The organism is Amycolatopsis echigonensis, assembly GCF_014174495.1.
Taxonomy (GTDB): Bacteria; Actinomycetota; Actinomycetes; order Mycobacteriales; family Pseudonocardiaceae; genus Amycolatopsis; species Amycolatopsis echigonensis.
Genome location: NZ_JACJHR010000049.1, coordinates 1 through 57,671 on the forward strand (window position 1 = coordinate 1; position 57,671 = coordinate 57,671).

Here is a 57,671-nt window from a genome sequence, read left to right on the forward strand (position 1 = left end):
GGTCATCACGCTGGCGCAGCTGTCGCTCGGCGAGCAGATCGCTCGTTCGTACGCCCCGACCGGCGGCGTCGTGTGCGGCACGGCGACGACTCCGCCCGCCCCGCCGCAGGGCGGTGCCGCACCGGCCGGTCCGGCGAAGCACCTGGCCTACACGAACGGCGCGTACGACACGGTGCCGCTGTTCTGGACGGGCACGGCGATGCTGCTGCTCGGCGTCGTGATGGTCGCGGCGTTCCCGAACCGGCGGCGTCCGGCGCTGGTGCTGAAGCGGCCGTCCGGCGGCCCTGGCACGCCGTTCAAGCCGTCGCCGTATCCGCGCGACTGAGTTCCGGCTAGTCATGGAAACGGCCTCCTCGCTGACTGGCGAGGGGGCCGTTTCTCGTGAGCGGCAATCACGGTTCTAACCGTGATCAACACTCACGAGTTCAGCCTTGGCGGAGGGTGGTGACCATGGCTTCCACCGCGATCCGCGGCTTCACGTTCAGGCCGATCGCCTCTCGGCACTCCAGTACCGCTTCGAGGCGGCGCAGCGTCGACTCCGGAGACCAGGTCGCCGCCGCGGAGTTGATCTGCTCGGCGTGGTCGGGGTGGGTCAGCGTCGCACCGGAACGCGTGGTCGTCACGAGAACGTCGCGGTAGAAGCCAGCCAGGTCGACCAAGGCGAGGTCGAGCGTGTCGCGCTGGGTTCGCGTCGCACGGGACTTCTGGCGCTTCTCCAGCTGCTTCACCGCGGCCTCAGCGGCGCGTTTCGCTCCGGCGACGCCCTTGCCGGTGCCGTCGCCGCCCATCGCGGTACGCAGTTCGGAGCGTTCCTGCTCGTCGCGGCCCTTGCTCTCCTCGCCCGCGTCCGCTTCCGCCGCGCTGATCAGCTGGTCGGCGCTGGTGAAAACGTCGTCCGGGCGGCGCAGCCCGAGCGGAATCCGCAGCACGGTGGCGCGACGCTGCCGAGCGGCCTCATCGGTGGCGAGCCGGCGCGCGCGGCCGACGTGGCCGTTGCACACCGACGCGGCCCAGTTGGCGCGCTCGGGATCGATGCCGTCGCGGGAGATCAGCACCTGCGCGATCGCCTCGGCGGGCGGGGTGCGCAGCGGGACCAGCCGGCACCGCGAACGGATGGTGACCGAGACGTCCTCCGGGTGATCCGACGGCGCGCACAGCAGGAAAACAGTGCGTGCGGGAGGCTCTTCCACCGCCTTGAGCAGTGCGTTCGACGCCCCTTCGGTGAGCCGGTCGGCGTCCTCGATGATCACGACCTGCCATTCGCCGGTCGTCGGCCGACGCGCCGCCGCCTGCACCAGCGCGCGCATCTCGGCGACCGAAATGGACAGTCCTTCCGGGGCGACCAGCCGCACGTCGGCGTGAGTTCCGGCCATCGTCGTGTGACAGCCGGGGCACGCGCCACAGCCCGTTCCGGTGCTGCACTGCAGGGCCGCGGCAAACGTGCGCGCGGCGACCGAACGGCCCGAGCCCGGCGGTCCGGTGAGGAGCCAGGCGTGCGTCATCGCCGCTGGCGCGACCGCTTCTCCGGCAACGATCTTGGCCGCCGCGGCCGCTGCCGAGGAAAGCGTTTCCACGGCGGGTTCTTGGCCGACGAGCTCAGTCCAGACGCCGATCGGAGTCGTCACCGATCCTCCACTTTGGACACCACGGGCAACGCGTCCGCCCCGTTCTGCGCCGCTTCCGCTTCGGCGGCCACCGCCTCGGCGACATCCGCCGCGGCCGCGTTCGCCGGCTGCTCCACTGCCGGCTCCGCCGGGGCGAGCGCGGCGAGCGAGCCGACGAAGACCGACTGGACAGCGCTGCGGACCCGGTCCTCGACCTCGCCGTCCGAGCCCTCCGCGTCGACCACCACGTACCGGTCCGGGTCGGCGGCAGCCATCTCGGCAAGCAGCTTCTGCACCCACAGCTGTTCCCTCAGCGGCGGCTGCGGATCCTCCGGGTGCTCGGAGTCGAGGAGCACGGTGAGGTCCGGGCGGAGCCGTCCGGTGGCCCAGTCGACCAGCCCTTCCAGCTCGTCGCGGTCCAGCTCGCCCGCCGCGGACAGCGACGCGAGCGGGGAGTCGACAAAACGTTCCATGACGACCACGGACCCGGCGTCGAGCGCGGGCTGGATCTCGCGTTCCACCAGTTCGGCGCGCACGGCCGCGGCGACGAGCGCCTGCGCCCGCACCCCGGTGAGCGCGGCGTCCGAGACAAGCGTGCGGAAGCGCTGTTCGCCGAGCGCCGGGTCGGCGCTGAGCAGGACTGGACGGGTGCCGGTGCTGAGCCAGCGCGCGAGCCGGGCGGCCTGCTCGGCGGTGTTGACGGCAGTGGTGCCCTCGATGGCGATCAGGAAGCCGTTGACGCGGCGCGGGTTGCGGCGCAGCGCGTTGCGCAGGTCGCTGAAGATCTTCTCGGTGCGCCGCTCGTCCATCTGCCGGTAGGCGATGATCCCGAGCAGCACCGCGAGCAGTCCGCCGCCGAGGATGACCGGACGGGTGCCGTCGACGATGATCGGCGTGCCGAACAGGTCGACATTGCGCTGCCGGACCAGGCCGATCAGCACCGGCGTGACGACCGTCGCGCCGAACAGCACGATCTTGAGCATCGCCTGGTAGATCGCGTTGATCCGGCCGCGGATCGCGTCCTCGACCCGGGAGCCGATGATCGTGACGCCGGTGAGGAACGCGGTGCCGGCGCAGATGCCGACGAAGGCGACCGCGCCCACCGAGATCGCCAGGTGCGGCGACAGCGCGACGACGCCGAGCGCGAGCCCGGCGAGGACGATCGAAATGCCGAAGAGCCGGTCGTGCGGAAGCCGGTGCGCGAGTTTCGGAGCCAGCGCCATGCCGATGGCCAGGCCGAGGAAAACGGCCAGCATGAGCAGGTTGAACGCCGCGTCGCCACCGAGCAGCGAGGACGAGTACGGCTTGGCCGCGCCGATGACCGCGCCGCCCGCCGCGAAGGCGCCGAAGGCACCGATCAGCAGGCCGCGGACGATCGGCGTGCTGCGGACGAACTTGAGCCCGTCGCGCATCATCGCGCCGAAGCCGAACTTCTCCTCGTCGGCCCGCTTGACCTTCTGCTGCGGCGTCGAGTGGACGTCGCGCAGGGACAGCTCGGGGATGCGGGTGGCGACGAGGATGCCGCTGATCAGGTACAGCAGGCCGGTGATGACGACGACGACCTTGGCGATGTACAGGTCGACGCCGGGGCCCTGGAACAGGTGGAACGTGGAGTTCGCGCCCTGGATCAGCGCGTTGGCCCCGGCGGCGGTGATGACGGCGAGGCCGTAGGTCATCACCATGCCGAGCTGGTTGGCGGTCTCGACCTGCTCGGGGCGGCGCAGCAGGTTCGGCACCGCCGCGTCCTTGGACGGGATCCACATGATCGAACAGCAGCCGACCAGGAAGTTCGCCACGAACAGCCACCACGGCGCTCCGACGACCGCGATCGAGAGCAGGAAGCCGCAACGCAGCAGGTCGCAGACGACCATGATCTTGCGCCGGTCGAACCGGTCCGCGAGCAGTCCGCCGATCGGCGCGAAGAGCAGGCCGGGCAGCAGCGCGGTGACGACGACGCCGACGAACGCGTAGTTCTGCGCCGAGTAGTTGTCGAGGAGCTTGGTGCTCAGGCTGGTCAGGTTCAGCAGGTTCAGCCAGTCGGCGACACTGCACAGATACGTGACGCCCCACAGCCGACGGAATGGCTTGATCGCCAGCACCCGGCGGGCCCGGTGGATCGTGGACGTCCCGCCTGATCCGCCCGGGCCGGTGCCCGGCACCGACCGTACGCCCTCGCTGATACGCCCACCCCACTTGTCACGACGGCGTCAGGCGACCCCTGCGGATCCCCCGACCGTGTAGCCGCCAGGGTAGTCCCGCCGCGGACGCGGGTACGGCACGCCCCGTGATATGCGAGGTCAGGCGGGGTCAGCCAAACAGCCCCTTCACACTGCTCACCAGGCTAGCGATGAACTCGATCGCGACAATTCCGAACACGATGAGCAACACCACGGCGAGCACTACGCCGGCCGTGCTGCTGGAGGGACGCCCGAAACTGGGCATGCTGATCGAGGGCATCCCGCGCCGGCTCTGCCGTTCGGCGAGCTCCTCCTCGATGTCGTCGTCGGCGATCTCGGCGACCCGCTTCGGCCGCGGCCGGGGCACCCTCTTCAACAGCTGAGGAGCCTTGGTCGGCCACGTCCGCTGCCGGGGCAACAAGCCCAGCGGAACCAGATCCGGCCGGCCGGAAGGCGGAATCGGATTCGGCGTCTTGACGACGTCCTTCTTCTTGGCTTCCTCTTTCAGCGCGGCCTCGACCATCCGCTTGACCTCTTCAGGGTCATGCTGGACCGGCTTGGCAGTAGGCAACGGCCGGGGCGCGCGGCCGGACGCCATCTCGAACCCGGACAACGGATCGGAGAACCGCTCGCCCCCGACGTCGCCGGCCAACGTCCCGTCCCGGTCGGGCCCGGAGGCGGGAAAGAACGGAGTCCCGTCGCTCGTGCTCATGGTGACCACCTCACTACGGAATGTCCGCCGAGTCCAGTGTCGGCGAGAGTACCGGCTCCCGCATCCGCCCAATGGCCGCAGAACCACTAGTACCCGCGCCCGCGAGGAGGCACGCCACCCGGACCAGTGACCGCTGATGGACGGCGGTGTGGCGGGTGGTGGCTGGGTCGGTCTGGGGTCGGGTTCTGGGGGTGGGTTCTGGGGTGAGACAGGGTCGAGTTTGGGAAGGGGGCCGGGTTGACCGCGGTGGCGGCGTGGCCGGTTCGGCGGGCTCGCCGGAGCGACCTGGCTGGCCACGCCGACAGGCTCGCCGAAACAGCTGTGCTGGCCCAGCCGAGGGGTCGCCGAAGCAGCCGCGCTGGCCAAACCGACGAGCTCGCCGAAGCGACCGGCTGGACAGATCGGCGGGAGGGCCGGGCCAGCAAACTGGCCGGATTGACCAGCTTGCCTCACGGAAGCCGATCCTTGGCCTGACCAAACCGGGCGGCGATGGCCGCAACTCTGCCCAGCCGCGACCCGCGCGCGCACATCTCCCGGCTCCCGGCTCCCGGCTCCCGGCTCCCAGCTCCCAGCTCCCAGCTCCCAGCTCCCAGCTCCCAGCTCCCAGCTCCCAGCTCCCAGCTCCCAGCTCCCAGCTCCCAGCTCCGGACGAGCCGAACCGGTCTCACCCCTCCAGGTCAAGCATGACTGCGCACCGCCTCCACGATCCATGCCTCCGCGGTCCCCCGGGTAGCCGGAGACCACGTCACGACCCATCCGCCGCTGCCCCTGGGCGCGGCGCGGAACTGATACCTCCCCTGGTCGTTGTCCACCAGCCCGAACGCGCCGTGCGGGTACTCCGCCAGCACCGCGTCCCGCACCGCCAGGTCCACCAGGACCGTTCCCTGCCGGGGCCGGGCCACGGCTTGCCGGATGACGTCCAGGTCTCCCCACGCCTCCCGCGGGATCAGGCCGCTGTCGTCCGTCTCGATGCGCACCGAGGGACCCGGGCCGGGCGGACGGTCCGGCAATCCGTCGAACACCCACCCCGGCAGCGCGCTGAGCATTCCGGACCGCAGCCGCGCCCGGCGGCCCAGTTTGCTCATCACCGTGGTGAAGTCCTCGTCTCCGAAGAACCGCACCTCCCACGGTTCCTCGCTCGCCGGGAACACCCCGGTGACCACTCCCCGGATGAACCCGCCGCGCAGCACTCGGTACAGCTCGACCGCTTCGGCGGTCACCTCGCCGTCGGCGGCGAGCCCGAGCGCGGCCATTCCGGCGACGAATCGCGTGTACTGCTCCACCTCCTCGGCCAGCCCGGCGCCGAGCATCGGCCCGAACGACTGCCGGACCTCCTCGGCGAGGCTCAGTCCGGAAGCCGCTCCGGCGGGCTCCTCCTCGGCCAGCACGGGCGGCACCTCGAAATGCGGGTCGTAGAACTCCATCACCGAAGGCCGCTGCGGCATCTCGGCCCGCAGCGGTCCGATGACCTCGTCGATGACGTCGAAGACGACGGGTGCTGAACTGCTCACCCCGTCATTGAACACCCTGGTACCGACAATTTCTCGAACTTTTGTTCGAATGAACCCATCCGTGCGGCGAGCGGTCGGTCAACGCCGCGGCGCCCGCTCATCGACACGCATCGCAGGCGCGAGGAAACCGACCGTCACCACGAGAGCGCCGACCACGGCCAGCGTCCAGTGCAGGCCGATCCCGCTGCTCAGGCCGCTGACCAGCACCGGCCCGGCGAGAAACCCGAGGTACCCGCACGCCGCGACGGCCGCGATCGCCCGGCCCGGCGCGTCCGGCTGTTTGCGTCCGGCCGCGCTCCACGCGAGCGGCACCATCCCGGACACCCCGAGCCCGACCACGGCGAACCCGACCACCGAGACCACCGGCACCGGAACCGCGACCACCAGCAGAAACCCGGTGACCGTCACCGCGGTCGCGACTCGCATGAACAGCACCGGACCTACGCGCTCGACGACCCGGTCGGCGACCACACGCACGGCGATCATCGTGATCGAGAAGGCGAAGTAGCCCAGCGACGCGACGGCCGCGCTCGCCGTGGCGACGTCCCGGAGGTACACCGCGCTCCAGTCGTTCACCGTGCCTTCCGCGACGAAACCGCAGAACGCGATCACCCCCAACGGGATCAATGCCTTGCTGGGCAAGGCAAACGCTGCCTCGCCCTGTCCGCGATCGGCACCCGGCAGGAACTGCGAAGCCGCGAAACCCGCGAGCACCAGCAGCACCACGCCAGCGACGGTGAAGTGCACTTCGATCGGAACGCCCCAGACCTCCATCAGCGCCGCGGCACCCGATCCCGCCAGTCCGCCGATGTTCCAGAATGCGTGGAATCCAGCGAAAATCGGCCGCCCGTAAGCCTCTTCGACGCGCGCGGCGTGCGCGTTCATCGAGACATCGAGCAGGCTGTTGCCCACTCCGAGCACGACGAGCGCGGCAACGAACAACGGCACGTCCGGCGCGAAGGCGACGAGCGGCAGCCCTCCGCACAGCACCGCGGCCCCGCAAAGAACCCCGCGCCGGCTGCCGATCTTGGTGATCAACGGCCCCGCGGCCAGCAGGGCGACGACCGAACCGGCGGCGAGCCCGAACAACCCGATCCCGAGTTCTCCGGCACTGAGGCCGAGTTTCGCTTGTACCGCAGGCACTCGAGCCGCCCACGACGCGAATGCCGCACCGCAAACCGCGAAGACTACGGAAACCGCGGCGCGAGCACGCTGTGTCTCCCCCATCCGTCCCCCTGACACGAGAAAGGGCCACCCGGAGTGTTCCAGGTGGCCCTTTCTCGGATCCTCGTTACTTCGACTTCGTCGCGGTGCTGCTGCGCTTAGCCGGTGCCTTCTTCGCGGTAGTCGACTTCGCCGCCGCGGACTTGGTCGCGGTCGACTTGCTAGCGGTGGACTTCGCCGGTGCCTTGCGCGTTGTGGTCCGCTTCTTCGGAGCCGGGCCCTTCGCGCGCTTCTCCGCCAGCAGCTCAGCCGCACGCTCCGCGGTGAGTTCCTCGATGCTGTCGGACTTTCGCAGCGTCGCGTTGTACTCGCCGTCGGTCACGTACGGGCCGAAGCGGCCGTCCTTGACCACCATCGGCTTGCCCGACACCGGGTCGTCGCCGAGTTCCTTCAGCGGCGGCTTCGCGGTCGCGGACCGGCCGCGCTGCTTCGGCTCCGAATAGATCTTCAGCGCCTCTTCCAGCGTGATCGAGAACAGCTGTTCCTCAGTCTGGATCGACCGCGAGTCCGTGCCCTTCTTCAGGTACGGCCCGTAGCGCCCGTTCTGCGCGGTGATCTCCTCGCCCGACTCCGGGTCCTTGCCCACGACGCGCGGCAGCGACAGCAGCTTCAGCGCGTCGTCGAGCGTGATCGTCTCGATCGACATCGACTTGAACAGCGAGCCCGTACGCGGCTTCGGCTGCTTCGCCTTCGCGGCCTTCTTCTGCGCCGCTGTGGCGTCCTCGGGCAGCTCCGGTTCCGGCAGCAGCTCGGTGACGTACGGGCCGAAGCGGCCTTCCTTCGCCACGATCTCGTGTCCGCTGACCGGGTCGGTGCCCAGCACGCGGCCTTCCTGCGGCGTCGCGAAGAGCTTCTCGGCGATCTCCGGCGACAGCTCGTCCGGCGGCAGGTCCTCGGGCAGGTTCGCCCGCTGCGACTCGCCGTTGACCTCGCGCTCCAGGTACGGCCCGTAGCGGCCGACGCGCACCACGACCTGGTGCCCTTCGGCGTCGCTGAACATCGGGATCGAGTTGATCTCGCGGGCGTCGATGCCTTCGACACTGCCGTCGACCAGCTTCTTCAGCCCGCCGAGGCGGCCGACCGAGCCCTCGACGCCGAAGTCGCCGCCGAAGTAGAACTTCGACAGCCATTCGACGCGGTGCTCGTCGCCGTTGGCGATGCGGTCCAGCTCGTCCTCGAGACCGGCGGTGAAGTTGTAGTCCACCAGCCGCTCGAAGTGCCGTTCCATCAGCCCGACCACGGCGAACGCGACCCACGAGGGCACCAGGGCGGAGCCCTTCTTCCACACGTAGCCGCGGTCCTGGATGGTCTTGATGATCGACGCGTACGTCGACGGGCGGCCGATGCCCAGCTCTTCCAGCTTGCTGACCAGGCTCGGCTCGGAGTAGCGCGCGGGCGGCGACGTGGAGTGGCCGTCCGCGGACAGCTCCGGCGCGGTCAGGCCCTGGTCCTTGACCAGCACCGGAAGCCGGCTCTGCTTGTCGTCGGCCTCGCCGCCGGCCTCGGTGTCGACTGCCTCGACGTACGCCTTCAAGAAGCCGGCGAAGGTGATCGTGCGACCCGACGCGGCGAAGGTGCATTCCTCACCGGTCGCCGCGGTGCCGACGATGCGCACCGACATCGTGGTGCCCTTCGCGTCCGCCATCTGCGACGCGATGGTGCGCTGCCAGATCATCTCGTAGAGCCGGAACTCGTCGGTGTCCAGCTCTTTCGCGACCTGGCCGGGCGTACGGAAGACCTCGCCCGACGGACGGATCGCCTCGTGCGCTTCCTGCGCGTTCTTCACCTTGCGCGTGTACTGGCGCGGCGACGGCGAGACGTACTCCTTGCCGTACAGCTGCGTCGCCTGGTTGCGGGCGGCAGTGATCGCCGACTCCGACAGCGTCGTGGAGTCGGTACGCATATAAGTGATGTAACCGTTCTCGTACAGCTTCTGCGCGATCCGCATCGTGCGCTCGGAAGTGAAGCGCAGCTTGCGGCCCGCCTCCTGCTGCAGCGTGGACGTCATGAACGGCGCGTAGGGCTTGCGCGTGTACGGCTTCTCTTCGACGCTCGCGACCTTGAAGTCACGCTCGTTCAACGCCTGGGCCAGCGCCCGCGCGTCGGACTCGCCGAGCACGCGGACGTCCGCGGCGTTGCCCTTGAGCTGACCGTTGGAGTCGAAGTCGCGACCCGTCGCGAGACGGGAGCCGTCGACCGCGACGAGGCGCGCGGGGAACGTACGCGGCGAAGCGTCGGCACCTGCGTCCATGGTCGCCGAGATGTCCCAGTACGACGCCGAGGTGAAGCGCATCCGCTCGCGCTCGCGCTCCACGACGATCCGCGTCGCCACGGACTGCACGCGGCCCGCCGAGAGCTTCGGCATGACCTTCTTCCACAGCACCGGCGAGACCTCGTAGCCGTAAAGCCGGTCGAGGATGCGGCGAGTCTCCTGCGCGTCGACGAGGTCGGCGTCCAGCTCGCGGGTGGCCGCGGCGGCGGCCTGGATGGCCTGCTCGGTGACCTCGTGGAAGACCATCCGGCGCACCGGGACCTTGGGCTTCAAGGTCTCCAGGAGGTGCCACGCGATGGCCTCGCCCTCGCGGTCGGGGTCCGTCGCGAGATAGAGCTCGTCGACGTCCTTCAGCAGCCCCTTCAGCTCGGTGACCTTGGACTTCTTGTCCGGGGTGACGATGTAGAGCGGCTTGAAGTCGTTGTCGATGTCGACGCCGAGCCGGGCCCACGACTCGCCCTTGTACTGCGCGGGGACGTCGGCGGCGCCGCGGGGCAGGTCCCGGATGTGCCCGACGGAGGACTCGACGACGTAGTTGCCGCCGAGATAGGGGGCGATCTTGCGGGCCTTGGTTGGCGACTCGACGATCACCAGTCGCCTTCGATCGGCACCGTTGCCCCCGGCACCGCTCTTTTTGGTCCGTGTTCCTGCCACGCTGCCCTGCTCTCCACTCATCTCCGCGCCGCCGCAGCGGCGCTCTCCCCCCTGCACCAGAGGGGTACTGCGCCCGCGTCTCGACCTGTCAGTGTGCACGTCCCCGGTGTCCGCGCAGCGTCGAGGTGCCCTGACGAGCCGCCGGGTACCTGCCCGTCGGATCGCCGCTGACCTCGGCGATGTTTCTCCTCCACACCTAGCACGTGATGTCGGACACGTGCCGTGCAGGGTAACCGGTCATACCACCAATACCCTCCGTTAGACGGTGGCGGGTCCCCGGACGGCAACGGTTCACTGATTCCTCCCCCCAGCCGAAAGGAACCCACCATGATCCGCCGACTGGTTGGCGCCACGATCGCCGTCACGGCGACATTCGCGCTGGTCACCGCCCCCGAAGCGAGCGCGGCGACCACCACGTTCACCGGTGCCGTGGCGCTGTCCAACTGCTCTGGTTCGGTCGTGAAACCGGCCGCCACGCCGATGGACGCGCCCGCGATGGTGTTGTCGAACGGCCATTGCCTCGAGGAAGGCATGCCCGAACCGGGTCAGGTGGTCGTCGGACAGGCCTCGAACCGCTCGTTCGACCTGCTGTCGCCGGACGGGCAGAGCTCGGTGGGCACCGTGACCGCGACCAAGGTCGTCTACGCGACGATGACCGACACCGACATCTCTCTCTACCAGCTGAGCGACACCTACGCCGACATCCAGCAGAAGTACCACGTCCCGCCGCTCGAACTGGTCAACAGCCACCCGCAGGCAGGCACGCCGATCGACGTGGTGTCCGGGTACTGGAAGCAGATCTACTCCTGCTCGATCGACGGTTTCGTGCACGAGCTGCACGAGAACAACTGGGTCTGGAAGGACTCGATCCGCTACGTGCCGGGCTGCGAGACCATCGGCGGCACGTCCGGTTCGCCGGTCGTCGACCGCAACACCGGCAAGGTCATCGGCGTGAACAACACGTCCAACGACAACGGCGAGCGTTGCACGCTGAACAACCCGTGCGAGGTCGACGAAGCGGGCAACGTGACAGTGCGGCCGAACTACAAGTACGGCGAGGAGACCTACGGAATTCCGGCCTGCCTGACCCCGGCCAACGAGATCGACCTCAACCAGCAGGGCTGCACCCTGCCGAAACCATAAGACGCTCCCGGGAAGGTCCCACGTCGCTTCGCTGCGCGACGGGGAACCTTTTCTCTGCGCGGCTACCCCACAGCCTCCAGTAAATACTGTGAAGAACTCTCCGCCGGGGTGCCGCGACGCGCCTCGCCGGGCGTCCGTTCGCGACGTTCCCCGGCCGGCGGCAGCTCCGGCCACGCCGCTTCCGCCCCGGCCGGAGGTTCGCCGATCAGCTCCAGGAGACCGGCCAGCTTCCGCCGCCCGCTGACGCGCACCGCGGGCTGCTCCGCCTTCGGTCCGAGCAGCCGCGCCTGGACGCCCAGCGGCGCGAGCACGGACAGCAGCTCCTCGTGCGTCTCCGGAGCCAGCGGATCGACGCCGAGCAGGTAGCCGCCGGGTTCGGGACGGCCGGCCGCCAGCGCCCACATCCGCAGCATCGCGCCGCTGAGGCGGAACCCGCCGGGCACCGCCTTGCCGGAGTCGTCCTCCGCCGGACCGGTGTGTCCCGGCCGGAGCCATTGTTCGGCGAGGCCGAGCAGATCGACCCGGAACGACGTGCGCACCTGCGGACGGCCGCATTCAGCCACCGCGACCTGCGCGTCCGCACCCCGCCTGCGGCATTCCCGAGCCAGCACGCGAGCCCGCCACGGCTCGTCGACCAGCACCGACAGCCGCGCCGCCGTGCGGCCGAACCCGGTGATCTGCCCTTGGCAGCACAACAGCCCGGCCAGGTCGGGCAGGCCCGGGCCGGTCGCCTCCGCCGAGAACAGCGAGATCGTCCGATCCACGTCGCGATGATAGAACACAAGTTCGATTGAAGGCGAGCGTCACGGCGAGATTTTTCCCGGACACCCAGCGTTATCGGCATAGTTATACCGGCAGTGTCGAACCTGGGGAGCGAGGATGTTCGAGATCGCCGAACGCGTCCAGATCCGGGACGAGCTCATCGCCGCCGCCCGCCAGGACGCCGACATCGCGGGTGCCGCAGTGGTCGGATCGGCCGCCCGCGGTGCCGAGGACCGCTGGTCGGACATCGACCTCGTCCTCCAGCTCGCGCCGGACGCGGACGAGCCCCCGGTCGTCGCACGCTGGACTCGCTCGATCGACGATAAGTACGGAGTCGCCGACACCCTCGACGTGGCCTCGCGTGAGGGGGTTCGCTACCGGGTCTTCCTCCTCGGCTCCTCGCTCCAGGTCGACTTGTCGTTCTGGCCCCACGAGCTTTTTCGCGCCACCGAGGACGGCTTTCAGCTCGTTTTCGGCAAGGCCAACGAGCCGACCAGCGCCGCGGAACCGGGCCGCGAGCAGGCGATCGGCATGGCGTGGCTGTACGCCTTGCACGCCCGCTCGGCCATCGCTCGCGGGCGGACGTGGCAAGCCGTTCTGATGCTCGACGACCTTCGCAACCAGATCATCACGTCGGAATGCCTGCGGCACGGCTTGAATCCTTGGCACGGACGCGAAGTCGACCGACTGCCTGCGCCGGTGCTGGAGAGGTTGCGAGACGGCCGGGCGGCGTCGGTCAGCTTGACGGAACTCGAGCGCTCTCGACTGGCGCTGCTTCAGCACTACCTGGCCGCCGTCGCACACCACGACGCGGAGCGGGCCATCGCCCTTCGGCGTGCGCTCGGTCCCGCTCAGCGTGGCGCGGGCGGGACCACCAACTGCTGACAGCCCGCCGCGCGCTTGCCCGCCGCGGACAGGGCTGGCGTCGCGTCCAGGCCCTTGAGGACGTCGAGCCGGGAAATCTGGTCGATCGCCGTTTTGGCGTCGTCCAGCGCCGCTTTCACCGCGTCAGGATTGTCGGCCGCGGCGAGTTTGCCGCGGACCTCGTCGGCCTTGTGCCGTACCGAAGTGAACTGGCCCAGCAAAGCCGTGCGCGCCGGTTCGCCGCCGGGCAGCGGTGCGGGGCCGACTCGGTGCAGCCCGGACACAGTCTGGTCGATCCCGGTGGCGACCGACGCCAGAAGATCGCTCGAAGTGCGGGTGGCCTTCTCGGACGAACTCGGGTCGATGGAAGGAAGATTCGCCAGCGCACGAACCAGATGCGTGACCGCTCCGCAGTATCCGTCTGCCCATTTCGCGGCCGGATCCGTTTGGCCCGCCGCCTCCGCGTGCCCGCCGGAGACGACCTGCTCAGCCGGCGGCGGAGCTTGCCCGCAGCCCGTGAGTCCCAAGCCGATTCCTGTTGCCAGCGCGGCTAAACCGGTCCACCGCGGCCGCACCCGCACCACTCCTGTCCGTCGGAACCCGTGTCCTGGCCACGGTACCGACCCGTCGACAGTCCGCAACTCGCCCCGGGTCGCGGACGCGAACGGGCCCGGCACGCACAAGGCGTGCCGGGCCCGAATGGAGCAACGCGTCAGGCTTTCGCCGCCGCCGGAGTCTCCGACATGACGCTGCCGCGCCGCTTGGACACGACAATCGCCGCGACGATCACCGCGACCGCGACGACCGCGATCACGATCCGCCACGTCGTGTCCGCGCCGCCGCCGAGCGTCAGCGTGACCACCGCGGGCGCGATCAGCACCGAGACCAGGTTCATGACCTTGATCAGCGGGTTGATCGCGGGACCGGCGGTGTCCTTGAACGGGTCGCCGACGGTGTCGCCGATGATCGTCGCCTCGTGCGCGTCGGAACCCTTGCCGCCGTGGTTGCCGTCCTCGACGAGCTTCTTGGCGTTGTCCCAGGCGCCGCCCGAGTTGGCGAGGAAGATCGCCATCAGCGTGCCGGTCGCGATCGCGCCCGCGAGATACCCGGCAAGCGCGCCGGTGCCGAGACCGAAACCGACCGCGATCGGCGCGAAAACGGCCAGCAGGCCGGGAGTCGCCAGTTCCCGCAGCGAATCGCGAGTGACGATGTCGACGACCTTGCCGTACTCGGGCCGCGTGGTGCCCTCCATGATCCCCGGGATGTCGCGGAACTGGCGGCGCACCTCGTACACCACCGCGCCGGCGGCACGTGAAACCGCGTTGACCGCGAGACCGGAGAAGAGGAACACCACCGCCGCGCCGACGATGACGCCGACCAGCGTGTTCGGGCTCACCACCTGGTTCACGAACGAGCTCACCGCGGTGACCGCACCCTCGCCGCGTTCGGCGACGGTCTTCGCGATCGCGTCCGAATAGGACCCGAACAGCGCCGTCGCCGCCAGCACCGCGGTAGCGATCGCGATGCCCTTGGTGATGGCCTTGGTGGTGTTGCCGACCGCGTCCAGTTCGGTGAGGATCTGCGCGGCCTTCTCGTCGACGTCGCCGGACATCTCGGCGATGCCCTGCGCGTTGTCCGAGACCGGGCCGAAGGTGTCCATCGCCACGATGACGCCGACGGTGGTCAGCAGGCCGGTGCCGGCCAGCGCCACCGCGAACAGCGCGACGCCGCCGCCGAGCAGGTAAGCGCCGAACACGGCCGCGCCGATCACCAGCGCGGTGTACACGGCGGACTCGAAACCGACCGAGATGCCGGACAGGATCACCGTCGCCGCACCGGTTTCCGACGTCTTGCCGACGTCCTGCACCGGCTTGTGCTCGGTGCCGGTGTAGTAGCCGGTGATGCGCAGGATCAGCGCGGCGAGCACGATGCCGATGATCACCGAGACCGTCGCGATCACCGCCGGGTTGCCGGTGTTGTGCGCGTAGCCCTCGCCGAATTCGGCGAAGCTGTTCGGCAGGTACACGAACGCGGCGATCGCCGACAGCACCGCGGAAATGACCGCGGAGATGTAGAACGAGCGGTTGATCGTGACCAGGCCGCCCTCGCCCGCGCGCGCCTTAGTGATGTAGACGCCGATCACCGCGGTGATCACGCCGATGGCGGGCACGATCAGCGGGAAGATCAGGCCGGACGCGCCGAACGCGGAGCTGCCGAGGATCAGCGCGGCGACGAGCATCACCGCGTAGGACTCGAAGAGGTCCGCGGCCATGCCCGCGCAGTCGCCCACGTTGTCGCCGACGTTGTCGGCGATCGTCGCGGCGTTGCGCGGGTCGTCCTCGGGGATGCCCTGTTCCACCTTGCCGACCAGGTCAGCCCCGACGTCGGCGGCCTTCGTGAAGATGCCGCCGCCGACACGCATGAACATGGCGATCAGCGCCGCGCCGAAACCGAAGCCCTCCAACACCTTCGGTGCCTGGCCGGTGTAGACGAGCACCACGATCGCCGCGCCGAGAAGGCCGAGCCCGACGGTGATCATGCCGACCACGCCGCCGGTGCGGAACGCCACGCGCATCGCCTTCTCGCGGCCGCCTTCCTCCCGCGACGCGGCGGCGACGCGCAGGTTCGCCTGCGTGGCCAGCCACATGCCGAGGTAGCCGATGGTGAACGAGAACGCCGCCCCGACGAGGAAGAAGATCGACCGGCCGATCCGTTCGCTCCAGTCGTCCGCGGGAAGCGCGAACAGGAGCAGGAACACGATCACGCCGAAGATGGCGAGGGTGTTGCGCTGCCGCTTCAGGTATGCGGCCGCACCTTCCTGCACTGCCTTGGCGATGTCCTGCATCTTGGCGGTGCCCTGGCCCGCGGCCAGTACCTCCTTGAGCAGGACGTAACCGATGGCCAGCGCGACAAGGGCGACCACGGCGACCACACCGACGATGGTGTAGCCACCCCCGGAGAGCGTGATACCGCCCTCCGCGAGGAACTGCCGGGACATTCGTCCTCCTGGGAACGCCGTCTGGCCAGCGCGGGCCCGTCGTACCCGGCGCGCCTGCACTGGCGGGGATCTGTGCCGAAGGACACGCTAGCCGTGCCAGCAATGCACGTCTCACATGACTCTCGCCACAGTGGGTGTGGATCGAGGGAGTGTATTGGTAGTGATCCGACCGTCCGCAATGCGTCCCGGTCAGAGTACGTTCGGTGACCTTGTGTGATTGGTCACTGGATCGATCTCGGCCCGGTTTTGTCGGTGCCCTGTGCGAAGCTTCGGCACGTGGTGGGAGAGCGAGGACGGAGGCTGCTGGACCGGGTCACGGCGGGGATCCCGGCGCACGAAAACCCGGTCACGCACGTGTCACGGCTGCCGGAACGCGCGGCCCGGTACGAGCCGTGGCCGGAGTGGGCGGAGCCGTCGGTCGTGGCCGCGTTCCGCGCGTCCGGAGTTGAAAAACCGTGGCGGCACCAGGTCGAGGCGGCTTCGCTGGCTCATGCCGGCACGCACGTCGTCGTGTCCACCGGCACGGCGTCGGGAAAGTCGCTGGCGTATCAGCTGCCGGTGCTCAGCGCACTGGCCACGGACGCGCGGGCGACCGCGCTGTACCTCTCGCCGACGAAGGCGCTCGGCGCGGATCAGCTGCGCGCGGTGTCCTCTTTGGACGTCGCGGGAGTGCGCGCGGCGGCGTTCGACGGGGACACCCCGATGACAGAGCGCGACTGGGTCCGCGCGCACGCGAACTGGGTGTTCAGCAACCCGGACATGCTCCACCGCGGCATCCTTTCGGCGCACTCCCGATGGACGCAGTTCTTCCGGCGGTTGCGGTACGTCGTGGTCGACGAATGCCACAGCTATCGCGGCGTCTTCGGCTCGCACGTCGCGCTGTTGCTGCGTCGCCTGCGCCGGGTGGCGGAACATTACGGTGCGTCCCCGGTATTCGTGCTGGCTTCGGCGACCACTGCTTCGCCCGCCTCTTTCGCTACTCGGCTCACCGGCGTGGAGTGCGCTGCGATCACCGATGACGCGTCACCGCGCGGGGCACGGACGGTCGCACTGTGGGAGCCGCCGCTGCTGGATGAACTGACTGGCGAGAACGGCGCGCCCGTCCGCCGTCCGGCCGGCGTCGAGACCGCGCGGATTCTCACCGAACTCGTCGTCGAAGGGGCTCGGTCGCTGGCTTTCGTTCGCTCTCGCCGCGGTGCCGAGCTGACCGCCCTGGGAGCCCGCCGCCTTTTGTCCGAAGTGGACCCTCGGTTGGCGGATACCGTTGCCGCGTACCGATCCGGCTATCTCCCTGAGGAGCGGCGCGCCCTAGAACAAGCGCTGCTCTCGGGTCGGCTGCTAGGTGTCGCGACCACGAACGCCTTGGAGCTGGGCGTCGACATCGCCGGCCTGGACGCGGTGGTTCTGGCGGGCTATCCCGGGACCCTCGCTTCGTTCTGGCAGCAATCCGGCCGCGCCGGGCGTTCGGGCGATGAAGCGCTGGTGGTGTTCGTCGCGCGGGACGATCCGCTCGACACCTACCTGGTGCACCATCCGGCCGCGTTGCTGGAACGCCCGGTGGAGACGGCGGTGCTGGACCCGACGAACCCGTACGTGCTGGGCCCGCAGCTCGCGTGCGCCGTCGCGGAGTTGCCGCTCACCGAACCGGAACTGGAAACCTTCGGCGGCGACGCGGCCCGCGCGGTGCTGGCGGATCTGGCCGAGGAGAAGCTGCTGCGCCGCCGGTCGAGTGGCTGGTACTGGACCTCGCGCGACCGTCCGCACGGAGAGGTAGGCATCCGCGGCTCGGGCGGCGATCAGATCGCGGTAGTGGAAGCAGACTCGGGCCGGATGCTGGGCACCGTCGATCCTGGCTCGGCTTGCTACTCCGTACATCCCGGCGCGGTGTATTTGCACCAGGGGTCCTCGTATGTCGTCGATGAGCTGGACCTGGAGACGGGTCTGGCGCTGGTGCACGCGGAGGACCCGGACTGGACGACTTCGCCGCGCGAGATCGTGGATATTTCGGTGCTGTCGACGGAAGAACACTGCCGCCACGGCGGGGTAACGGTGTGCCTGGGCGAGGTCGCGGTCACGTCGCAGGTGGTGGGATACCTCCGGCGGCGGCCCTCGGGTGAGGTGCTGGACCATACGCCGCTTGACCTGCCGGAACAGAGCCTCCGCACGAGAGCGGTGTGGTACACGATTTCGGGCGAACTGCTGGAGTCTCCGGCTGGGGGCCGGGGTTCGGTGGCAGCCGCGCGGGTCGCGGGGGAGGTCGGCGGAGTCACTGCGGGGCATGCCGGACCGGTGGGGCCAGAGGGCACATCGCCCGCCGCAGGAATTTCCGGGCGGACGGGTGCGGGGTCGGCGAGCAGCCAGTCGGGTGGAGGACTCGCAGCGAGTGCGTCGCGCACTGCCGGGGGAACCGGCCGGGCCGATGCGCAATCGACGGCCAGTCGTGGGGAGCGAGAATCGACGGGGGCCGGAAGCGCGTCCCCAGCCGCCGGAGGAATCGGCGGGGCCGGGGCGGGATCGGCGGCCAGCTGTGCGGCCGGGGAACCGGGGGAGACCGGAAGCGCGTCTCCGGGCACCGGGGGAAGTGGCGAGGGCCCTGCGGGGTCGGCGAGCAGCCAGTCGGCTGGAGAACCAGCAGGGAGTGCGTCCCCAGCCGCCGGGGGAATTGGCGGGGCCGGGGCGGGGTCGGCGGCCAGATGTACGGCTGGGGAACCGGTGGGGGCCGGGGGCGCCTCGTCGGTTGTCGGGGTAACCGGCGAAGTTTCGGGCGATCCGGCGGCTGGGCGGGGGCCCGGGGCCGGGGTCGAGATCGGTGTTGCGGTGGGGCCGGTGGGGACCGGGGGTGCTGGCAGGGCACCGGGGGGCGCCGGTTTGGTTCCGGCGCGCGTCCCCGGTGCCCTGCATGCCGCCGAGCACGCGGCGATCGGCCTGCTACCGCTGTTCGCTACGTGCGACCGCTGGGACATCGGCGGGGTGTCTACCGCGTGGCACGAGGACACCGGGGAGGCGACGGTGTTCGTGCACGATGGGCATCCCGGGGGTGCGGGATTTGCCGACCGCGGTTATGCCGCGATTGTCCCGTGGCTGGCCGCTACGCGGGAGGCGATCATCTCCTGCGAGTGCCCGACGGGCTGCCCGTCCTGCGTCCAGTCGCCGAAGTGCGGGAACGGCAACGATCCGCTGGACAAGGCAGGGGCGGTGGCCGTACTGGGAGCCGTGCTCGGGGCGTTGCGTCAGCACGGGGAACAGTGCGGCCACGGTGGAACGTAAAACTGATTCGGTTGTCGCGTGCTGCCTGCCGGGATAGGACCGGATCAGGCGGCGGTGCTCTCGACCAGCATCGGGGCGTGCTCGTCGGCGAGGGCGCGGACCAGCACGTCCTGCACCTCGGCGGCGGGCGGCAGCTGCCAGCCGCACACCTCCGGCTTCACCCGCCAGTGCACGACGCCGTGCTGGAACGGCGACGGCGGCAGCGGGATGTAGCTGCCCTTTCCGTGCCACTGCACGGAAATCTGCTCGGCGAGTTCGGCCGGCAGATGCTCGGAGGGCCGGGTGAGGAACAGCCACCGGCCGTTCGGCATCGCGACGATCGGGGCCGGGTGCCCGATCGACCGCAGCAGCCGCGCGGCGCGCTTGCCCAGTTCCTGGTCCACCTCGACCGCGTCGAGCACGGTGCCGGTCGCGACGAGCAGGCTGTGCGTGCGGTCGCTGAACCAGCTGGCGACCTCGTGGGCGTGCGAACCGACCCGCTCACGCCAGTCGTCGTGCACGGGCACCGGTCGGCGCCAGGTCAGGTCGTCCCCCTCCGCGGTGATCTGTTCCGGGGTCGCCCCCGGAAGCACCGGCCAGCCGCGCCAAGCGAGGCCGATCGCCTCCGCACGCAGTTCGATGCGGAAGGCGTTCCGCCAGCTGTCCGGCCAATTCGCGTCCAACATTGCTTTCCTGCCTTCGAGGTCCGGTTTTCGCGCCGTCCGGGTCGGGGCCGTGGTGGCGCATGTCTCACTAAACGGCAAGTTGCACATTGCGGGGAAGACTCCACGCGACAACCGGCCGTTACCGAGCGATGAACGCCCAGTAGCCCACTGTCCGGCCGATAACGACGCGCCGATCACCGGCCGCTGACCCCACCATCCATCCCGCGAGAACGGGCTCACCACGGGATTCGACACTTTCCGGCCCTTCCGCACACGTCCTGACGCATACCACTGAGCAGCTCGCTGACCTGGGTATTTGACCGTTCAGCGTGCGTCAGCGACCGCTGCTCGTGGCGTTCGCCACTCATCGCCAGTGCCGGAAAAGTCCGGGCGGGCGAGGGTTCCGGCGACTGGTCACCGGTCCGGCTCGTCGCCGATGAACGGTTCCGGCGGGTGATCGGAACACCGTTGACGGCTGCGCACGGTGACAGAGCGGGAGGGTTGTCGGGGACGGTTGGCAGGCTGCAACTCCCTTCGAATGCGACGAGCGGTGGTGGTTCGCGCGAACCTGCGGCTGGCCTCCGTGCCAAGTCGCGTACTGGTCAGATGCGAGCAAATCGGACCGGAGCGGGTGGAGTTCGGCTCCCACGTGGGACACCAGGCCTGGCTCGTGCTCGAATCGCGGGCCCCGGCCGAACCGACGGTCACGACCCTCAGGTCCAGCCCGAGATCCGCACCGGCTTTCGCGGCGGCGTCCCGCCATGCGCCGCCGGATCGCAGCGGCCAGCAGCGACATCAGCAGCACGGGACGGCGAACGGCGAGCAACCAGCTCGGCGAGACTCGCGTGCGGCCGCCGGTCAGGGAGGCAGATCAACCGGACCGGCGCGGGCTTTCGCGGTTGGCGCGGGCAGGCCGGGAATCGGGGCGGCAATGGCGCGGACCTCGATGAAAGCGTCGCGGTTGTGCCAGCGGCAGCTGGTCATCGTGGTGCGTTCGTGGTCGGCGACCTCCTTGGCTCGGGCGCAGGCGATGGTCGGTCCGGCGGCGGCGTGGGCTGCCGCGGCCAGCGCGCCCAGGTCGGCGGCGGCTTCAGTGCGGTGGCGGGCGGTGATGGCCGCGGCTAACCACCACACCAGGACCGTCACGGCGATCAGGGTGGTCGCGGCTAGGGCCGTCCAGATCGTGGCTACGCCAGCGTCGGCTGGTTGTTCTTGGTTCATGAGGCTGGGCCTGGTTCGACGATGGCGTAGGCGGTTGCGCTCAGATGGAGAGCAGACAGGGCGTCGGTGGTTACTTCGGCGGTGATGCCGTCGCCGGCGCGATGGATGGCGAGGTGAGCGCCGCGCGGAGCAATGGTTTGGACCACTGCGTCGGCGGCTCCCGACTGTCCGGCCGCGGTCAGGCGGGCGGCTTCGCGGGCGGCGTCCAGGCATCGGAGGTGTCCGGCGATCGCACTGGTGCCCGCGAGCAGGATCGCCAGCACGGCGGTCAGCGCGCCCAGCGAAAGAGCGGCTTCCACCGTGACGAATCCGCCGTCCCGGCGACGGCTCGCCATCAGGTCGCCACCGTCAGGGCTTTGTGCACCAAGCCGGCCAACGTCGCGGAGACCGAGTCCCCGCTGAGCAACACGTAGAGCGCCACGGCGAACGCCGCCGCGGCTACCGTGCCGATGGCGTATTCGGCGGTGGTGGTGCCCTCGTCTCCGGGCAAGAACCACATGGTCGGTTTCCCTTTCTGTCGTGGACGGGTTCACAGCAGGCCGCCGATCCGCCCGGCCAGGCCGAGCACGACCGGCAGCACGCCGAGGGCGAAGAACGCGGGCAGGAAGCACAGACCTACTGGCAAGGCCAGCGCGACTCCGGCACGTTCGGCGCGTTCTTCGGCCTCGACGCCCAGTCCGTCGCGGATGCGGCGGGCGAGGTCGTCGGCAGTCGAGGCGAGGGCTGCCCCGGACCGCGCGGTTCGGGTGGCTGCGACTGCCAGCTCGGCGAAGCCAGGCCGGCCTCGGATAGGGGCCCAGGCCGGAGTCGAGTCGGCGCCTAGAGCGAGCAGGTTCGCGGTTGCGTGCAGGGCGTTTCCGGTGTCGGGTGGTGCGCCGGGCGCTACGGCTTCCAGGGCCGTTGGAACTGGCATTCCGGCGCGCAGGCAGGCAGCGAGCATGTCCAGGACCGACGCGCAACGGAGTCGTTCCGCGATGTCGTCTGGGTTGCGAGGCTGTCGGGATCGTCGCAAGAGCCACCAGGCGCCCGCGCCAGCGGCTAGTCCTACCGGGATTCCGGTGAGGACGGTTGCGGACAGGCCTGCGACGAGCGCGGTGGCGGGGTGCCAGATCTCTGGGCGCAGGGTGCGGTGTGGTCGTTTCGTTCGGGCCAGATGTCGGGGCGGGGCGGTGTTTGGCCAGAGCAGTAGTGCGGTGGCAGCGAGGCCGAGGCTGAGTGCGGTCACGGGGCGACCTTGCGGTTGGTCAGGGCTCTGGACCAAGCGGTGCCTGCCCAAAGCAGCGCCGCGCCTGCGACGAGGAATGCTTGGCCGATAAGGGTTTCGGTGAGGACTGCCAGCGGGTTGGCACCGATGAGCTGACCCATCGCCAGGCAGCCGACGGGCAGCACGGTCAGGACTATGGCGCTCATGCGCGGGCCAGCCATCTTGGCGCGCAGACGGCGCGTGAAGGCGACTTCGGCGTCGACGTCTCGGCGGGCGGCTTCGAGAGCGTCGGCGATGGGCAGGCCGTGGCGACGGGCGAGGTTCCAGGATTGGGCGACGGCGGGGAGCACAGCCGATTCCAGGGTTCCGTCCAGACGGGCGGCGGCGGAGAGGTTGTGCAGTTCCGCGGCGAGTTCGGGGACGGCGTCCGCGGCCGCTTCGGCGGCGGTTACCGGGTGGGCGCCGGCGCGGAGTTCGGAGACCATCGTGCGGAGAACAGTCGAGGTGCGCTCGCCGCGGGTCAGGGTTTCGCTGGTTTCCCTTCTGCTGCGCCATTCCTGACGGACGGCGAGGGTGAGTAGGGCGGTGGCTATCGCCGCACCGATTCCGCCCAGCGGCAGGGCGACGACCGCTGGAGCCAGCCAGAGGACCCGGCGGGGCGGGATGAGCACGCGGAGCTGGAGACGGGGCGTCGGGAGCAGGCGGTTGGGAACGGTTGGCCAGCACAGGATTCCGGTGCCTGCGCAGAGGAACGGCCACGCGGAGATCAACGGGGTCACCTCGATGCTGGGCGGTTGGGCGATGGTGGGGTGCGGTTCTTGCGGCGAGGAGTTGTCGTACGAGGGAGGTGCGCGCGTTCCGAGGCTGGGACGAGGTCTGGCGCGAGCGAACGCGCATGCAGGAGACGGCGCGCACTGGGGCGGTCAGGGAGGGCTAGTCGCGAGCCGGTTCGGGAGTAGTCAGGGCGGTAAAGAGGGAGCGACGGCTCGTCCAGTGGCCGTCGCGCCAGACGGGGTGGATTTTTACTTCTCCGTGGTAGCGCTGGAGTACTGCGACTTCCGTCAGACGGCGGCCGGAGGTTGTTCGGCGCATGTGGAGGATCACCCGGACTGCTGCGGCCAACTGGCTGTGCAGGGCGTCTCGCGGAAGGCCGCCCAGGGCTGCCAAGGCTTCCAGGCGGGCAGGTGCTTCTGCGGGCGAGTTCGCGTGCAGGGTGCAGGCACCGCCGTCGTGGCCGGTGTTCATGGCATTCAGCAGGGAGCACACTTCTGCTCCCCGAACCTCGCCGACGACCAGACGGTCTGGGCGCATCCGCAAGGCTTGGCGGACCAGCTCCGGGAGTTCTACGGCACCAGCGCCTTCCACGTTCGCGGGGCGGGCGACGAGGCTTACGAACTGCGGGTGGGTCGGACGTAGTTCTCCGGCGTCTTCGACACAGACGATTCGTTCGATGGGAGCTACCGCACCCAACAGGGCGCTCAGGAGCGTCGTCTTTCCGGCACCGGTGCCGCCGGTGATCAGGAAGGCTAGACGGTGCTTGAGGATTGTGCGGAGGATGCCCAGAGCGGTTAGGTCGAGGGAACCTTGTGCGTGGAGCGCGGCTAGGTCGTGGGTCACCGGGCGCAGGACCCGCAGCGACAGGCAGGTGCCGTTGGCTGCGATAGGCGGCAGTACGGCATGGACGCGAATCCGGCCTTGGCGGGCGGGGAGCCAACCGTCGACATAGGGCTGGGCGTCGTCCAGGCGACGGCCTGCGGCTAGGGCCAGGCGTTGCGCTAGGCGGCGGACGGCGTCCTCGTTCGGGAAGCGGATCGTCGTGTGGGCAAGGCCAGCGGGGCCGTCGGTCCATACCTGGTCGGGCGCGGTGACCAGGACGTCGGTGACGGTGTCGTCCTCCAGCAACGGAGCTAGCGGGCCTGCGCCAACGAACTCGTCTCGGGCTTCACGAACGGCGGCCAGTACCGCGTCGTGGCTCAGTGCGCCGCCGGCTTCGGCGCGAACGGCTTCGGCTAGGGCGATCGGGTCGGTGCCTCGGCTTTCGCCGGCCAGGCGGTGGCGGACTCGTTCGACGAGATCGGTCGTCATCTACGCCGCCTGTGCAGTCGCGAGAGGACGCAGGTTGGCCAGTACGGCGCGCGCGGCAGTCGCGAGTGCGCCCTTCGGGGGCAGGTCGAACTCGCCGGATTCCAAAGTGGTGGCCACTCGACGTTCCGGAGCCACAGCGGCGACCAAGGGCGGGCCCAGCATGCCCGCGGTCTGCGAGGCCGGGACACCGTCGATCCGCTGTCCACTTGCGACGACCGCGAACCGCTCGGTGTGCGGGCGGAGGTAGTTCAGGACCTGCTTCGCCGCCATGCAGGCTCGGAATTCGACGGGAACGACGAGCACCACCAAGTCGGCGACCGACGCGACGGCAACGGTGCCATCGTCGAAATGCCGGGGTAAATCGCAGACGACCGTCCGGCCAGCGCGGCTGCCCGCGGCGACCACAGCGGACAAGGCGCGCGGAGTCGGGCCGTCGCCGGAGCGACCGCAGGACAGCACGGGGAGCTCGCCACGGCTGGGGAGCGACGCGATCAGCGACGGCACAGAGACTCGGCCGGACAGCCGGACTTCGGGCCACCGCAGGCCTTTCGTGTGTTCCAGGCCTAACGGGAGATCCAATCCTCCGCCGAGCGGGTCGCAGTCGACTAAGAGCGCGGGCCCGGTGCGGGCGGCTTCGACAGCGACCGCCGCGGCCAGCACAGAGGTGCCGGAACCGCCTCGGCCGCCGACGAAAGCGATGACTGGGCCCGGAGATTCGGCTGGTGCGTCGGTGACATCGGCGAACGCGCCGGTCAAGCCCGCTTCGTCGTCGGGCAGGCTGAAGACTCGGCGGGCGCCGAGCGCGGCTGCGCGCCGCCAGGTCTCCAGACCGGGCGCGCCTTTGCAGACGAGCACGACACTGTCGCGCGCTGGCATCGGCGGACTGCCGCCAGTGATGTCCTCGTCCAGCACCACGAGCGGAGCTCGGGTCCATCGTCCTCGTGCGGCGGCCAAGTCTGGCGCGTGGTCGAACTCGCAACCGACTACGGCGGCGATGCGGCGGATCTCTTCGAACACGGTTCCCTCGCCGGAGACGACGAGCGGTTGTGCGGTGGCCATGTGCCCCTCCCCTGGGTCTCGTGGGCCGGACTTCCACCGTCGCCCGCCGCCGGAGCCCGCGGCAATGCCCGTTTTTCCGTCATGTGGATAACCCGGGTGTTGTGGACAACTCGGCGGACGAAATCGATCCAGTACCGCCTGAGTGTCCGCCCGCACCAGACAATGCACGGCTGCGCGCATTCGATCGAGAAAACGATTGCCGCGGAGAAACTCCGGAAAATCAAGTGGAAAGAAGTAAATTTGCCGCACCGAGAGGAGTAACCGACACCACAGCCGGAGAAAACACCGGAAAGGTAAGCGTGCGGTTAATTGATCTTGCTTCTGCGGCGCGCGTCGAGCGACCACGACCGCCCAGGTCAGCACGGGGAACACCGGTCGCGCAAAGACTTCCGGGCAGACCTGAAAATTGTTCGCCAATGCGGGAAAACGAGGGAGAATAGAAGGCGGCCCTCGCCAGGGGGGAGGGACGAGGGCCGCCAGGGGTTCAGCCCCGGGGGGTCGGACTGAACCGGCCCGGTTCACGACCGGGTCTGCTCACTGTAACTCCATTAGCTAAGAGTTGGCTGTGTGAGTGACACATACGATTCGATAACGGCACTCGAGACCGCGAGCGAGGCGATGTCATCGATTTTCCGGCCGTCGCCACGACCGGTGTGCTGCCAACAACGGCGCGCGGTACGCCTATCCTGATCACGTGGCCGAACCCCGCAGCGAAGAAGCACCCCGGCGCGTAGCCGCCTTCTTCGATCTCGACAAGACGATCATCGCGTCGTCCAGCGCGCTCGCGTTCAGCAAGCCGTTGCTGCGCGAGGGACTGATCAACCGTCGCGCGGCGCTGCGAAGTGCTTACGCGCAACTGGTTTTCTCTCTCGCCGGCGCGGACGCGGACAAGACCGAGCGGATGCGCGCCGAGGTTTCCGCGTTGTGCGCGGGCTGGGATGTGGCGCAGGTTTCGGCGATCGTGCGCGAAACCTTGCACGACGTGGTCGATCCGCTCGTGTACGTCGAAGCGACCGACCTCATCGCACAGCACCTCGCCGACGGACACGACGTGATCGTGCTGTCCGCGACCGGCGAGGAGGTCGCCGCGCCGGTCGCCGAGATGCTCGGCGCGACCCGCTGCGTCGCCACTCGCATGGAGATCGTCGACGGCCGCTACTCCGGCGAGGTCGATTTCTATTGCTACGGCGAGAACAAGGCCGTCGCCGCGAAGCAGCAAGCCGCCACGCACGGCTACGACCTCGCGGACTGCTTCGCCTACACCGATTCCAGCACCGACATCCCCCTGCTGGAGGTGGTGGGTCACCCGCACGCGGTGAACCCGGACAAACTGCTGCGCCGCACCGCGGAGGAACACGGCTGGCCGGTCCTCACGTTCGAGCGGCCGATGTCCTTGCGCACCCGGATCCCGGCGAAGTCGGCGGGGATGGTCGCGCTCGGCGTGGGCGCGGTCGCGGCGGGCGCTACCTGGTACAGCCTCAGCCGTCGCCGCCGGTCTCGCGGCACCGAAAACTGAGCACCCGCGTGGCGGTACCCATCCTCCGGTTTCCGCAGCTAGGCCCGTTGCTGAGGGTGTTGTCGTCACCGGATCGAGCCTCTGTACCGGTGCACCCGTACGCGCACTTGAAGTGACCGGGCTCACGGCGTAGAAAGTAGGTGCGGACGTTGATTCGGCCAGGACAGAGGTAGAAGAGAAGCCTCTGTCACCCCGGGCAACCTCCGTGCGCGGACTCCGGGTACCCACGCGCAGCACGCCGCGGGAGGCTCGTCGTCTAGGGACTGCGTACCGGGACGCCGGACGCCGAGTCCATGAAGGTACGACCAGAGTTGCACGCTTGGTCGCCCGAGATGTCCGCGCTGACTGGCGGTGCCCGTTGGCCCCTGGCTTACGGGTGCCGCCAGTGTTATGTCCGCACCCACGCGCAGCGGACCGAGCCGGTCTCGAAGAAATCCGCGCGCACCCGGACCCCGTCCTCCCAGGTGAACCCTCTCGTTCCTGCGCTCGGCCGATGGACAACCCCGTGTCGCGGTGAGTAGCTTCCCGATACCGGTGCTGCCCGGTGGACGCTTCACGACTCGCGTCCGCACCCGCGGCGGCACGCGACACTGGGAGGCAATTCGTGACGAACCGACTCGCGCGCACGCGGAGGATGCAGGTGTTCGCCGTTCCCCTTGCGGGGGTGCTCGCCGTCGGGGGGTTGAGTTCCTCGGCGTTCGCCGCGCCGAAACCGCCGCAGCAGACACCGCAGCAGGCGACCGCCCAGCTCGACGCCGCGGCCACGCGGGCGCTGCGCGGCATGAGCCTCGAAGAAAAAGTGGGGCAGCTGTTCGTCACGTGGGTGAACGGCAAGTCCGCGGACGAGGTCAACCCGAAGAACCAAACCGACTTCGGCGTCGACACTCCCGCGCAGGCCGTGCAGAAGTACCACCTCGGCGGCGTCATCTACTTCAACAACACCAGCCGCGACAACTTCGACGACCCGGCCCAGGTCGCGAAGCTGTCCAACGGCCTGCAGCGCGCGGCGATCTCGAGCGGCGCGCACATCCCGCTGCAGATCGGCACCGACCAGGAGGGCGGCACGGTCACGCGGATGGGCGCGCCGGCCACCGAGTTCCCCAACTCGATGGCGATCGCCGCAGGCCGCGATACCGGCGACGCGACCAAGGCCGCCACGATCCTGGGCCACGAGCTGCGCGCGGTCGGCATCAACCAGGACTACGCACCGGACGCGGACGTCAACTCCAACCCGGCCAACCCGGTCATCGGCGTCCGGTCGTTCTCCGGACGGCCCGACCTGGCCAGCAGTTTCGTCACCGCGGAGGTCAAGGGCTACCAGGATTCCGGTCCGGCGAACCAGACCGTCTCGTCCACCGCGAAGCATTTCCCCGGCCACGGCGACGCGGCCACCGACAGCCACACCGGACTGCCGAAGATCAACCGCACCGAGGAACAGTGGCGGGCGATCGACGTGCCGCCGTTCAAGGCCGCGATCGCCGCCGGCATCGACTCGATCATGAGCGCGCACATCCAGTTCCCGAGCCTCGACCCGTCCGGTGAGCCGGCGACGCTGTCGAAGCCGATCATCACCGGCAAGCTGCGCGGCGAACTCGGCTACAACGGGGTCGTGATCACCGACTCGCTCGAGATGCAGGGCGTGCGGGAGCTGCACAGCGACGCGGAAATCCCGGTCCTCGCCTTGAAAGCCGGAGTGGACCAGCTGCTCATGCCGGTGCATCTGGACGTCGCGATCAACTCTGTGCTCGCCGCGGTGAAGTCCGGCGACCTGCCGATGCAGCGGATCGACCAGAGCGTGCTGCGGGTGCTGAAGCTCAAGCTGAAGCGCGGAATCCTGTACTCGCCGTTCACCAACCCGGCGCAGGTCATGAAGAAGGTCGGCACGCCGGAGCACCTGGCCACCGCGCAGGGCATCGCCGACCGGTCGGTCACCGCGATCGCCAACGACGCCGGGGTGCTGCCGCTCAAGCAGAAGCCGTCGAGCGTGCTGGTCACCGGGTGGGGCGTGACCACGACTCAAACGCTTGCCGACCGCTTCACCGCGCACGGTACGAAGGCGACCGCGCTGGCCACCGGCCAGACGCCGACCGACGCGCAGATCGCCGAAGCCGCCTCAGCCGCGAAGCAGAACGACGTCGTCGTGGTGCTGACCAACAATCTCGGCGGTTTCCCCTTGCAGGGCAAGCTTCTTCAGGCACTGATGGACACCGGCAAGCCGGTGGTGGCGGTCGCCGCGCAGATCCCGTACGACGCCGGGTACGCGAACCCGGTGCCGACCTGGCTCGCCACCTACGGCTACATCACGCCGTCGCTCGAAGCGCTGGCCAAGGTCGTGCTCGGCGAGACGAAGCCCAGCGGGAAGCTGCCGGTCGACGTCCCGGCCGGGGCGGACGTGCACACCGTCAAATACCCCTTCGGACACGGACTGACCTGGTGACTCTCAACCGCAGGAATTTCCTGGCCGTTCCGGCTCTCGCTGTCCCAGTACTGGCGAGCGGCTCAGCAGCGGCACAGGCATCCGAGCCGCAGCCGGAGCAAAACCCGCTGGAACACCGGGTACTCACCGGTGCTGAACAGCTCGCCGCGCAGGGCTGGAGTCCGCTCGCCGGACGCAAGCTAGGCGTGCTGTCCAATCCGACGGGCGTGCTCGCCAACGGCGATCACATTGTCGACTCGATGGTCGCGGCGGGCGTACGTCCCGTCGCGGCCTTCGGGCCCGAGCACGGCTTTCGCGGCAGCGCGCAAGCCGGTGGCTCCCAAGGCGACTACACCGACCCGCGCGCCGGTATCCCGGTGTATGACGCGTACGGCGCTAACCCGACGAAACTCGCTTCGCTGTTCCAGAAGGCCGGACTAGACACTGTCGTCTTCGACATCGCTGACGTCGGCGCGCGCTTCTACACCTACATCTGGTCGCTGTACACGGCGATGGTCGCTGCCGCGAAGGTCAACGCGACCTTCGTCGTTCTAGATCGGCCAAACCCCATCGGCGGACGACTGTCCGGCCCAGTGCTGGACCCGAAATTCTCGTCCGGCGTCGGGCTGAAGCCGATCGCGCAGCAGCACGGCATGACCGTCGGCGAGCTGGCGCGGTTCTTCGCCGCTGAGTTCCTTCCCGGCGAAGGCGTGAAGCTGGCGAAGCTCGAAGTCGTCCAGGTACGCGGCTGGCGACGCGACAGCTTCTTCGCCGACACCGGTCTTCGTTGGGTCCTGCCGAGCCCCAACATGCCGACGCCGGACACCGCCCTCGTGTACCCGGGCACAGGCATGTTCGAGGGCACGGTGTTCTCCGAAGGACGCGGGACAACGCGGCCGTTCGAGATCATCGGCGCGCCCGGTCTCGACTGGCGTTGGCGCGAGGAACTCGAGAAGCTCCGCCTGCCGGGCGCGGCGTTCCGCGAGATCTACTTCGTGCCCACCTTCGGCAAGTTCGTGAACGAGCCTTGCGGCGGCGTACAAGTCACCGTCACCGATCCGCGGGCCTTCGACGCGATCAGCACCACCGTCTCGATGTTCGTGACGGCGAAGCGCATCGCACCCGACAAGTTCGGCTGGCGGCCGGACCACATGATCGACAAGCTGTCCGGATCCGCGCGGCTGCGCACCATGGTCGACGCCGGCGCCGGGGTCGACGAGATCACCGGCGCGTGGCGCGCCGAACTCGCCGACTTCGCCCGCAGACGCCGCCCCTACCTGATCTATCGCTGAGGAGAGCGGCCATGCGTGCTAGGAAAGTGCTCGTCGCGACGTTGGCCGTCCTGGTCGCGGCCACGACGACCGCGGGAGCAGCCACTATCGACAACCGACACGGCGGCTTCGCCGGGCGCTTCGACCGTCCGCAGCACGGGTTCGCCCCGGCGAGCACGACGCTGCGGGACGGCAGCCCGGGCGAGGTCAACCTCGATCCACAGCCGATTCGCGACGCCGAGCAGTTCCTGAAGAGCTGGACGCAGCCGGACGCCAGCGGGCATCCGCATTTCTCCGGCGCGGTCGGCCTGCTCGCGCACGACGGCGTGATCGTGGATCGCTACGCCACCGGCGGCGCGCTCCGGTACGCCGACGCCAAGGGCACCGAACTGCCGCCGGACCAGCAGGTGCCGATGCGCGACGACACCATCTTCGACATGGCGTCGATCTCGAAGCTTTTCACCTCGATCGCCGCGCTGCAGCTGACCGAACAGGGCAAGCTGGACGTCAACGCCCCGGTCGTGCGCTATCTGCCGGAGTTCGGCGCCAACGGCAAGCAGGACGTCACCGTGCTGCAGCTACTCACGCACACCTCCGGCTTCGACGCCGACCCGTCACCGCCGCTCTGGCAGGGTTATCCGGATATCCCGTCGCGGCGGAAGGCGGTGCTCGACAGCCCGCTCAAGAACGCGCCGGGCAGCACGTATCTGTACTCCGACCTCAACATGCTGACGCTCGGCTTCCTGATCGAGAAGCTGTCCGGCAAGCCGCTGGACCAGGTGGTGCACGACCGCATCACCGCGCCGCTCGGCATGGTCGACACGGGCTACAACCCGCCCGCGTCGAAGCTCCCCCGGATCGCCGCGACCGAGTACGAGACAACCCCGCCGCGCGGACTCGTGCGCGGACAGGTGCACGACGAGAACGCCTGGTCGCTCGGCGGCGTCGCCGGGCACGCGGGCGTGTTTTCCACGGCGAGCGACATGGCTGTGCTCTCGCAGACCATCCTCAACGGCGGCAGCTACCGCGGGCACCGGATCCTGCGGCCGGACACCGTCACGAAGATGCTCACGAACTACAACCAGCGCTTCCCGGGCGACGAGCACGGGCTCGGCTTCGAGCTGGACCAGCCTTGGTACATGGGCGCGCTGGCGTCTCCGGTCAGCGCGGGCCACACCGGCTTCACCGGCACCACTCTGGTCATCGATCCCGAATCGCGGTCGTTCGCGCTGCTGCTCACCAACCGGGTGCACCCCACGCGCACCTGGGGTTCTATCAACACCGCACGCCAGGTCTGGGCAACCTCGCTCGCGAAGGCGATGGCCGTCCGGCCGGTCGAAGGCCCCGACGCTTGGTACGCGGGCCTCGGAAACAACAGCGTCGCTACGCTCAGTACCCAACCGCTTCCAGCGGGTGCGCCACTGCGCGTGTCCTTCGCCGCTTTCGTCGACACTGAGGGCCCAAGCGACCCATTGCAGCTCGAATCGAGCACCGACGGGGTTAATTGGCAACCTGTTCCGCTCCAGGCCCGTGGCCCAGGTGCACCCGACGACGAGACGACCGCACTCGGCGGACACGGGCACCGGTCCTGGTGGCGGGTGTCCGCGGAGGTGCCCGCGTCCGCCGCTACCACGCTCCGGTGGCGTTACAGCACCGACCCGAATTACACGGGACGGGGAGTCTCCCTCGATAGTGTGAAAGTCACCCAACGCGGCCAGGTCGTTCTCGATGGTGAGCGAAACCCCTCGGAACTGACCTCCGCGGGCTGGAAACTGAGCGCTCGGTAGCGGTCCGGCCGCGCGTTGCGACCTGCGCGGCCCCACTCAGTGGAACAACACTCCTTCGCTAGACACACTTAGTTGCCAAGTCGTTAGCTTGAGCTCGTTAACACGGTGGACCCGGTTGGCGACTTTCTTGACAACGATTAATCGCAAACCGAAGTCCGCAGACACGGACGGGTTGTGGTTCTGCCGAAGGATGTGGGTAGCCTTGTCGCAAATGCCAACGGTTAGTAACTTTCCGACGGCGGATGATACCGATTCCGTAGTCAGCAGCGCACCCTCTGAGCACTTCGCAGGTCAGGCGGCGGTGCGCGACGCGGATGCGAGCCCGTTGGTTCGCATCCGCTCCCTGCTGCCCGGACTCGCCCGTGCCGAGCAGCGCGTCGCGAAGGTTGTCCTGGAAGACCCGGCCGCGGTCGCGCGCCGCAGCATCACCGAGGTCGCGCTCGCCGCGAACACCTCCGAGACCACCGTTACGCGCTTCTGCAAGGCCGTCGGGGTCGGCGGCTACCCGCAGCTGCGCATCGCGCTCGCCGCGGACACGGCCCGCACTGAGGCGCGCACCTCGCGCAACCTCGGCGGCGAGATCGGCCCCGGCGACGACCTGGCGTCCGTCATCGGCAAGGTCAGCTTCGCCGACGCGCGCGCCGTCGAAGAGACCGCGGACCAGCTCGACGTCGCCTCCCTGCAGAGCGTGATCGACCTCGTCGCCGAAGCCGGCCGAGTCGACGTGTACGGCGTGGGCGCAAGCGCTTTCGTCGCCGCTGACCTGCAGCAGAAGCTGCACCGGATCGGCCGCGTCAGCTTCTCCTGGTCGGACACGCACATCATGCTGACCTCGGCCGCGGTGCTGAAGCCAGGCGACGTCGCGATCGGCGTCTCGCACACCGGCGCGACCACCGACACCGTCGAGGCGCTGCGAGTCGCGCGCGAACACGGCGCGGTGACGGTCGCGGTCACGAACTTCCCGCGTTCGCCGATCACCGAGGTCGCCGACCACGTGCTCACCACGGCGGCCCGCGAAACCACGTTCCGGTCCGGCGCGACGGCAAGCCGGATCGCCCAGCTGACCGTGATCGACTGCCTCTTCATCGGCGTCGCGCAGCGCCACATGGAGGCGTCGGTCAGCGCGTTGGACGCCACGAGGGACGCGGTCGGCTCGCACCGGCTCGGGGTCAGACCCGACGGTCGTCGTCGTCCGCGGGAAACCGGCAAGTGAACCCAGAAGCGAGGATCTGATGTCCGTCCCCTGCCAGACGGTGCACGTCGATTCGCCCACCGAACAACGAAACCCGCGCACGGTGGACATCGATCTGATGTCCACCATGGGGATCCTCGGCGCGATCAACGCCGAGGACCGCCGGGTGCCGGACGCGGTGGCCGCGGTGCTGCCGCAGCTGGCCCGCGCGGTCGACTACGCCGTCGAGGCGCTGCGCGGCGGGGGGCGCGTGCACTACGTCGGCGCGGGCACCTCAGGCCGCCTGGCGACGCTCGACGCGGCCGAGCTGGTGCCGACCTTCAACGTGCCCGGCGACTGGTTCATCGCCCACCACGCGGGCGGCGAGAAGGCGCTGCGGCAGGCCGTCGAGAACGCCGAGGACGACGCGGACGCCGGTGCGGCGGAAATCGCGCATTCGGTGCAGCCGGGCGACTTCGTGCTCGGTCTCGCCGCCTCCGGGCGCACGCCGTACGTGCTCGGCGCGCTCGTCGAGGCCAGCCGGATCGGTGCGCACACCGGTCTCGTCTCGGCGAACCCGCGCGCCGCGAAACCGGCCGGCGTGGACGTGCTGATCGCCGTCGCCACCGGTCCCGAGGCCATCGCGGGCTCGACCCGGATGAAGGCCGGCACGGCGCAGAAACTCATCCTCACCGCGTTCTCCAGCGCGACGATGATCAAGCTGGGCAAGACGTACTCGAACCTGATGGTCAGCATGCGCGCGACGAACGCGAAGCTGCGCGGCCGCACCATCCGGATCCTGCAGGAAGCCACCGGCATGGCGATGGCCGACTGCTCCGACGCGCTCACCGAAGCCGGCGGCGACCTCAAGGTGGCGCTCGTGCACCTGCTGTCCGGCAGCGACGTCACCAGCTCCGCCGAGGCGCTGTCCGCGGCTGGCGGGCACGTGCGCAAGGCGCTCGACTCGCTGCACCTGCGCGCTGGCTGAGCTGTACCGGATTGTCCGTGAAGGGCTCCTTGAAGGAATCTGATTCCTTCAAGGAGCCCTTCACGGCTTTTCGCCGCCGCCCCGGCAGTGCCCCCAGTACCCCCGGGTACGCCTCAGAACGAACCGACCGGCTGACGGATCGCGGCGTTGAGCCGGTTCCACACGTTGATCCCGGCGATGGACAGCAGCAGCGACGAAAGCTCCTTCTCGTCGTAGATGTCCGCGGCGGCGTCCCAGACCTCGTCCGGGACCGGGTCCGATCGGTCGGCCAGCCGGGTCACATGTTCGGCCAGGTCGAGCGCGGCGCGCTCGGCGTCGGTGAAGTACGGCGATTCGCGCCACGCACCGACGGCCCAGATCCGCTCGTCCTTCTCGCCGGCCTCCTTCATCTCCCGCGAGTGCATGTCGACGCACACGCTGCAGCCGTTGATCTGGCTCACCCGCACGTGGATCAGGTGGTGCGTGGTCGCGGGCACGGTGCTGTCGTTGGCGGCCTTGCTCAGCGCCATCAGTGCCTTCATCGCGTCCGGCTGCACCTGGATCGGGTGGGTCATCCGAGCCTGCATGGCGATCTCCTCCTGTCACGTCCGCCGCGTTCGGCGGGTCTTGCCGGTATGACCCGGGCCGAGGAGAAGATGTGACAGTGCGGGACGAAAAACAGGACGAGAATTTCTGGGCGGCTCAGTTCGAGGAGCATCGGCCCAGGTTGCGGGCGGTGGCGTACCGGATGCTCGGTTCGTTCGCCGAGGCCGACGACGCGATCCAGGAGACCTGGCTGCGGGTGACGCGATCGTCGGGCGAGGAGATCCGCAACACCGGCAGCTGGCTGACGACGATCGTGTCGCGGCAATGCCTCAACATGCTGCGCTCGCGCGCGACCCGCCGCGAGGACCCGCTGGACGTCCGGGTGCCGGACCCGGTCGTGGAGACCGGGGACGGCGTCGATCCGGCGGAGCAGGAGGTCCTCGCGGACTCGGTGGGGCTCGCGCTGCTGGTGGTGCTGGAGGCGCTCGACCCGGCGGAACGGCTCGCATTCGTCCTGCACGACATGTTCGCCGTGCCGTTCGACGAGATCGCGACGATGCTCGACAAGAACACCGCCGCGGTACGGCAGCTGGCGAGCCGGGCGCGCCGCCGCGTGCAGGGCGTGACGCCGGCCGGTCCGGCGGATCGAACCCAGCAGCGCAAGATCGCGGACGCCTGGCTCACCGCCGCCCGGGGCGGCAACTTCGAGGGGCTCGTCGCGCTCTTGCACCCGGACGCTTTGCTGCGCGTCGACACCGGCGGGCCCGGCTCGAAGGTCGTGCGCGGCGCGGCGGAGGTCGCGGGCAACGCGTCGCAGTTCCGCCCGGTCGGCCTGGTTTCGGAGTACGCGACCGTCAACGGCGGGCCGGGCATCATCGCCCGGCGCGACGGGAAGGCGGTTTCGGTGCTGTCGTTCACCGTGGCCGACGGGTTGATCACGGAGATCAACATCCTCGCCGACGCCGATCGGGTCGCCGCGCTGAACTTCTGAGGTCAGCCGAGCCGGTCCAGGGCAGCTACCGCTTCGGCGGGCAGCTGCACCTGGCCGGCGGCGAGGTTCTCGGCGAGGTGCGCCGGAGTCGCCGTGCCCGCGATCAGCAGCGTGCCCTCGTAGCGCTGCAACAGCCAGGCCAGCGCGAGCTGCGCCGGGGTACAGCCGAGTTCGGCCGCGATGCCAGTCACGACCGGATTCCCGGTCACGTCCTGGCCCAGTTCGAAAGCGGAGCCCAGCGGGAAATACGGCACCCAGGCGATTCCGTGTTCCCGGCACAGCTCCAGCACGGGTTCGGTGTCGCGAGCGAGCACGTTGTAGGAGTTCTGCACGCAGACGATCCCGACTCCGAGCGCGTGCCGGAGCTGGTCGGCGGACACGTTGCTGAGCCCGAGCGAGCCGATCTTTCCGGCGTCGCGCAGGGAAATCAGCTCGGCGAGCTGGTCGTCGATGTCGACGCGCTGGTCGCCTTCCGCGATCAGGCCGGGTCCGGCGTCCGCGCGGCGCAGGTTGACCACGTCGAGCTGTTCGACGCCGAGTGAGGCGAGATTGGCCTCGACCTGCTCCCGAAGCTGCGCCGGCCGCTGCGCGAGCCGGAGCCCTTCCGGTGCTTCCTCGGCACCGACCTTGGTCACCACGACCAGGTCGTCCGGATAGGGCGAGAACGCTTCGCGGATCAGGTCGTTGCACCGGCCGTCGCTGTAGAACTGGGCGGTGTCCAGGTGATTCACGCCCGCGTTCGCCGCGGAGCGCAGCAGTTCTACCTGGTCAGCGCGGTCGGTGCCGGGGCGGCCGAGCTGCATCACGCCGTAGCCGATGCGCGCGACCTCGTGGCCGGCGAGCTTCGCGGTGCCGCCTGGAGCTGGGGTTGCCGTCATGAGGAAAGACTCCTGCCGTGGCATAGTAGTCGGTGATGCGGAGGTGCCTCCGTATCACCACCGTAGCCGAACCGGAGGACCCTCCGCTTTGCCGAGCCCGAAGAAACCGCGCGCGGACGCCGAACGCAACCGTCTTCGCCTGCTCGCTGCTGCCCGCAAGGCGTTCGGCGAAGGCGACGAGCCCGTCACGCTGGAGCGCGTCGCGCGCGAAGCGGGTGTCGGCATCGGCACGCTCTACCGCCACTTCCCTACCCGCGAAGCGCTCGTCGAAGCGCTGTACCGGGACGAGTTGGCACAGGTCGTCGCGAGCGCGCCGAAACTGCTCGAGACCGAGAAGCCGCTTCGCGCGCTGCGTCGATGGATGGACCGCTTCGCCGAGTACGCGAGCACGAAGCACGACATGGCTGACACGCTGCGCGCGATCATCGAGGCGGGCACGGTCGACATGACGCAGGTCCGCGCGGAGCTGACCGAGGCCGTCCAGCTGATCATGGACGCGGGCGTGGCGGACGGCACGCTCCGGGCGGACGTCCGCGCGCAAGACGTTGTCGTGACAGTGGTCGGTGCCTGCAGCATGCGGACGCTGCCGGACGGACCGGAACAACTGGGCCGGATGCTCGACCTGGTCCACGCCGGAGTCCGTCAACCGCCGAGCTGATGCACCCGCAGCGCGAGCTGGATCTCCAAGGAGCGTTCGGGTTCGCGCCAATCCTCGCCCAGCAATGCCGCGAGGCGCTCCATCCGCTGCGCGACCGTGTTGACGTGGACGTGCAGGGCTTCCTTTGCCCGCGCCAAATTCCCGCCTGCCGCGTAGTACGCGCGCAGCGTGCCGATGAGGTCGGTGCCGCGGCGGGCGTCGTAGTCGAGGACCGGGCCGAGCGTCGCCCGGACGTAGCCGGACAGATCGGAATGCCTGCCGAGCAGGACGCCGAGAAACCCGAGGTCGGCCATCGCCGCGCCGTCGCCTTCGCGACCGAGGGCCAGCAGAGTGTTAACGCACCGAACAGCTTCCGTGTACGCCTGCGCCAACGCTTCCGGCCCACTCGCCGGGCCAGCCGCGCCGACAGTCACCGGACAATCCACAACGGACTTAAGCTCCGCGGCGATCCGTGCTGCGACAGGCTGATCCGGCGCGAGGGCGACCACTTGCTCCGCATGGACTGCGACCAAATCACCGTACCGCGCGCAGGCCGCGGCGAGCCCACGTCGCGAAATGCCGGACGCGTGCGCAACCAAAACCACGTGCGGTGCCGACAAATCGACACCCAACCGACGCGCCCGCGCGACCAATGCGCCGGGGTTGCGGGTCGGCGCGGTGAGCAGGTCGGTCAGCAACTCGCCACGCACCTGGTCCTCGGCTTGTGCCACGGAACGGCGCAGCAGCAACAGCAATGCCGTGACGACAGCCGCTCGCTCGAACAGCCGACGGTCGTCTCCCGCCAGCTCCGGTCGTCCGGACAGTGTCAGACTGCCGAGCAATTCACGGCCCGCCCGCACCGCGCAGACCCATACGTCCTTTGTAGACACTGCCCGGCCGTTGGCGTGTGACGAAGCCACCGCGGCAGCGTCGAAAGCCATTTCGGCACCCGCCAGCAGCCCGCCTTCCTCGTCGTGCACGGCGATTGAGCCGCGCAACACCCCGGCCACTTCCGCGGCCACCGCGGGCAAATCCGCACCGCCGAGCACGAGATCCATCAAGCGGTCGTGCGCTTCGTCTGCCCGGCGCATCGTCGCGTTGGCCGCATTCAGTTCCGCAGCCGCCGAACGCGTCTCTTCCAGGAGATGCGCCGTGTCCAACGCGATCGCGGCGTGCGCGGCCAGCGACGAAAGCAGCGCGACCTCCGCCGTCGAGAACGTCCGCGACGACCGGTCGGACGCGTACAGCACGCCCAGCACCTTGCCGCCGATCGCCAACGGCACGCCGAGGATCGCCTTCAACCCTTCCTCGCGGACGCCCGCGTCGATCGGCTTCGTGTGCCGGAACCGCTCGTCCTCGAAGTAGTCCGCGGTCGCGTAGGGACGCGCGGTCTGCGCCACGAGCCCGCCGAGGCCCTCGCCCATCCCGAGCACAATCTGTTGGAACAGCGCGGAAACCGACCCGTCGGTGACGCGGATGTACGTCTGGCCGTTCGCCTCGTCGTTGAGGCTGAGGTACGAAACGTCCACGCCCAGCAGCGTCCGCGCACGCCGGACGATCGACCGCAGCACCGCGTCCGGATCGCGCAGCCGGGCGAGGTCGCTCGCGGTGTCGAACAACGCGGTCAGCTCGGCTTCCCGCCGCCGGTGCTCGCTGAGCGTCTCGCGGATCCGCAGCGCCAGCTCGGTCGCCGAACCGATCGCGGCCGCCTGTTCCGCGGACAGTCCCCGGGCCGCGACGTGCGCCAGCTGCTCGCTGCTCGCTCCGGCGGCGAGCAGTTCGAGCAGCCGGCGATACGCCTCAGCGGTGGGATCCACACCCGTCATGCTGTCATTGAAGCCTGCCGTTCGGCCGCCGTCTCGTGCAGCGACGCGCCGCGCGTCTCCCGCGCACCGAGCAGCGCGACCAGCGACAACAGGCACATCGCGACCACGTAGACCGAAACCGGCACCGTGGAGTGGTACGCCTCGAAGAGCGCTACCGCGATCAACGGCGCGATCGCACCGGCCGCGATGGACGACAGCTGGCCGCCGACCGAAAGTCCCGTGTAGCGCACCCGCGTCGGGAATTGCTCCGCGAAGAACGCCGCCTGCGGCCCGTACATCGCACCGTGCACGACGAGCCCGATCACCGCCGCGCCGATCACCGAACCCGTCGTGCGCAGGTCGAGCAGCCAGAAGAACCCGAACGACCACGCGGCCATCCCGACCACGCCGAACAGGTACACCGGCTTCCGGCCGATCTTGTCGGACAGCAGTCCCCACAAGGGAATCGTCACGAAGTGCACCGCCGACGCGACGAGCACCGCGGTCAGCCCGGTCGCCTTCGGCAGACCGAGACCGCTGGTCACGTACACGAGAATGAACGCGGTGATCACGTAGTAGGACACGTTCTCCGCGATGCGCGCGCCGAACGTCACCGCCAGCGCGCGGAAGTGTCCGCGGAAGACGTCGACGATCGGCGCCTGCTCACGCTCGTCCGCGGCCGCCTTCGCCGCGATGAACACCGGCGATTCCGAAACTGCCAGCCGAATCCACAGGCCGAGCACGACCAGCACGCCGGACAGCAGGAACGGGATCCGCCAGCCCCAAGCCTGGAAAGTCGCGTCCGACTGCGCCGACGCCAGGATCGTGAGCACCGCCGTGGCCAGCAGGTTTCCGGCCGGAACACCGGTCTGCGGCCAGGACGCCCAGAACCCGCGCCGGCGGTCGTCGCCGTGCTCGGACACCAGCAGCACCGCGCCGCCCCACTCGCCGCCGAGGGCGAAGCCCTGGATCAGCCGCAGCAGCGTCAGCAGGATCGGCGCGAGCGCGCCGACCGCGCTGTACGTGGGCAGCAATCCCATCGCGAACGTCGAGCCGCCCATCATCAACAGGCTCACGACCAGCAGTTTCTTGCGCCCGATCCGGTCGCCGAAGTGGCCGAACACGAGTCCGCCGATCGGCCGGGCGAGGAACCCGACCGCGTAGGTGAGCAACGCCAGCAGGGTGCCGGTGAGCGGGTCGGCGGTCGGGAAGAACAGCTTGTTGAAGACCAGCGCGGCGGCCGACGTGTAAAGGAAGAAGTCGTACCACTCGATGGTGGTTCCGATCAGCCCGGCGCCGACGACGCGCAGCAGCTTTTTGTCCATAATGGACTCCACTCCGTTGTGGGGAAAGGGGATTTCAGCCAGCGGTCCAGCCGCCGTCAACGGGAAGCGACGCACCGGTGACGTGCCCGGCGGACTCGCCGCACAGCCACACCACGAGATCGGCGACGTCCTCGGGTTCGATCAGCCGCTTGATCGCGGCCCGGCGCAGCAAAACCTGTTCCAGAACTTCTTCCGGCGGCACACCGTGTTCGGCCGCCTGCGCTTCGAGCTGACCGGTGACGAGCGGCGTACGGACGTAGCCGGGATTCACGCAATTGCTCGTGACCCCGTGCTCGGCGCCTTCGAGAGCGGCCACTTTGGACAGTCCCTCGAGCGCGTGTTTCGCCGTGACGTAAGCAGCTTTGTACGGACTCGCCCGCACGCCGTGCACGCTCGACATGTTCACGATCCGTCCCCAGCCGCGCGCGTACATCGCGGGCAGGCACCGGCGGATCAACAGGAACGGCGCGGTCACCATCAACGACTGGATGAAGGCGAATCGCTCCGGCGGGAATTCCGGCAGCGGCGCGACGTGCTGCACGCCCGCGTTGTTGACGAGCACGTCGACGTCCGCGGGCAGTGTCTCCAGCGCCGCCGGGTCGGTCAGGTCCACGACGTGCGCCTGCCCGCCGACCTCCGCAGCCGCCGCCTCCGCCCCGGCGACGTCCGCCACGTGCACCTTGGCCCCAGCCGCGCCGAACGCCCGCACGCAGGCCAGCCCGATGCCGCTGCCGCCGCCGGTCACCAGCGCGGTGCGCCCGGCGAGGGAACTGTCACTGGTCATGGCCGGAAACAGTAAGTCGCTCCGACCAGGGCGACCATGGCTCAATCCACTACAGAATGCCGTCCGGTGATGTGGTCAGGCCACATCTGTCAGCCAGCGGCCGACGAGATGCTCCGCGCCTCGCTCGCCCCGGTTTCGAAGGCCTCGCAGCAGAAGAGCAGCCACTCGCGCACGCCGTCTGCCGTCCCGCCGGCAAACCCCTGCGCCAGCTCGACATACCGCGGAACCCGGCGGAAGTAGGCAACCTCCGGCACCGTCAAGGCCTTCGGATCAAGCCCGGTCGCGATCATCGACAGCCGGGCCGCCGCCCGGGCGACCACCCCGTCCGCGGAACCAAACGGGGCGAGCGCCAGCAGTTCGCCGTGCACCACCGCGGTCAGCACCGGCCCCGGCACCGAAGTCGCACCGGTGACGAGCTGGGCCAGCAACTCCAGCCGCTCCCCGCCGCGCCGCGGACGGCCGAGCTGATCCGGATCGGACACGACGTCCGACGCGGCCAGCAAATGCAGCCGGGCCAACGCCTGCAACGGAGCCCGCCGCCACGTCGGCAGCAACGACTCCAGCTTCTCCGCGACCCGCAGCGCGCCGGCGAGCAGCGGATCCGTCACCGAGCCGTCTTCCGGCAACTCGGGATTAGCCCCGTCGATCCCCGCCGAAGCCCGTGCCGCGCGGACCGAAGCCTCAGCCGCGGTCTCCGCCCCGCCACGCAGATTCGCGGGCAGCCGGTGCACGGCGAAAACGGCATCCTGCGCGGCCTTGGCAGCCGCGGCGACGCCGTCCAGCTCCAGCAACGGCTTCAGCGGATCGCTCATGCCGTCGCCTCCACAAGGAGTTGCACGCCGGTCGACCGGGAGGCGACGGCATGAATATCGATGATTCGCTCGCGAGCAGCGCTCATGCTTCAAGCACCTGCCCAGCACGCTCCACGACGGGCGGCAGAACCGACCACGGGAAGTTGATCCACCGGTCGGTCCGCTTCCACACGTACTCGCACTTGACCGTCGAAGCGGGCTTCTCGTAAACCACCGCACAACGCACGTCCGCGACGTGGTCGGCACAGAAGTCGCGGACCAGCTTGAGCGTCGCCCCGGTGTCCGCGACGTCGTCGGCGACCAGCACCTTCTTGTGTGTGAGATCAACCACGTTGGGCACCGGCGGCAGCATGACCGGAAGGTCCAGCCGCTGGTCGACGCCGGTGTAGAACTCGACGTTCATCACGTGCAGGTTCTTCACGTCGAGCGCGTACCCGAGCGCGCCGGCGACGAACAGCCCGCCGCGCGCGATGGAAAGGATGAGGTCGGGCATGAACCCGTCCGCGGCCACCTCCCGCGCCAGCTCCCGGCTCGCCGAACCGAACAACTCCCAGGTGAGGTTTTCTCGCTCCTCGGCCATGCGCGCTCTCTTTCTCGGGTGGTCCGCCGAGCATAAGCGGCCGGAAAGTGGACTGCCGAAAGGACCAGGAAATGGCACTTCGGGACAGCCACATGCGGCCGTAGCGTGAGTCCGTGACCTGGAGCGAGCACCCCATTCTGTCCGGCCGCCACGTCCGGCTCGAACCGCTGTCCCTCGACCACGCCCCCGGACTGCTCGAGGCGGGAGCCGACCCGGGCATCTGGGCCTGGCTGAGCGTCCGGCAGCCCGCCGACCTCGGCGAAGCCGAGACGATGGTGAAGAACGCGCTCGCCGACCCGGACCGCCGCCCGTGGGCGCAGATCGACCTCGCGTCCGGCCGCGTCGCCGGAACCACTTCTTATTACCAGGTAGTAGCGAAACACCGGATCCTCTCGATCGGGCACACCTGGATCGGGGCCGAATTCCAGCGCACCGCGCTCAACACCGAGGCCAAATTCCTCCTGCTGCGCAATGCCTTCGAGGACTGGGGAGCCCAGCGCGTCGCGTGGGAAACCGACAACCGCAACCTCCGCTCGCAACGCGCCATCGAACGGCTTGGCGCGCTGCGCGAAGGGGTGCTGCGGGCGCACCGGATCCGTCCGGACGGCACGACCCGCGACACGGTGCTCTACTCGATGACGGACGCCGAGTGGCCGGGCGCCCGTGCCCGGCTGCTCGCCCGCCTCGGCTGAGCCTCGCCGCGGATCGCTTCGAGCCGTACGCGCAACGTGGCTGCAACCTTGTCGTAGGCGGACTAACGTCGCTAGCGTTCCCTGAGCCGCGGGTTCGCACTACAGGAGGCTTTGCACCATGACCGAGCAGTCCCCAGCGTTGGACAACCTGCTCACGGAGAGCCGCACGTTTCCTCCCAGCGACGAGTTCGCTGGTCAGGCGAACGCGAAGGCCGATTTGTATGCGACGGCGGACGCTGACCGGGAGCAGTTCTGGGCAGGCCAGGCGGAGCGGCTGTCGTGGGACACGAAGTGGTCCCAGGTATTGGACTGGACCAATGCTCCGTTCGCGAAGTGGTTCGTGGGCGGGAAACTGAACGTCGCGTACAACTGCGTGGACCGGCACGTCGAGTCGGGCCACGGGGACCAGGTCGCGATCCACTGGGTCGGCGAGCCGGGCGACACGCGCGACATCACCTACGCGCAACTGAAGGACGAGGTCTCGAAGGCCGCGAACGCGCTGTCGTCGCTCGGCGTCGTGGCCGGGGACGTCGTCGCGATCCAGCTGCAGATGGTGCCCGAAGCGATTTTCGCGATGCTGGCGTGCGCGCGGATCGGCGCCCTGCACAGCGTGGTGTTCGGCGGCTTCTCGCCGACGGCGCTGCGCGCGCGGGTGGACGACGCGTCGGCGAAGATCGTGATCACGTCGGACGGCCAGTACCGCCGCGGCAAGGCGGCGCCGATGAAGGCGAACGTCGACGAAGCCTTGCAGGGCGCGGAAACCGTGCAGAAGGTCATCGTCGTCCGGCGCACCGGCAGCGACCTCGAGGGCGAGACGCCGTGGACCGAGGGCCGCGACCTGTGGTGGCACGAACTGGTCGACGGACAGTCCACTGAGCACAAGCCGGAAGCGTTCGATTCCGAGCACCCGCTGTTCATCCTGTACACCTCGGGCACCACGGGCAAGCCGAAGGGCATTCTGCACACTTCGGGCGGGTACCTGACCCAGACCGCGTACACCCACAACGTCGTGTTCGACCACAAGCCGGGCGAAGACGTCTATTGGTGCACCGCCGACATCGGCTGGATCACCGGACACTCCTACATCGTCTACGGCCCGCTGGCGAACCGCGTGACCCAGGTCGTCTACGAGGGCACGCCGAACACCCCGCACGAGGGCCGGCACTGGGAAATCATCCAGAAGTACAAAGTCTCGATCTACTACACCGCGCCGACGCTGATCCGCACCTTCATGAAGTGGGGCGACGACATCCCGGCGAAGTACGACCTGTCCTCGCTGCGGGTTCTCGGAAGCGTGGGCGAGCCGATCAACCCCGAGGCCTGGATCTGGTACCGCGACACGATCGGCGCGAGCAAGACGCCGGTCGTCGACACGTGGTGGCAGACCGAAACCGGCGCGATCATGATCTCGCCGCTGCCCGGCGTCACCGCCGCCAAACCGGGTTCCGCACAGCGCGCGCTGCCGGGCATCTCGGCGAAGGTCGTCGACGACACCGGCACCGAGGTCCCGCACGGCGGCGGCGGATACCTGGTGCTCGACAAGCCGTGGCCGTCGATGCTGCGCGGCGTGTGGGGCGACGACGAGCGCTTCCGCGAGACCTACTGGTCCCGTTTCTCCGAGCAGGGCTACTACTTCGCGGGCGACGGCGCGAAGTACGACGAGGACGGCGACATCTGGCTGCTCGGCCGCGTGGACGACGTGATGAACGTGTCCGGGCACCGGATCTCCACCACCGAGGTCGAGTCCGCGCTCGTGTCGCACCCGACAGTCGCCGAGGCCGCCGTCGTCGGCGCGACCGACCCGACCACCGGACAGGGCATCGTCGCGTTCGTGATCCTGCGCGGCAACGCGGCAGAATCAATCAAAGCAGGCGGCGGCAGTGCTGGTGAAGCTGCAGTGCAGGAGCTGCGCAACCACGTCGCGAAGGAGATCGGGCCGATCGCGAAGCCGCGCCAGATCATGGTCGTGGCCGAGCTGCCGAAGACCCGCTCCGGCAAGATCATGCGCCGGCTGCTGCGCGACGTCGCGGAGAACCGCCAGATCGGCGACGTCACCACGCTCGCCGACTCGTCGGTCATGGACCTCATCTCCTCCGGGCTGAAGTCCGGCAAGGAGGAGTAAGTTCTTCACCGTCAGGAAGGGGCTCTCCCGGCTGGGAGGGTCCCTTCCTGCATTGCTCCCCTGAAAGTGCGGACATCGAACGCATGTTCTACGATGCCCGCGTACCCAACCCAGATCCGGGCAAGGAGACGACACGAATGTCCGTGGAAGCCTTGACGCACGACGAGGACACTGCGGCCGGACCGGCGGCGGCGTCATCGCCGCAGGCCGCCGGCACCCCGGAGGCCCCGGAAGTCGCCGAGCCCACTGCTGCTGCCGAGGAAAAGGCTTCGGACTCCGCCCCGGCAGACGCCGCCAAGCCAGCGTCGGAGTCTTCGGAGTCTTCGGATTCTTCGGAGGCCCCGGCCGCGGAATCGCCGAAGCCGAAGCGCGGCCGCGCGAAGGCCGCGGCGTCGACGGCGAAGAAGACCCGCACCGTGGAGCTGACGCTGACCGTCACCGGCACGGCGGACGGCGAATGGCAGGCCGAGCTGAAGAACGGTGCCAAGTGGGTGGCGAAGGGCCTGGCAGTCCCGGCCGCGGCGGTGTCGCGTGCGGCGAAGGAACTGCACCAGGACCTGTCCGGCCCGATCGACGAGGTCATCAACGCCGCCCGCGAGGCGCAGGCCGCGAAGGTCGCGCAGCTGGAGGCCGAGCTGGAAGCCGCGAAGGCGGCGCTGGCCGAACTCGACAACTGAGCTAGCCCCGTTCGCCCGGGTCCGGCGTCCACAGTGGCGCCGGCCCCGGGCTTTCGTCGTTTCAGCCCACCGGCGGCCGTCCGGGCAGCGGGGCTTTGAACTCGATCCACCGGCTGTCGGCGATCGCTTCGACGTGGTGCCGCACGCCGCGCGGATGCACCACCACGTCACCCGGTCCGAGCTCGGACCAGACGCCGTCGACCGTGCCGCGCAGCCGCCCTTCCAGCACGTGCACGATGCTGTCGTGGTCGTGGCTGTGCTCGGCCGACGCGACGCCCGCCGGATAACGGATTTCGTACGCCAGGCCGTGTTCCGCGCGCGCCCGTTCCCGGATCAGCCCGGTGCCGCCGCGCAACGGCTGGCCCTCCACCACCGACAACGTCCGCCACTCCTGCTCCATCCCGCCAGCCTATTCGCCGGGTCAGGCAAGGCACAATTCATTGAGGATTGCCTTTCTTAACCGAATTCGTGTGACCGGGAAAATGTCGCGCGGAAACAATTTCCGTGATTCACTGAAGACGTGACCGAAACGATGGGCGACGCGGTGCACGCGCACGAACCGCACCGGGACGTCGGCGGCAAGCTGAACTGGCTGCGCGCCGGGGTTCTCGGTGCGAACGACGGGATCGTGTCCGTCGCGGGCATAGTCGTGGGCGTCGCCGGAGCCACCACGGACAGCACCGCGATCCTCACCGCCGGAATCGCCGGGCTCGTCGCGGGCGCGTTTTCCATGGCGGGCGGGGAATACGTGAGCGTGAGCACCCAGCGCGACACCGAACGCGCGCTGCTGCGGCTCGAGAAGCACGAACTGAAAACGATGCCGGAGGCCGAGGAACGCGAACTCGCGGAGATCTACGAGGACAAGGGCCTCTCGCCGGAGCTGGCGAAGCAGGTCGCGCGGGAGCTGACCGAAAAGGATCCGCTGCAGGCGCACGCGGAAGCCGAGCTCGGCATCGACCCGGACAACCTGACCAGCCCGTGGCAGGCGGCGTGGGCGTCGCTGGTGGCGTTCTCCGTCGGCGCGCTGCTGCCGCTGCTGGCGATCGCCTGGACGTCGGTCAGCGTCCGGGTCTGGGCGTGCGCGCTCGCGGTGATCGTCGGCCTCACGCTCACCGGTTTCGTGAGCGCGCGGCTCGGGAACGCGCAGGTGGGGCGCGCGATCGCGCGCAACGTCGGCGTCGGCGCCCTCACCATGCTCGTCACTTACTTCGTCGGGGTGCTTTTCGGCACCACCGTCGGCTAGTGCACCCCGCGCATCAAACGCCGGATCACCGGGATCAGCGCGAACAGCAGCAACCCGATCGCGACCGCGACGCCGCCGATGATGCTGAAGTACGGCACCTCGTCGTGCGGGTCGTAGGACTGCGCGAGCTTGCCCGACAACGCGGTGCCCAGTGACACCGACAGGAAGTTCAGCGCCACCATCTGCGTCCGGAACGCCTCCGGCGCGAGCTTCGTCGAAAGTGAAAGCCCGACCGGCGACAGCATCAGCTCGGCGATCGTGAACACGAGCAGGATGCCGGCCAGCGCGAGCAGCGGGCTGCCGTTCTGGCCGGTGTGCGCCATCGGCAGGAACAGCAGGAACGCCAAGCCCATGAGCACCGTGCCGAGCACGAACTTCATCGGCGTCGACGGCTGCTTCGGGCCGAGTTTCGTCCAGATCGCCGCGATGATCGGGGCGAGCACGATGATGAACACCGGGTTGATCGAGTTGACCCAGGACACCGGCATCGTCCAGCCGAACAGGTCGCGGTCGAGCCGCTGGTCGCTGTAGACCGAGACGACCGTCGACTGCTGCTGGTACAGCGAGAAGAACGCCGCGCTCGCGATGTACATCGGGATGAACGACAGCACCCGGCTGCGCTCGTCGGAGGTGATCTTCTTGCTGGTCAAGATCGCGAGGAAGTACACCACCGAGATCGCGACGACCACGTAGACCACGACGTCGGCGAGGTTGTCCGGGGTGACCACGCCGGACATGATCAGCGCGACGACCGCGGCGATGATCACCACGGCGACGCCGATCACGAGCGGGCGCTGCGAGGACGGCAGCGGGTTCGGCACCTCGGACGCCTTCGCGCCCAGATTCTTCCGCCCGATCGTGTACTGAATCAGCCCGAGCGCCATGCCGATCGCGGCGAGGCCGAAGCCGAAGTGGAACCCGAGGTTCTGCTGGGCGAGGCCGGTCAGCAGCGGGCCGATGAACCCGCCGAGGTTGACGCCCATGTAGAAGATCGTGAACCCGGCGTCGCGTCGCTCGTCGCCCTCGGCGTACAGCGTGCCGACCACCGAGGTCGCGTTGCCCTTGAGGCCGCCGGACCCGAGCGCGACGCACGCGAGGCCGACCCCGACGCCGGTCAGGCCGGGCAGGACCGCCAGCGCGATGTGCCCGATCATCACCACGACGGCGCTGTAGAACAGCGTGCGTTCAGAGCCGAGCAGCCGGTCGGCGATCCACGCGCCGATGACCGTGGCGAGGTAGACCGTGCCGCCGTACGCGCCGACGATGCCGAGCGCGGCGCTCTGGTCGATCCCGAGGCCGCCCTTGCTGGCCTGGTAGTAGAGGTAGATGGCGAGGATGCCCTGCATCCCGTAGAAGGAGAAGCGCTCCCACATCTCCACGCCGAAGAGGTTCGCCAACCCCCTCGGGTGCCCGAAGAATCTGGTGTCGGCCTGGGCGTCGATCGAGGTGCTCACTACTGCCTCGTCCCTGTATTCAACCTCGTTGTCGTTTTCTCCTCGCATGCTAGAAGGCGAACAAGTGAACGAAAAACCGGCGTCGGTATGGACTAGACAACTTGCCGTCGCGACGGTCTGACCTGCGGTTGCGCGCAGCCACCGGTGATGCGAGCGTCAGCGGGCAGGCGCGGATTGCCGTTCGTCACAACGGCCGGTAATCGGCGACTGCGGACGGTAAACTGGATATCGGTGTGCCGGGAAGTCTGGTCGGCGGCAAAGTCGCCGTCCCCAGAAGGAGTCGTTCGTGTCCCCAGCCCGCGCCGTCGCCGAATTCGCCCGCTTCCTCCGCACCGAAACCACCGGCGGACTGATCCTGCTCGCCGCCACCGCGGTCGCCCTGGTCTGGGCCAACTCGCCGCTCGCGCCGGCTTACGAGGCGCTCCGCGATTTCCGGCTCGGCCCGGAGTTCCTGCACCTCAACCTCACCCTTGGCGACTGGGCGAAGGACGGCCTGCTCGCGCTGTTCTTCTTCGTCGCCGGGCTCGAACTCAAACGCGAACTGGTGGTCGGCGAGCTGTCCCGGTGGCGGCAGGCGGTGCTGCCGGTGATCGCCGCGATCGGCGGCATGGTCGTGCCCGCGGTGCTCGCGCTCTCGATCGCCTGGGGAACTCCGGAGGTCGACAGCGCGTGGGCGATCCCGGTGGCCACGGACATCGCGTTCGCCCTCGGCGTGCTCGCGCTGACCGCCTCGAACCTGCCCAGCAGCGCGCGGGTGTTCCTGCTTTCCCTTGCCGTGGTGGACGACCTGGGCGCGATTCTCGTCATCGCGATCCTCTTCACCAGCATTTTCAACCTGATCGCGGCGGCGGTCGCGGCGGTCGCGCTCGGGCTTTACGCCTTCCTGCAGCACAAACGCGTCCGCACGCCCTGGCTGTACGTGCCGCTCGCGCTGATCACCTGGGTCGCGGTGCACTCGGCGGGCATCCACGCGACGATCGCCGGCGTCGCGCTCGGGCTGCTTACTCGCGTCCGCGAGGACGAGGGCGAAGAAGAATCGCCCGCCGTCCGGCTCGAACACCGCCTTCAGCCGTGGTCAGCGGCGGTGGCGGTGCCGGTGTTCGCCTTGTTCGCCGCGGGGATTTCGGTGAACGGCGACGCGCTGTCGACGGTTTTCACCACCGCGCTGCCGCTGGCTGTCCTCATCGGACTGGTCGCCGGGAAGTTCGTCGGCATCTTCGGCGCGAGCCTGCTGGCGGTGAAGCTGCGCGTGGCGGAAAAGCCCAGCGGAATGAGCTGGCGAGACGTGGCGGCGCTGTCCGTGCTCGGCGGCGTCGGGTTCACCGTCAGCCTGCTGATCGCCGAACTCGCGCTGCCCGGCGAGGCGGCTGAAGTGGCCAAGGCGGCGGTCTTGATCGCGTCGGCGATCGCCTCGCTGACGGCGGCCGTGCTGCTCTTGCGGCGCAGCCGGGTACACGCGAAGGCGGCTTGATCCCGACACTCCCGCCGGTCCGTCGCGCCCGGGGAACGGCCACGTGGCACGATGACCCGGTGAGCAGCCCCAAACACGAGCGCACCAGCCCCGACGGCGTGGGGGCCGTGCCGTACCTGCCCCTGTCCAGCGACGAGGAAGCCGCGGCGAGCGAGCAGTCCATCGGCAAGCTCGTCGGCGACGCCACCCAGCACCTGTCGACGCTGGTCCGCGCCGAAATCGAGCTGGCGAAAGCCGAGCTGGCGCAGGAAGCGAAGAAGGCGCTCAAGGGGACGGTCTTCTTCCTGATCGCCCTCACCGTCTTTCTGTACAGCACCTTCTTCCTGTTCCTGCTGATCGCCGAGGGTCTGTCGGACTGGTGGGGCATCCGCTGGCCCGCGTTCGCGACGGTGTTCGGCCTGATGCTGATCACCGTGGGCGCGACCGCGTTCCTCGGCTGGCGCAAGGTGAAGAAGCTGCGCGCGCCGGAACGCACCATCAGCAGCGTCAAGGAGACGGCTGAGGCGTTCAAGCGCAAGCCCGCCGAAGACGACGACCTGCCCTCGAAGCAGGGCTGACGCCAGCCCTCGCGCGGTGGTGGAGCTGACGCCGGACCCGTCGAGCGTGCGGGTCGACGGGCCGTGGACGCATCGCGACGTCTCGGCCAACGGCATCCGCCTGCACGTCGCCGAATGCGGCGAGGGACCGTTAGTGCTGCTCCTGCACGGGTTCGCCGGGTTCTGGTGGACCTGGCGGCACCAGCTGCCCGCACTGGCCGACGCCGGTTTCCGCGCGGTGGCGGTAGATCTGCGCGGCTACGGCGACTCGGACAAACCCCCGCGCGGCTACGACGCGTGGACGCTGGCGGGCGACGTCGGCGGCCTGATCAAGGCACTGGGCGCCCGCCGGGCACATCTGGTCGGACACGCGTGGGGCGGCATGCTCGCCTGGACTGTCGCCGCGCTGCACCCCCGCCTCGTGTCATCGGTGACCGCGATCGGCGCCGCACACCCGCTCGCGTTCAAGTCCGCCGTGAAGCGCGCGAGCAGCCAGATCCGCGCCGTCGGTCACCTTTTCCGCTTCCAGGTGCCGATGGCCCCGGAGAAATGGCTGGTCCGCGACAACGCGGCGGCAGTGGAAGAACTGTTCTCCAAATGGTCCGGCGAGTCCTGGCGGTCCTCTTCGGACTTCACCGAGACGATGCCGCCGTTCCGCCAAGCGATGCTGGTCCCCGGCGTCGCACACTCCGCACTGGAGTACTACCGCTGGGCCTTCCGCGCACAATTCCGCGGCGAAGGCAGGCGCTTCACCGACGCCGTCAACGGCCGCGTCACCGCCCCGGTACTCCAACTGCACGGCGCGGACGACACCTGCATCCTCCCGGAAACCGCACTGGCGTCAGTGCACTGGGCAGACCCGCACCGCGAACCCCGCATCTGGCCCGGCATCGGCCACTTCCCCCACCTGGAAGACCCAGACCGAGTAACAAAGTCCGTTGTGGACTTCGTTCGCTAACCCGCACCGCACCGACGCACCCAACAGTCGGTGCACCCACACCACCCCCGCACCCCGATACGAAGCCTCCCTGCGGTCTGGGGGTGCTTGTCAAGGCATCTTTCCCGCCTTGACAAGCACCCCCAGACCGTCAGCACACTCGGGCTTCGGGGTGCCCCCCAACGAGGACAAGGCGCAATGTCGCCGCCAGGCGACGAGCCGTCCGACAAACCGCCAGACGAGCCGTCAACTGGCACAAGCCCCAGTCCCGACCCGATCAGTCTGCGACGGAGCAGCGTCAACCTCAGCCCGCACCTGATCCGCCGTCAACGTGAACCCGGTATCCGGATCCTCCACCGCAGCCCCGAACACCACCCCGATGACATCCCCGTCAGGCGTGATCATCGGCCCGCCAGAGTTCCCGCTCCGCACCGTCCCCCGAACGGTGAACACGTCCCGCTGCACAGTATTGGCGTCGTAAATATCCGGCCCGCGCAAATTGATCCGCGTCCGAACCCGCGCCGGAGTAGCCGTATACGGCCCATCCAACGGATACCCCAGCACCACCGCGTTGTCCCCGGCCTTCGCAGCCTGCGGAGCAAACGGCAACACCGGCGCCCGCAATCCAGGAACCGCCAGCACGGCGATATCGACCTCCGGGTTGAAATACACCACCCGAGCCCGGTAATCCCCCGAAGTCGACTCGATGCCGACCTCGTCAGTCCCCGCGACCACGTGCGCGTTCGTCATCACCCGCTGCGGCGCGATCACGAAACCGCTGCCCTCGAGCGACCGAGAACAAGAAGGCGCGTTCCCCCGAATCTTCACCACGCTGGGATGCACCCGCTTGGCCACCGCGGACACATTGAGCGAAGTATCCGGCGGCGGCGTATCCGCCGAAGGTGCCTTCTCAAACGGCGACAACGCCGAAGGAAACCCGGACGCGTCAAGCAGTTTCCGCAAATCGCTGGGAAGCCCCTGCGCCTCAGCAGGCATCAGGTCGTTGACCTCGCCGAGCACCACCGAGGAATTGATCGACTTCGCCAGCCCCGGAATCGCCGACACCGTCGTCAGCGGATTCGCGACCAGCCACGCGACCACGAACACCGCGGCCGCCTGCACGATCGCGCCGAGCGTTTTGTCGATGCCGGAAAGCTTGTCCGGTTTGATCTTCTGCCGCAGCTTCCGCCCGATCCACACGCCGAGCGTCTCGCCGAGCACGATCAGGAACACGACCACCGCAAACGCGAAAGCGACCTTCGCGACCGGACTTTGGAAGAAGCTGATCACGAACGGAGCCAGCTTCACCCCTGCCACCGCGCCCAGCGCGACGCCCACGAGCGCGGGCAACGCAACGATCACACCCTGGAACGCGCCGGAAACCGCTGCCATGACCGCGAGCAGCAGGACGACGACATCGACCCAGTTCACCGCGCCGTCACTCCTCGATAGTGCCGTCCCGGGCCGCCATCCGGCCCTGATGTTCGGCCCACGCTACGTCAAGCTCGCGCACATCGCCGGTGTCCCACTCCCGTTCCCAGCCGCCGAGCGAAAGCAGCACGGACAGCAGACCGGCGGTGAAACCCCATACGAACAGGCCGTCGACGGGGAAGGCCGGTCCCCGCCACGACGCGTCGCCGCGGCGCACGGTGAACCGGTTGGCCGGGTCGGCGAGGTCGGCCAGCGAAACCCGCGCGACCGCCGCCGTCTCGGCCGGATCGACCGCGCGCACCGGCGACGGAGTGTGCCAATGCGCCAGCACCGGCGTGACCGCGAACCGCGACACCGGCACGAACAGCTCCGGCAGCACCGCGACCGGCAGGATCCCCGACGGGTCGACGCCGGTCTCCTCCTCGGCCTCGCGCAGCGCCGTGCCGACCGGACCGTCGTCGCCGTCCTCCGCGCCGCCGCCGGGGAACGAAACCTGCCCGGCGTGCGAGCCGAGCGTGTCCGCCCGCCGCTGCAGCAGGACGTCCGGGCCGCGGTCCGGCCGTTCGCCGAACAGGATGAGCACCGCGGCGGCGCGGGTGAGCAGGTCGTCCGGCGGGCTGAACCGGGTGAACGTGCGACTGTCGACCTCACCGGACACCTTCACCAGCGGCCGCAGCCATTCCGGCACGGCTTCGGGTTCGACGAGCGGTCCCGTGGTCATGAGTAGTCCTTCACAGCAGCGCGCACCTGGTCAGTGTTGTCGAACAACCGCGGGTTCGCGATGAACCGGACCTGGCCGTCCGCGGTGACCAGGTACGACGCGGGCAACGACGAGGGCGCCTTGAGCGCGGTGCGGATGGGACCGGTCTGGCCGTCGCCGTCGTACAGCGACGGCAGGTGCACGCCGAGCCGCTCGAACAAGCCCAGCCCGTCCGCGGCCGGGCTCGCGACCTGCACGCCCACCACGCGCACCGCGCCCGGCTCGGCGGCGTACCGCTGCAGCACCGGCAATTCGGTGCGGCATGGCTGGCACCACGACGCCCAGACGTTGACCAGCACCGGACCGCCGCCGAGGACCTTGCCGACGTCCACCCGGGACCCGTCGCCGAGACAGTCCGCCTCGATCCCGGACAGCTGGCCGACCTCCTTCGCCGCCGGGGGCGGGCAAGCCTGGAGCTTCGCCGACGCGCGCGCGGCGGCGAGGTCGCCGGACGCGGGCGGCGCGGAGGTCGCGTCGCCGCCGCGCAGCGTCAGGACCGCGACCAACGCGGCCACCGCCAGCACCGCGGCCCCGAGCGCCCATTTGGTGACGGCAGTCACCCTCGCGCCGCCAGCTCGAGGATGTGGTCCTTCTCCGGCCCCTTGACCAGCTTCGCGGCCACTTCGAACTCCGTGGGCCCGGTGCCGAACGACGGGCAGTCCTTGCGCAGCGGACACGCGCCGCAGGCCGGTTTCCGTGCGTGGCACACGCGGCGGCCGTGGAAAATCACGCGGTGGGACAGCGACGTCCACTCTTTCCGCGGGATCAGCTCGCCGACCGCGTGCTCGACCTTGACCGGGTCCTCTTCCGCGGTCCAACCCCAGCGCCGCACGAGGCGGCCGAAGTGAGTGTCCACTGTGATTCCCGGCACGTCGAAAGCGTTGCCGAGCACGACATTCGCCGTCTTGCGGCCGACGCCGGGCAGCGTGACGAGGTCATCCAGTTTCTTCGGCACCTCGCCGCCGTAACGCTCCACGAGCGCCGCGCCAAGACCCATCAGCGCGTTCGCCTTGGCCCGGAAAAATCCGGTCGTGCGCAGGTACTCCTCGAGTTCGGCGCGGTCGGCCCCGGCGTAATCGGCGGCGGTGCGGTACTTCGCGAACAACGCGGGCGTGACGAGGTTCACCCGCACGTCCGTGGTCTGCGCCGACAACACCACCGCGACCAGCAGTTCCAGCGGATTCGTGAAGTCCAGCTCGGCCTTCGCGTCCGGGTAGATCTCGTCGAGGCAACGTTTCATCCGCCGGGCGCGTCTCACGAGGGCGAGCCGGCTTTCTTCGCGGTCCGCGCGGGGCCCGTTCGGGACAACAGGGGGCACCCCGATAGCCTACGGGCGAGTCGGACGAGCCGGTCGGGAGCATCCGCCGGTGGACGGCCGAGCCGCCAGAGCACCACCTCTGCGGGCCGCGCGTCCGCCCTGAGCGAGGATCTGGAGATCCATGACCGAGTGCGTCACCGACAACAGCGGAGCCGTGGCATGACCGTGTGGTTCGTGATCTTGGTCCCGCTGGTGATCATGTTCTTCGCGTTGTTCATGGAGCGGGTCGAGAGCCGGCTCAAGCACGTAGCGGTGCAGGAGAACGAGGTCGAGGAGTTCCTGGAGCAGGCCCAGCCCAACGAGGTCAGGGCGCTGTACGGGCACGGGATCGGCCGCGCGCTCGAGCTGTTCCGGCTCCGCAGGCTCGGCGGACGGGCAGCCAGGCTACGCGCGCGCAAGGTGCGGAGTTAGGCTGCTCAGTCGGACGTGATCGTTCCAGGCAGCCGCGCCGGGCGCGGCGAGCCGACGAGCGATCCGCCCGACACGCCCTAGACTGACGCGAAAGTGATCGGCGACACTGCCCTTCGACCTGCGAAGGCAGTGATCGTTTCTCGACGAGGAGGCACCCGAGGTGGACGAAACCCTGGCCCGTGCGGGCATTTTCCAGGGTGTGGAGCCGGCAGCGGCGGAGGCGCTGGCCCAGACCTTGGAATCCGTGGAGTTCCCCCGCGGCCATGTCATCTTCAACGAGGGCGAGCCGGGCGACCGGCTGTACATCATCCAGTCCGGCAAGGTGAAGATCGGCCGCAAGTCCCCGGACGGCCGCGAGAACCTGCTCTGGATCGCCGGTCCGTCCGACATGTTCGGCGAACTGTCCATCTTCGACCCCGGCCCGCGCACGTCCGGCGCCACGACGGTCACCGAGGTCCGCGCGGTCACCATGGACCGCCCGGCGCTGCGGCAGTGGATCGCCACCCGCCCGGAGATCGCCGAGCAGCTGCTCCGCGTCGTCGCGCGCCGCCTGCGCCGCACCAACAACATGGTCGCGGAACTGATCTTCACCGACGTCCCCGGCCGCGTGGCCCGTGCGCTGCTGCAGCTGGCGCAGCGCTTCGGCAGCCAGGAGGCGGGCCTGCTGCGGGTCACGCACGACCTGACGCAGGAAGAGATCGCCCAGTACGTCGGCGCGTCCCGCGAGACCGTCAACAAGGCACTGGCCGACTTCGCCCACCGCGGCTGGCTGCGGCTCGAGGGCAAGAGCGTGCTGATCCTCGACCCGGAGCGGCTCGCTCGCCGCGCCCGCTGATCTTCCCCCGAGTGGGTTAATCCGCGCGGGTTTTTCGAAGGCCACCTCCTACTGGGGGTGGCCTTCGTGCGTGCGGACCGGACCGTCCCCCACAAGAGCGGCATTCCCCTCGCCGCCCCGTGTCGTCACCGGTTGCGGCCCGCCGGCCAGGAAAATGACAAGGAGCCGGGCGCCACCCCCGACGTGGCGCACCGGCTCCTCGCCTGCGCACGGATCATCCCCCGACGACCCGCGCTCCCCGCCCTCCGGACCAGGCCCCGACCCATATGCCGGAGGGAGCTGGGTGCTGCAGTGCTGTCCAGCCTGAACGGCTGTCTTCCCACCATCATGGCCACTACCCACGAATTCAAGGCCATTCACCCTCAAGGACGCTAGGACCGCGTCTTCGTTGCACGAGTTCACGAAGAATCCAGCTGGTGTTACCGAATCGAGACCACGAGGTCGTGCAACCGGCCAACTACCGCCGCCGGGGCGGGCTGCTCGGCGATGCGGGCGGCGAAGGCCTCGGCGGAGTCCCGGTAAGCCCGGTCCGCGAGCACCGCCCGGACCGCGTCGAGGATTCCGTCGCCGGAGCCGACCGCGATTCCGGCTTCCGCCGCCTGGACCTGCGCGGCGACTTCGAAATGATCAGTCGCCAACGGCAAAACCACCACCGGCACGCCGTGCGCGAGCGCGCCGAGGACGGTCGCCGAACCGCCATGACAGACCACCGCGTCGACGGCGGGCAGCAGGTGCGTCTGCGGCACGAACTGCTCGATCCGCATGTGGTCCGGCTGCTCGCCGAACCGGTCGACGTCACCGTCCTGACCGATCGTCGCTACGACGTTCACCGGTTCGTCGCGCAGCGCGGCCACCATTCCTTCCAGCACGCCGGGCCGCGCGTTGTGGGTCGTGCCG

General features: G+C 69.2%; 51 protein-coding genes and 1 pseudogene (1 of these 52 running past the window's edge). 21 read left to right on the forward strand and 31 right to left on the reverse strand.

Annotated features, from left to right (window positions below; genetic code table 11):
- Positions 1–325, forward strand: a pseudogene (locus tag H5411_RS28880) (hypothetical protein); the annotation flags it as partial.
- Between the two features lie 100 nt (positions 326–425).
- Here H5411_RS28880 and H5411_RS28885 read toward each other — a convergent pair.
- From H5411_RS28885 to topA, 6 genes are all read right to left on the reverse strand, one after another.
- The gene (locus H5411_RS28885; protein ID WP_101437136.1) at positions 426–1,625 is read right to left on the reverse strand and encodes a DNA polymerase III subunit delta'; all 1,200 of its coding nucleotides are present in this window, start codon (positions 1,623–1,625) and stop codon (positions 426–428) included.
- Entirely contained in the window at positions 1,622–3,763 is a 2,142-nt protein-coding gene (locus tag H5411_RS28890) for a bifunctional MFS transporter/dTMP kinase (protein ID WP_101437135.1), read from the reverse strand. The genes H5411_RS28885 and H5411_RS28890 overlap by 4 nt, the downstream gene beginning before the upstream one ends.
- A gap of 148 nt (positions 3,764–3,911) precedes the next feature.
- Positions 3,912–4,493 (reverse strand): hypothetical protein, encoded by a 582-nt coding sequence (locus H5411_RS28895; RefSeq protein WP_220817616.1) that lies wholly within the window; start codon positions 4,491–4,493, stop codon positions 3,912–3,914.
- 677 nt (positions 4,494–5,170) lie between these two features.
- Positions 5,171–6,019, reverse strand: coding sequence for an ESX secretion-associated protein EspG (locus H5411_RS28900; protein WP_183125656.1), 849 nt, complete (start codon positions 6,017–6,019; stop codon positions 5,171–5,173).
- Positions 6,020–6,082: 63 nt separating this feature from the next.
- A complete protein-coding gene (locus H5411_RS28905) occupies positions 6,083–7,231 on the reverse strand; it encodes an MFS transporter (protein ID WP_220817617.1) in 1,149 nt (382 codons plus the stop codon).
- Positions 7,232–7,295: 64 nt separating this feature from the next.
- Positions 7,296–10,175 (reverse strand): type I DNA topoisomerase, encoded by a 2,880-nt coding sequence (topA, locus tag H5411_RS28910; RefSeq protein WP_183125658.1) that lies wholly within the window; start codon positions 10,173–10,175, stop codon positions 7,296–7,298.
- Between the two features lie 306 nt (positions 10,176–10,481).
- Here topA and H5411_RS28915 point away from each other — a divergent pair, with 306 nt between their 5' ends.
- The gene (locus H5411_RS28915; RefSeq protein WP_183125659.1) at positions 10,482–11,297 is read left to right on the forward strand and encodes a S1 family peptidase; all 816 of its coding nucleotides are present in this window, start codon (positions 10,482–10,484) and stop codon (positions 11,295–11,297) included.
- 62 nt (positions 11,298–11,359) lie between these two features.
- Here H5411_RS28915 and H5411_RS28920 read toward each other — a convergent pair whose 3' ends face one another.
- Positions 11,360–12,061 carry a hypothetical protein gene (locus tag H5411_RS28920; RefSeq protein WP_183125660.1) on the reverse strand — a complete coding sequence of 234 codons (702 nt, stop codon included), beginning with the start codon at positions 12,059–12,061 and terminating at the stop codon, positions 11,360–11,362.
- Between the two features lie 115 nt (positions 12,062–12,176).
- Here H5411_RS28920 and H5411_RS28925 point away from each other — a divergent pair, with 115 nt between their 5' ends.
- On the forward strand, positions 12,177–12,944 hold the full coding sequence (locus tag H5411_RS28925) for a nucleotidyltransferase domain-containing protein (RefSeq protein ID WP_183125661.1): 768 nt from the start codon (positions 12,177–12,179) through the stop codon (positions 12,942–12,944).
- Here H5411_RS28925 and H5411_RS28930 read toward each other — a convergent pair.
- On the reverse strand, positions 12,911–13,450 hold the full coding sequence (locus H5411_RS28930) for a hypothetical protein (protein ID WP_244194684.1): 540 nt from the start codon (positions 13,448–13,450) through the stop codon (positions 12,911–12,913). The genes H5411_RS28925 and H5411_RS28930 overlap by 34 nt on opposite strands.
- A 185-nt stretch (positions 13,451–13,635) precedes the next feature.
- Positions 13,636–15,921, reverse strand: coding sequence for a sodium-translocating pyrophosphatase (locus tag H5411_RS28935; RefSeq protein ID WP_101437128.1), 2,286 nt, complete (start codon positions 15,919–15,921; stop codon positions 13,636–13,638).
- A gap of 276 nt (positions 15,922–16,197) precedes the next feature.
- On the opposite strand from H5411_RS28935, the gene H5411_RS28940 reads away from it, so the two are divergent.
- Positions 16,198–19,188, forward strand: a complete 2,991-nt coding sequence (locus H5411_RS28940; protein ID WP_167441970.1) for a DEAD/DEAH box helicase — start codon at positions 16,198–16,200, stop codon at positions 19,186–19,188.
- 44 nt (positions 19,189–19,232) lie between these two features.
- Here the strand turns inward: H5411_RS28940 and H5411_RS28945 are convergent, their stop codons facing one another.
- The 8 genes from H5411_RS28945 to ssd form a co-directional block, all read right to left on the reverse strand.
- A complete protein-coding gene (locus H5411_RS28945) occupies positions 19,233–19,853 on the reverse strand; it encodes a bifunctional DNA primase/polymerase (protein WP_101437127.1) in 621 nt (206 codons plus the stop codon).
- An 837-nt stretch (positions 19,854–20,690) separates the two neighbouring features.
- Positions 20,691–21,053 (reverse strand): Rv3654c family TadE-like protein, encoded by a 363-nt coding sequence (locus H5411_RS28950; protein ID WP_101437125.1) that lies wholly within the window; start codon positions 21,051–21,053, stop codon positions 20,691–20,693.
- Positions 21,050–21,388 carry a TadE family type IV pilus minor pilin gene (locus H5411_RS28955; protein ID WP_101437124.1) on the reverse strand — a complete coding sequence of 113 codons (339 nt, stop codon included), beginning with the start codon at positions 21,386–21,388 and terminating at the stop codon, positions 21,050–21,052. The genes H5411_RS28950 and H5411_RS28955 overlap by 4 nt, the downstream gene beginning before the upstream one ends.
- The gene (locus H5411_RS28960; protein WP_078561018.1) at positions 21,388–21,552 is read right to left on the reverse strand and encodes a DUF4244 domain-containing protein; all 165 of its coding nucleotides are present in this window, start codon (positions 21,550–21,552) and stop codon (positions 21,388–21,390) included. Before H5411_RS28960 ends, H5411_RS28955 begins: the two co-directional genes overlap by 1 nt.
- A 30-nt stretch (positions 21,553–21,582) precedes the next feature.
- Entirely contained in the window at positions 21,583–21,993 is a 411-nt protein-coding gene (locus H5411_RS28965) for a type II secretion system F family protein (RefSeq protein ID WP_376772243.1), read from the reverse strand.
- A 281-nt stretch (positions 21,994–22,274) separates the two neighbouring features.
- On the reverse strand, positions 22,275–23,027 hold the full coding sequence (locus H5411_RS28970) for a type II secretion system F family protein (protein ID WP_101437122.1): 753 nt from the start codon (positions 23,025–23,027) through the stop codon (positions 22,275–22,277).
- A gap of 163 nt (positions 23,028–23,190) precedes the next feature.
- Complete coding sequence (locus tag H5411_RS28975) at positions 23,191–24,342, reverse strand: TadA family conjugal transfer-associated ATPase (protein WP_101437121.1); 1,152 nt, start codon at positions 24,340–24,342, stop codon at positions 23,191–23,193.
- Positions 24,343–25,401: a septum site-determining protein Ssd gene (gene ssd, locus H5411_RS28980; RefSeq protein ID WP_101437120.1), complete on the reverse strand. Its 1,059-nt coding sequence runs from the start codon at positions 25,399–25,401 to the stop codon at positions 24,343–24,345.
- 694 nt (positions 25,402–26,095) lie between these two features.
- Here ssd and H5411_RS28985 point away from each other — a divergent pair.
- The 6 genes from H5411_RS28985 (at position 26,096) to H5411_RS29010 (ending at position 34,550) form a co-directional block, all read left to right on the forward strand.
- Positions 26,096–26,917, forward strand: coding sequence for an HAD family hydrolase (locus H5411_RS28985; RefSeq protein ID WP_101437119.1), 822 nt, complete (start codon positions 26,096–26,098; stop codon positions 26,915–26,917).
- Between the two features lie 634 nt (positions 26,918–27,551).
- Entirely contained in the window at positions 27,552–29,354 is a 1,803-nt protein-coding gene (locus H5411_RS28990) for a glycoside hydrolase family 3 protein (RefSeq protein ID WP_167442203.1), read from the forward strand.
- Positions 29,351–30,625, forward strand: coding sequence for an exo-beta-N-acetylmuramidase NamZ family protein (locus tag H5411_RS28995; RefSeq protein WP_101437118.1), 1,275 nt, complete (start codon positions 29,351–29,353; stop codon positions 30,623–30,625). The genes H5411_RS28990 and H5411_RS28995 overlap by 4 nt, the downstream gene beginning before the upstream one ends.
- 11 nt (positions 30,626–30,636) lie before the next feature.
- Positions 30,637–32,391 carry a serine hydrolase domain-containing protein gene (locus tag H5411_RS29000; protein ID WP_101437117.1) on the forward strand — a complete coding sequence of 585 codons (1,755 nt, stop codon included), beginning with the start codon at positions 30,637–30,639 and terminating at the stop codon, positions 32,389–32,391.
- Between the two features lie 301 nt (positions 32,392–32,692).
- Positions 32,693–33,604, forward strand: a complete 912-nt coding sequence (locus H5411_RS29005) for a MurR/RpiR family transcriptional regulator (RefSeq protein WP_101437116.1) — start codon at positions 32,693–32,695, stop codon at positions 33,602–33,604.
- A gap of 16 nt (positions 33,605–33,620) precedes the next feature.
- Positions 33,621–34,550, forward strand: a complete 930-nt coding sequence (locus H5411_RS29010) for an N-acetylmuramic acid 6-phosphate etherase (RefSeq protein WP_101437115.1) — start codon at positions 33,621–33,623, stop codon at positions 34,548–34,550.
- Positions 34,551–34,663: 113 nt separating this feature from the next.
- On the opposite strand, the gene H5411_RS29015 is transcribed toward H5411_RS29010, so the two are convergent.
- Positions 34,664–35,116, reverse strand: a complete 453-nt coding sequence (locus H5411_RS29015; RefSeq protein ID WP_101437114.1) for a carboxymuconolactone decarboxylase family protein — start codon at positions 35,114–35,116, stop codon at positions 34,664–34,666.
- A 71-nt stretch (positions 35,117–35,187) separates the two neighbouring features.
- On the opposite strand from H5411_RS29015, the gene H5411_RS29020 reads away from it, so the two are divergent.
- Positions 35,188–36,066, forward strand: coding sequence for a sigma-70 family RNA polymerase sigma factor (locus H5411_RS29020; RefSeq protein ID WP_101437113.1), 879 nt, complete (start codon positions 35,188–35,190; stop codon positions 36,064–36,066).
- A gap of 2 nt (positions 36,067–36,068) precedes the next feature.
- Here the strand turns inward: H5411_RS29020 and H5411_RS29025 are convergent, their stop codons facing one another.
- Entirely contained in the window at positions 36,069–36,944 is an 876-nt protein-coding gene (locus tag H5411_RS29025) for an aldo/keto reductase (RefSeq protein ID WP_208637386.1), read from the reverse strand.
- 88 nt (positions 36,945–37,032) lie between these two features.
- Here H5411_RS29025 and H5411_RS29030 point away from each other — a divergent pair, with 88 nt between their 5' ends.
- Positions 37,033–37,602 carry a TetR/AcrR family transcriptional regulator gene (locus H5411_RS29030; RefSeq protein WP_183125662.1) on the forward strand — a complete coding sequence of 190 codons (570 nt, stop codon included), beginning with the start codon at positions 37,033–37,035 and terminating at the stop codon, positions 37,600–37,602.
- Here the strand turns inward: H5411_RS29030 and H5411_RS29035 are convergent.
- From H5411_RS29035 to H5411_RS29055, 5 genes are all read right to left on the reverse strand, one after another.
- Complete coding sequence (locus H5411_RS29035; RefSeq protein WP_183125663.1) at positions 37,587–39,407, reverse strand: helix-turn-helix domain-containing protein; 1,821 nt, start codon at positions 39,405–39,407, stop codon at positions 37,587–37,589. The two genes, H5411_RS29030 and H5411_RS29035, sit on opposite strands and share 16 nt — an antisense overlap.
- A complete protein-coding gene (locus tag H5411_RS29040; protein ID WP_183125664.1) occupies positions 39,404–40,711 on the reverse strand; it encodes an MFS transporter in 1,308 nt (435 codons plus the stop codon). The genes H5411_RS29035 and H5411_RS29040 overlap by 4 nt, the downstream gene beginning before the upstream one ends.
- Before the next feature lie 34 nt (positions 40,712–40,745).
- A complete protein-coding gene (locus H5411_RS29045; protein ID WP_101437108.1) occupies positions 40,746–41,495 on the reverse strand; it encodes a 3-hydroxybutyrate dehydrogenase in 750 nt (249 codons plus the stop codon).
- 89 nt (positions 41,496–41,584) lie between these two features.
- Entirely contained in the window at positions 41,585–42,307 is a 723-nt protein-coding gene (locus tag H5411_RS29050) for a Fic family protein (RefSeq protein WP_183125665.1), read from the reverse strand.
- 82 nt (positions 42,308–42,389) lie between these two features.
- Positions 42,390–42,887: a phosphoribosyltransferase gene (locus H5411_RS29055; protein WP_183125666.1), complete on the reverse strand. Its 498-nt coding sequence runs from the start codon at positions 42,885–42,887 to the stop codon at positions 42,390–42,392.
- A 113-nt stretch (positions 42,888–43,000) separates the two neighbouring features.
- Here H5411_RS29055 and H5411_RS29060 point away from each other — a divergent pair, with 113 nt between their 5' ends.
- The 3 genes from H5411_RS29060 (at position 43,001) to H5411_RS29070 (ending at position 46,378) form a co-directional block, all read left to right on the forward strand.
- Positions 43,001–43,579 (forward strand): GNAT family N-acetyltransferase, encoded by a 579-nt coding sequence (locus H5411_RS29060; protein WP_101437105.1) that lies wholly within the window; start codon positions 43,001–43,003, stop codon positions 43,577–43,579.
- 118 nt (positions 43,580–43,697) lie between these two features.
- A complete protein-coding gene (acs, locus tag H5411_RS29065) occupies positions 43,698–45,701 on the forward strand; it encodes an acetate--CoA ligase (RefSeq protein ID WP_101437104.1) in 2,004 nt (667 codons plus the stop codon).
- Between the two features lie 137 nt (positions 45,702–45,838).
- Positions 45,839–46,378, forward strand: a complete 540-nt coding sequence (locus tag H5411_RS29070) for a DUF6319 family protein (protein ID WP_183125667.1) — start codon at positions 45,839–45,841, stop codon at positions 46,376–46,378.
- Positions 46,379–46,439: 61 nt separating this feature from the next.
- Here the strand turns inward: H5411_RS29070 and H5411_RS29075 are convergent, their stop codons facing one another.
- The gene (locus tag H5411_RS29075) at positions 46,440–46,778 is read right to left on the reverse strand and encodes a cupin domain-containing protein (protein ID WP_183125668.1); all 339 of its coding nucleotides are present in this window, start codon (positions 46,776–46,778) and stop codon (positions 46,440–46,442) included.
- Between the two features lie 120 nt (positions 46,779–46,898).
- Between H5411_RS29075 and H5411_RS29080 the strand changes: the two genes are divergently transcribed.
- On the forward strand, positions 46,899–47,621 hold the full coding sequence (locus tag H5411_RS29080; RefSeq protein ID WP_183125669.1) for a VIT1/CCC1 transporter family protein: 723 nt from the start codon (positions 46,899–46,901) through the stop codon (positions 47,619–47,621).
- On the opposite strand, the gene H5411_RS29085 is transcribed toward H5411_RS29080, so the two are convergent.
- Positions 47,618–49,075 (reverse strand): peptide MFS transporter, encoded by a 1,458-nt coding sequence (locus H5411_RS29085; protein WP_312878643.1) that lies wholly within the window; start codon positions 49,073–49,075, stop codon positions 47,618–47,620. The two genes, H5411_RS29080 and H5411_RS29085, sit on opposite strands and share 4 nt — an antisense overlap.
- Positions 49,076–49,361: 286 nt before the next feature.
- Here H5411_RS29085 and nhaA point away from each other — a divergent pair, with 286 nt between their 5' ends.
- The 3 genes from nhaA to H5411_RS29100 are packed head-to-tail and all read left to right on the forward strand — an operon-like array spanning position 49,362 to position 52,040.
- Entirely contained in the window at positions 49,362–50,546 is a 1,185-nt protein-coding gene (gene nhaA / locus H5411_RS29090) for a Na+/H+ antiporter NhaA (protein WP_183125671.1), read from the forward strand.
- A gap of 59 nt (positions 50,547–50,605) precedes the next feature.
- Positions 50,606–51,103, forward strand: a complete 498-nt coding sequence (locus H5411_RS29095; protein ID WP_101437098.1) for a phage holin family protein — start codon at positions 50,606–50,608, stop codon at positions 51,101–51,103.
- A 19-nt stretch (positions 51,104–51,122) separates the two neighbouring features.
- Positions 51,123–52,040: an alpha/beta fold hydrolase gene (locus tag H5411_RS29100; protein ID WP_183125682.1), complete on the forward strand. Its 918-nt coding sequence runs from the start codon at positions 51,123–51,125 to the stop codon at positions 52,038–52,040.
- Between the two features lie 225 nt (positions 52,041–52,265).
- Here the strand turns inward: H5411_RS29100 and H5411_RS29105 are convergent, their stop codons facing one another.
- From H5411_RS29105 to nth, 4 genes are read right to left on the reverse strand one after another with little or no spacing between them, the layout of a single operon-like run.
- The gene (locus H5411_RS29105; protein ID WP_183125672.1) at positions 52,266–53,450 is read right to left on the reverse strand and encodes a MarP family serine protease; all 1,185 of its coding nucleotides are present in this window, start codon (positions 53,448–53,450) and stop codon (positions 52,266–52,268) included.
- A 7-nt stretch (positions 53,451–53,457) separates the two neighbouring features.
- Positions 53,458–54,171, reverse strand: a complete 714-nt coding sequence (locus tag H5411_RS29110; protein WP_183125673.1) for an NUDIX hydrolase — start codon at positions 54,169–54,171, stop codon at positions 53,458–53,460.
- Positions 54,168–54,770 (reverse strand): TlpA family protein disulfide reductase, encoded by a 603-nt coding sequence (locus tag H5411_RS29115; protein WP_183125674.1) that lies wholly within the window; start codon positions 54,768–54,770, stop codon positions 54,168–54,170. The genes H5411_RS29110 and H5411_RS29115 overlap by 4 nt, the downstream gene beginning before the upstream one ends.
- Positions 54,767–55,450, reverse strand: a complete 684-nt coding sequence (gene nth, locus H5411_RS29120; RefSeq protein WP_101437094.1) for an endonuclease III — start codon at positions 55,448–55,450, stop codon at positions 54,767–54,769. Before nth ends, H5411_RS29115 begins: the two co-directional genes overlap by 4 nt.
- A 237-nt stretch (positions 55,451–55,687) precedes the next feature.
- On the opposite strand from nth, the gene H5411_RS29125 reads away from it, so the two are divergent.
- Together H5411_RS29125 and H5411_RS29130 are read left to right on the forward strand one after the other, a co-directional pair.
- A complete protein-coding gene (locus H5411_RS29125) occupies positions 55,688–55,939 on the forward strand; it encodes a hypothetical protein (protein WP_037369289.1) in 252 nt (83 codons plus the stop codon).
- Between the two features lie 160 nt (positions 55,940–56,099).
- Entirely contained in the window at positions 56,100–56,774 is a 675-nt protein-coding gene (locus H5411_RS29130; RefSeq protein ID WP_009084463.1) for a Crp/Fnr family transcriptional regulator, read from the forward strand.
- A gap of 419 nt (positions 56,775–57,193) precedes the next feature.
- Here the strand turns inward: H5411_RS29130 and H5411_RS29135 are convergent, their stop codons facing one another.
- Positions 57,194–57,671: the 3' portion of a glycosyltransferase gene (locus H5411_RS29135; protein ID WP_183125676.1), read on the reverse strand. Its footprint extends 683 nt past the window's final position; 478 of the gene's 1,161 nt are visible here — the last part of the coding sequence; the start codon falls outside the window, past its right edge — the gene reads right to left on this strand; it ends in the stop codon at positions 57,194–57,196.

Bases quoted from the DNA above. Each gene is read 5' to 3' on its own strand.
- H5411_RS28975 (WP_101437121.1), bottom strand. From the start codon at position 24,342: ATGACGACCGATCTCGTCGAACGAGTCCGCCACCGCCTGGCCGGCGAA.
- H5411_RS29050 (WP_183125665.1), bottom strand. From the start codon at position 42,307: ATGAGCGATCCGCTGAAGCCGTTGCTGGAGCTGGACGGCGTCGCCGCG.
- topA (WP_183125658.1), bottom strand. From the start codon at position 10,175: ATGAGTGGAGAGCAGGGCAGCGTGGCAGGAACACGGACCAAAAAGAGC.
- H5411_RS28915 (WP_183125659.1), top strand. From the start codon at position 10,482: ATGATCCGCCGACTGGTTGGCGCCACGATCGCCGTCACGGCGACATTC.
- ssd (WP_101437120.1), bottom strand. From the start codon at position 25,401: ATGGCCACCGCACAACCGCTCGTCGTCTCCGGCGAGGGAACCGTGTTC.
- H5411_RS28955 (WP_101437124.1), bottom strand. From the start codon at position 21,388: ATGGCGAGCCGTCGCCGGGACGGCGGATTCGTCACGGTGGAAGCCGCT.
- H5411_RS28945 (WP_101437127.1), bottom strand. From the start codon at position 19,853: ATGTTGGACGCGAATTGGCCGGACAGCTGGCGGAACGCCTTCCGCATC.
- H5411_RS28965 (WP_376772243.1), bottom strand. From the start codon at position 21,993: ATGCTCGCTGCCTGCCTGCGCGCCGGAATGCCAGTTCCAACGGCCCTG.
- H5411_RS29000 (WP_101437117.1), top strand. From the start codon at position 30,637: ATGCGTGCTAGGAAAGTGCTCGTCGCGACGTTGGCCGTCCTGGTCGCG.
- H5411_RS28935 (WP_101437128.1), bottom strand. From the start codon at position 15,921: ATGTCCCGGCAGTTCCTCGCGGAGGGCGGTATCACGCTCTCCGGGGGT.
- H5411_RS28950 (WP_101437125.1), bottom strand. From the start codon at position 21,053: ATGAACCAAGAACAACCAGCCGACGCTGGCGTAGCCACGATCTGGACG.
- H5411_RS29015 (WP_101437114.1), bottom strand. From the start codon at position 35,116: ATGCAGGCTCGGATGACCCACCCGATCCAGGTGCAGCCGGACGCGATG.
- H5411_RS28895 (WP_220817616.1), bottom strand. From the start codon at position 4,493: ATGAGCACGAGCGACGGGACTCCGTTCTTTCCCGCCTCCGGGCCCGAC.
- H5411_RS29075 (WP_183125668.1), bottom strand. From the start codon at position 46,778: ATGGAGCAGGAGTGGCGGACGTTGTCGGTGGTGGAGGGCCAGCCGTTG.
- H5411_RS29035 (WP_183125663.1), bottom strand. From the start codon at position 39,407: ATGACGGGTGTGGATCCCACCGCTGAGGCGTATCGCCGGCTGCTCGAA.
- H5411_RS29125 (WP_037369289.1), top strand. From the start codon at position 55,688: ATGACCGTGTGGTTCGTGATCTTGGTCCCGCTGGTGATCATGTTCTTC.
- H5411_RS29040 (WP_183125664.1), bottom strand. From the start codon at position 40,711: ATGGACAAAAAGCTGCTGCGCGTCGTCGGCGCCGGGCTGATCGGAACC.
- H5411_RS28925 (WP_183125661.1), top strand. From the start codon at position 12,177: ATGTTCGAGATCGCCGAACGCGTCCAGATCCGGGACGAGCTCATCGCC.
- acs (WP_101437104.1), top strand. From the start codon at position 43,698: ATGACCGAGCAGTCCCCAGCGTTGGACAACCTGCTCACGGAGAGCCGC.
- nth (WP_101437094.1), bottom strand. From the start codon at position 55,450: ATGAAACGTTGCCTCGACGAGATCTACCCGGACGCGAAGGCCGAGCTG.
- H5411_RS29070 (WP_183125667.1), top strand. From the start codon at position 45,839: ATGTCCGTGGAAGCCTTGACGCACGACGAGGACACTGCGGCCGGACCG.
- H5411_RS29025 (WP_208637386.1), bottom strand. From the start codon at position 36,944: ATGACGGCAACCCCAGCTCCAGGCGGCACCGCGAAGCTCGCCGGCCAC.
- H5411_RS29045 (WP_101437108.1), bottom strand. From the start codon at position 41,495: ATGACCAGTGACAGTTCCCTCGCCGGGCGCACCGCGCTGGTGACCGGC.
- H5411_RS28990 (WP_167442203.1), top strand. From the start codon at position 27,552: ATGCAGGTGTTCGCCGTTCCCCTTGCGGGGGTGCTCGCCGTCGGGGGG.
- H5411_RS29055 (WP_183125666.1), bottom strand. From the start codon at position 42,887: ATGGCCGAGGAGCGAGAAAACCTCACCTGGGAGTTGTTCGGTTCGGCG.
- H5411_RS28960 (WP_078561018.1), bottom strand. From the start codon at position 21,552: ATGTGGTTCTTGCCCGGAGACGAGGGCACCACCACCGCCGAATACGCC.
- H5411_RS29110 (WP_183125673.1), bottom strand. From the start codon at position 54,171: ATGACCACGGGACCGCTCGTCGAACCCGAAGCCGTGCCGGAATGGCTG.
- H5411_RS28905 (WP_220817617.1), bottom strand. From the start codon at position 7,231: ATGGGGGAGACACAGCGTGCTCGCGCCGCGGTTTCCGTAGTCTTCGCG.